The 57,047-nt window shown below is 68.9% G+C and carries 49 protein-coding genes and 1 pseudogene (1 of these 50 running past the window's edge); 29 read left to right on the top strand and 21 right to left on the bottom strand.

Annotated elements, in window-relative coordinates; all coding sequences use genetic code 11:
• Positions 1-188, bottom strand: partial view of a hypothetical protein gene (locus HNR01_RS27375; protein WP_210313459.1) — the 5' end (the start) only. 388 nt of this gene lie to the left of the window's left edge; the window shows 188 of its 576 coding nt (coding positions 1-188); the start codon lies at positions 186-188; the stop codon falls past the left edge of the window.
• A gap of 180 nt (positions 189-368) precedes the next feature.
• Between HNR01_RS27375 and HNR01_RS19700 the strand changes: the two genes are divergently transcribed.
• The 10 genes and pseudogenes from HNR01_RS19700 (at position 369) to HNR01_RS19655 (ending at position 11,307) form a co-directional block, all read left to right on the top strand.
• On the top strand, positions 369-1,421 hold the full coding sequence (locus HNR01_RS19700) for a SphA family protein (RefSeq protein WP_183669296.1): 1,053 nt from the start codon (positions 369-371) through the stop codon (positions 1,419-1,421).
• A gap of 245 nt (positions 1,422-1,666) precedes the next feature.
• Positions 1,667-2,032 (top strand): GCG_CRPN prefix-to-repeats domain-containing protein, encoded by a 366-nt coding sequence (locus HNR01_RS19695; protein WP_183669294.1) that lies wholly within the window; start codon positions 1,667-1,669, stop codon positions 2,030-2,032.
• A gap of 48 nt (positions 2,033-2,080) precedes the next feature.
• Positions 2,081-2,710: pseudogene (locus tag HNR01_RS27650) on the top strand (transposase family protein); the annotation flags it as partial.
• Between the two features lie 711 nt (positions 2,711-3,421).
• Entirely contained in the window at positions 3,422-3,895 is a 474-nt protein-coding gene (locus tag HNR01_RS19685; RefSeq protein WP_183669290.1) for an ATP-binding cassette domain-containing protein, read from the top strand.
• Positions 3,896-4,680: 785 nt separating this feature from the next.
• Entirely contained in the window at positions 4,681-5,196 is a 516-nt protein-coding gene (locus HNR01_RS19680) for a sigma-70 family RNA polymerase sigma factor (RefSeq protein ID WP_183669288.1), read from the top strand.
• Positions 5,197-5,200: 4 nt separating this feature from the next.
• Positions 5,201-6,181 (top strand): FecR family protein, encoded by a 981-nt coding sequence (locus HNR01_RS19675; RefSeq protein WP_183669287.1) that lies wholly within the window; start codon positions 5,201-5,203, stop codon positions 6,179-6,181.
• A gap of 616 nt (positions 6,182-6,797) precedes the next feature.
• Positions 6,798-8,114 (top strand): quaternary amine ABC transporter ATP-binding protein, encoded by a 1,317-nt coding sequence (locus HNR01_RS19670; RefSeq protein ID WP_017484637.1) that lies wholly within the window; start codon positions 6,798-6,800, stop codon positions 8,112-8,114.
• Positions 8,030-8,881: an ABC transporter permease gene (locus HNR01_RS19665; protein ID WP_017484638.1), complete on the top strand. Its 852-nt coding sequence runs from the start codon at positions 8,030-8,032 to the stop codon at positions 8,879-8,881. The genes HNR01_RS19670 and HNR01_RS19665 overlap by 85 nt, the downstream gene beginning before the upstream one ends.
• Before the next feature lie 181 nt (positions 8,882-9,062).
• Positions 9,063-9,899 carry a glycine betaine ABC transporter substrate-binding protein gene (locus HNR01_RS19660; protein ID WP_183669285.1) on the top strand — a complete coding sequence of 279 codons (837 nt, stop codon included), beginning with the start codon at positions 9,063-9,065 and terminating at the stop codon, positions 9,897-9,899.
• A 79-nt stretch (positions 9,900-9,978) separates the two neighbouring features.
• A complete protein-coding gene (locus HNR01_RS19655) occupies positions 9,979-11,307 on the top strand; it encodes a putative porin (protein ID WP_246417566.1) in 1,329 nt (442 codons plus the stop codon).
• A gap of 248 nt (positions 11,308-11,555) precedes the next feature.
• Here the strand turns inward: HNR01_RS19655 and HNR01_RS19650 are convergent, their stop codons facing one another.
• Together HNR01_RS19650 and HNR01_RS19645 are read right to left on the bottom strand one after the other, a co-directional pair.
• A complete protein-coding gene (locus tag HNR01_RS19650) occupies positions 11,556-13,856 on the bottom strand; it encodes an MHYT domain-containing protein (RefSeq protein WP_183669282.1) in 2,301 nt (766 codons plus the stop codon).
• Positions 13,857-14,188: 332 nt separating this feature from the next.
• On the bottom strand, positions 14,189-15,217 hold the full coding sequence (locus HNR01_RS19645; protein ID WP_183669280.1) for a GlxA family transcriptional regulator: 1,029 nt from the start codon (positions 15,215-15,217) through the stop codon (positions 14,189-14,191).
• Between the two features lie 437 nt (positions 15,218-15,654).
• Here HNR01_RS19645 and HNR01_RS19640 point away from each other — a divergent pair, with 437 nt between their 5' ends.
• The 6 genes from HNR01_RS19640 to HNR01_RS19615 all read left to right on the top strand — a co-directional run bounded on the left by HNR01_RS19640 (position 15,655) and on the right by HNR01_RS19615 (position 22,874).
• On the top strand, positions 15,655-16,908 hold the full coding sequence (locus HNR01_RS19640; protein WP_183669278.1) for a sarcosine oxidase subunit beta family protein: 1,254 nt from the start codon (positions 15,655-15,657) through the stop codon (positions 16,906-16,908).
• A gap of 15 nt (positions 16,909-16,923) precedes the next feature.
• Positions 16,924-17,220: a sarcosine oxidase subunit delta gene (locus tag HNR01_RS19635; RefSeq protein WP_183669276.1), complete on the top strand. Its 297-nt coding sequence runs from the start codon at positions 16,924-16,926 to the stop codon at positions 17,218-17,220.
• A 1-nt stretch (position 17,221) separates the two neighbouring features.
• Positions 17,222-20,209, top strand: coding sequence for a sarcosine oxidase subunit alpha family protein (locus HNR01_RS19630; RefSeq protein WP_183669274.1), 2,988 nt, complete (start codon positions 17,222-17,224; stop codon positions 20,207-20,209).
• A complete protein-coding gene (locus HNR01_RS19625; RefSeq protein ID WP_183669272.1) occupies positions 20,202-20,789 on the top strand; it encodes a sarcosine oxidase subunit gamma in 588 nt (195 codons plus the stop codon). Before HNR01_RS19630 ends, HNR01_RS19625 begins: the two co-directional genes overlap by 8 nt.
• A 144-nt stretch (positions 20,790-20,933) precedes the next feature.
• The gene (locus tag HNR01_RS19620; RefSeq protein ID WP_183669270.1) at positions 20,934-22,289 is read left to right on the top strand and encodes an L-serine ammonia-lyase; all 1,356 of its coding nucleotides are present in this window, start codon (positions 20,934-20,936) and stop codon (positions 22,287-22,289) included.
• A 330-nt stretch (positions 22,290-22,619) separates the two neighbouring features.
• Positions 22,620-22,874, top strand: coding sequence for a DUF1127 domain-containing protein (locus HNR01_RS19615; protein ID WP_246417565.1), 255 nt, complete (start codon positions 22,620-22,622; stop codon positions 22,872-22,874).
• A gap of 234 nt (positions 22,875-23,108) precedes the next feature.
• Here HNR01_RS19615 and HNR01_RS19610 read toward each other — a convergent pair whose 3' ends face one another.
• From HNR01_RS19610 to HNR01_RS19580, 7 genes are all read right to left on the bottom strand, one after another.
• A complete protein-coding gene (locus HNR01_RS19610; RefSeq protein WP_026105541.1) occupies positions 23,109-23,618 on the bottom strand; it encodes a prolyl-tRNA synthetase associated domain-containing protein in 510 nt (169 codons plus the stop codon).
• Between the two features lie 19 nt (positions 23,619-23,637).
• Complete coding sequence (locus tag HNR01_RS19605) at positions 23,638-24,432, bottom strand: adenine nucleotide alpha hydrolase family protein (protein ID WP_183669269.1); 795 nt, start codon at positions 24,430-24,432, stop codon at positions 23,638-23,640.
• Complete coding sequence (locus tag HNR01_RS19600; protein ID WP_183669267.1) at positions 24,429-25,652, bottom strand: electron transfer flavoprotein subunit alpha/FixB family protein; 1,224 nt, start codon at positions 25,650-25,652, stop codon at positions 24,429-24,431. The genes HNR01_RS19605 and HNR01_RS19600 overlap by 4 nt, the downstream gene beginning before the upstream one ends.
• Positions 25,649-27,550, bottom strand: a complete 1,902-nt coding sequence (locus HNR01_RS19595) for a (Fe-S)-binding protein (protein WP_183669265.1) — start codon at positions 27,548-27,550, stop codon at positions 25,649-25,651. The genes HNR01_RS19600 and HNR01_RS19595 overlap by 4 nt, the downstream gene beginning before the upstream one ends.
• Before the next feature lie 70 nt (positions 27,551-27,620).
• Entirely contained in the window at positions 27,621-29,663 is a 2,043-nt protein-coding gene (locus HNR01_RS19590; RefSeq protein ID WP_183669263.1) for an NADH:flavin oxidoreductase, read from the bottom strand.
• A gap of 76 nt (positions 29,664-29,739) precedes the next feature.
• Positions 29,740-30,867: an FAD-binding oxidoreductase gene (locus HNR01_RS19585; RefSeq protein ID WP_183669261.1), complete on the bottom strand. Its 1,128-nt coding sequence runs from the start codon at positions 30,865-30,867 to the stop codon at positions 29,740-29,742.
• Positions 30,868-30,870: 3 nt separating this feature from the next.
• Positions 30,871-32,130, bottom strand: coding sequence for an aromatic ring-hydroxylating oxygenase subunit alpha (locus HNR01_RS19580; protein WP_183669259.1), 1,260 nt, complete (start codon positions 32,128-32,130; stop codon positions 30,871-30,873).
• A 608-nt stretch (positions 32,131-32,738) separates the two neighbouring features.
• On the opposite strand from HNR01_RS19580, the gene HNR01_RS19575 reads away from it, so the two are divergent.
• The 4 genes from HNR01_RS19575 to HNR01_RS19560 all read left to right on the top strand — a co-directional run bounded on the left by HNR01_RS19575 (position 32,739) and on the right by HNR01_RS19560 (position 38,412).
• Entirely contained in the window at positions 32,739-33,332 is a 594-nt protein-coding gene (locus HNR01_RS19575; RefSeq protein WP_017484656.1) for a TadE/TadG family type IV pilus assembly protein, read from the top strand.
• On the top strand, positions 33,329-33,958 hold the full coding sequence (locus HNR01_RS19570; protein WP_210313436.1) for a TadE/TadG family type IV pilus assembly protein: 630 nt from the start codon (positions 33,329-33,331) through the stop codon (positions 33,956-33,958). The genes HNR01_RS19575 and HNR01_RS19570 overlap by 4 nt, the downstream gene beginning before the upstream one ends.
• Before the next feature lie 193 nt (positions 33,959-34,151).
• Positions 34,152-35,573, top strand: coding sequence for a TadE/TadG family type IV pilus assembly protein (locus tag HNR01_RS19565; RefSeq protein ID WP_183669257.1), 1,422 nt, complete (start codon positions 34,152-34,154; stop codon positions 35,571-35,573).
• 109 nt (positions 35,574-35,682) lie between these two features.
• A complete protein-coding gene (locus HNR01_RS19560; protein ID WP_183669255.1) occupies positions 35,683-38,412 on the top strand; it encodes a hybrid sensor histidine kinase/response regulator in 2,730 nt (909 codons plus the stop codon).
• 67 nt (positions 38,413-38,479) lie between these two features.
• Here HNR01_RS19560 and HNR01_RS19555 read toward each other — a convergent pair whose 3' ends face one another.
• Positions 38,480-39,544 carry an HD-GYP domain-containing protein gene (locus HNR01_RS19555; protein WP_183669253.1) on the bottom strand — a complete coding sequence of 355 codons (1,065 nt, stop codon included), beginning with the start codon at positions 39,542-39,544 and terminating at the stop codon, positions 38,480-38,482.
• A gap of 245 nt (positions 39,545-39,789) precedes the next feature.
• Positions 39,790-40,650 (bottom strand): universal stress protein, encoded by an 861-nt coding sequence (locus HNR01_RS19550; protein WP_183669251.1) that lies wholly within the window; start codon positions 40,648-40,650, stop codon positions 39,790-39,792.
• Between the two features lie 450 nt (positions 40,651-41,100).
• Here HNR01_RS19550 and HNR01_RS19545 point away from each other — a divergent pair, with 450 nt between their 5' ends.
• From HNR01_RS19545 to HNR01_RS19530, 4 genes are all read left to right on the top strand, one after another.
• Entirely contained in the window at positions 41,101-42,639 is a 1,539-nt protein-coding gene (locus HNR01_RS19545) for a sensor histidine kinase (RefSeq protein ID WP_183669369.1), read from the top strand.
• A 3-nt stretch (positions 42,640-42,642) separates the two neighbouring features.
• Positions 42,643-43,251 (top strand): response regulator FixJ, encoded by a 609-nt coding sequence (fixJ, locus tag HNR01_RS19540; RefSeq protein ID WP_017484663.1) that lies wholly within the window; start codon positions 42,643-42,645, stop codon positions 43,249-43,251.
• A gap of 125 nt (positions 43,252-43,376) precedes the next feature.
• The gene (locus HNR01_RS19535) at positions 43,377-43,775 is read left to right on the top strand and encodes a response regulator transcription factor (RefSeq protein WP_183669250.1); all 399 of its coding nucleotides are present in this window, start codon (positions 43,377-43,379) and stop codon (positions 43,773-43,775) included.
• Positions 43,776-44,230: 455 nt separating this feature from the next.
• Positions 44,231-44,968, top strand: a complete 738-nt coding sequence (locus tag HNR01_RS19530) for a helix-turn-helix domain-containing protein (RefSeq protein ID WP_183669248.1) — start codon at positions 44,231-44,233, stop codon at positions 44,966-44,968.
• 161 nt (positions 44,969-45,129) lie between these two features.
• Here HNR01_RS19530 and HNR01_RS19525 read toward each other — a convergent pair whose 3' ends face one another.
• A complete protein-coding gene (locus tag HNR01_RS19525) occupies positions 45,130-45,990 on the bottom strand; it encodes a universal stress protein (protein WP_183669246.1) in 861 nt (286 codons plus the stop codon).
• A 278-nt stretch (positions 45,991-46,268) separates the two neighbouring features.
• On the opposite strand from HNR01_RS19525, the gene HNR01_RS19520 reads away from it, so the two are divergent.
• The 3 genes from HNR01_RS19520 to HNR01_RS19510 all read left to right on the top strand — a co-directional run bounded on the left by HNR01_RS19520 (position 46,269) and on the right by HNR01_RS19510 (position 48,112).
• Positions 46,269-46,490, top strand: coding sequence for a hypothetical protein (locus HNR01_RS19520; RefSeq protein ID WP_017484667.1), 222 nt, complete (start codon positions 46,269-46,271; stop codon positions 46,488-46,490).
• A gap of 32 nt (positions 46,491-46,522) precedes the next feature.
• Positions 46,523-47,167 carry a BON domain-containing protein gene (locus tag HNR01_RS19515; RefSeq protein ID WP_017484668.1) on the top strand — a complete coding sequence of 215 codons (645 nt, stop codon included), beginning with the start codon at positions 46,523-46,525 and terminating at the stop codon, positions 47,165-47,167.
• Positions 47,168-47,293: 126 nt separating this feature from the next.
• Positions 47,294-48,112 carry a universal stress protein gene (locus tag HNR01_RS19510; RefSeq protein ID WP_183669244.1) on the top strand — a complete coding sequence of 273 codons (819 nt, stop codon included), beginning with the start codon at positions 47,294-47,296 and terminating at the stop codon, positions 48,110-48,112.
• A gap of 87 nt (positions 48,113-48,199) precedes the next feature.
• Here HNR01_RS19510 and HNR01_RS19505 read toward each other — a convergent pair whose 3' ends face one another.
• From HNR01_RS19505 to HNR01_RS19470, 8 genes are all read right to left on the bottom strand, one after another.
• The gene (locus HNR01_RS19505; protein ID WP_183669241.1) at positions 48,200-48,649 is read right to left on the bottom strand and encodes a host attachment protein; all 450 of its coding nucleotides are present in this window, start codon (positions 48,647-48,649) and stop codon (positions 48,200-48,202) included.
• Positions 48,650-48,674: 25 nt separating this feature from the next.
• A complete protein-coding gene (locus HNR01_RS19500; RefSeq protein WP_183669239.1) occupies positions 48,675-49,487 on the bottom strand; it encodes a universal stress protein in 813 nt (270 codons plus the stop codon).
• A 230-nt stretch (positions 49,488-49,717) separates the two neighbouring features.
• Complete coding sequence (locus HNR01_RS19495) at positions 49,718-50,188, bottom strand: Hsp20/alpha crystallin family protein (protein WP_183669237.1); 471 nt, start codon at positions 50,186-50,188, stop codon at positions 49,718-49,720.
• 140 nt (positions 50,189-50,328) lie between these two features.
• Entirely contained in the window at positions 50,329-50,751 is a 423-nt protein-coding gene (locus HNR01_RS27645) for a helix-turn-helix domain-containing protein (protein ID WP_246417563.1), read from the bottom strand.
• A gap of 42 nt (positions 50,752-50,793) precedes the next feature.
• Positions 50,794-51,243: a phospholipase A2 family protein gene (locus tag HNR01_RS19485; protein ID WP_183669235.1), complete on the bottom strand. Its 450-nt coding sequence runs from the start codon at positions 51,241-51,243 to the stop codon at positions 50,794-50,796.
• A gap of 124 nt (positions 51,244-51,367) precedes the next feature.
• On the bottom strand, positions 51,368-51,631 hold the full coding sequence (locus HNR01_RS19480; protein ID WP_183669233.1) for a hypothetical protein: 264 nt from the start codon (positions 51,629-51,631) through the stop codon (positions 51,368-51,370).
• 605 nt (positions 51,632-52,236) lie between these two features.
• Positions 52,237-52,986: a Crp/Fnr family transcriptional regulator gene (locus tag HNR01_RS19475; protein WP_183669367.1), complete on the bottom strand. Its 750-nt coding sequence runs from the start codon at positions 52,984-52,986 to the stop codon at positions 52,237-52,239.
• A gap of 534 nt (positions 52,987-53,520) precedes the next feature.
• The gene (locus tag HNR01_RS19470) at positions 53,521-54,786 is read right to left on the bottom strand and encodes a DegT/DnrJ/EryC1/StrS family aminotransferase (protein ID WP_246417562.1); all 1,266 of its coding nucleotides are present in this window, start codon (positions 54,784-54,786) and stop codon (positions 53,521-53,523) included.
• A gap of 475 nt (positions 54,787-55,261) precedes the next feature.
• Here HNR01_RS19470 and HNR01_RS19465 point away from each other — a divergent pair, with 475 nt between their 5' ends.
• Both HNR01_RS19465 and HNR01_RS19460 read left to right on the top strand, forming a co-directional pair.
• Positions 55,262-56,764, top strand: a complete 1,503-nt coding sequence (locus HNR01_RS19465) for a tyrosine-type recombinase/integrase (RefSeq protein ID WP_012455684.1) — start codon at positions 55,262-55,264, stop codon at positions 56,762-56,764.
• Positions 56,761-56,955, top strand: coding sequence for a hypothetical protein (locus HNR01_RS19460; RefSeq protein WP_183669232.1), 195 nt, complete (start codon positions 56,761-56,763; stop codon positions 56,953-56,955). Before HNR01_RS19465 ends, HNR01_RS19460 begins: the two co-directional genes overlap by 4 nt.
• The last annotated feature ends 92 nt before the right edge of the window (positions 56,956-57,047 follow it).

The following is a 57,047-nucleotide window of genomic DNA, read 5'->3' as shown; positions in this document are numbered from 1 at the left end:
CGCCCGGCGAAACCGCCTCCCCGGAAGCCTCCGCCGCGGAAGTTGTGCCGGCGCGCGACGGGAACGAGCGTGACGTCCGACGCGACGTCGGGCATCGCGGCGGCGCGCAAGGGAGCCGCCTGCGCAGGCTCGATCGGCGCGAGAGTGGCCAATACGAGCAGGGCAGCCCAAGTAATGAAGTCATTCATTCGCATCTTGTGCTGCTCCGCATGCGTTTTACGGGATCGCGACACGGCGCCTCGACGGCGCGATGCCGTTGCAACAATTCAACACCGTTGACGATACCCAGGATATGACTGGTTTTTATATTTATCTCATCCGGGCCCTTTCGTAGCCTGGACTTGGTAGCAACGATGCTGGGGCGAAGGATGCCGACCCTTGAAAGAAGCGGAGCCACTTCCGGACGATCGCTGAGGGCCGCCGGCGTCCTCGCGCTTGCGGCGGCGGTGTGCATCAGCCCGCCCTTCGAGCGGGAGATCGAGGCCGCCGAGGCCGCGACGGGTGTTTATCTGTTGGGTATTCGCGGCCCCCTGGCGGGCGTCACGCCGCCGCCGGGCTTCTACTTCGAGAACGACTTCTACCACTACTCCGGAGCGCTCGGCGGCGGTCGCGCCTTCCAGTCGGGTGGCGTGGTGGCCGCGAACGTCCGGCAGGACTCCAACATCAATCTCGTCACCCCGCTCTGGGTGACGCCGGTCGAGATCTTCGGAGGCAATCTCGGCTTTTCGGTTGCGATCCCGTTCGGCGAGCCGACCGTAACCGCGGGGGCCCTGCTGTACTCGCCCCGCATCGACCGCCTCGTCGGGGGACGGGTGAGCGACTCGACCTTCAACGCCGGCGACCCCTTCGTGTCCGCCTTCGTCGGCTGGCACTCCGGCAACTTCCACTGGAGCCTGAATCTGAGCGGGAACATTCCGGCGGGCGCTTATGAAGTCGGCCAACTCTCGAACGTGGCCCTGAACCGGCCCGCCATCGACCTCACGGGCGCGCTCACCTACCTCGACCCGGTCGCGGGCTACGAGGTCTCGGTGATCCCCGGGGTGACCTTCAACTTCGAGAATCCCGCGACCCGCTACATCTCGGGCAACGAGTTCCACGTCGAGTGGTCGGCCACGAAGTTCCTGACGAAGGAATTCACTCTCGGGTTCGTCGGCTTCCACTACCAGCAGTTCACGGACGACGGCGGTCCCGGCAACCGCATCGGACCGTTCCGGGGCCGGGTAACGGCGTTGGGCGGCATGCTCGGATACGACTTCAAGGTGGGCCAGACCCCGGTTACGACGCGGGTGAAGGTGCTGCGCGACGTCGAGGTGCAGAACCGGTTCGCCGGCACCACTCTGTTCGTGTCCGTCGCCTTCCCGCTCTGGGTGGCTCCCCCGAAGACCGCCCCGGAGCCCCGCCCGCTCGTCGCGAAGAATTAGCATCCGGGCCGCTCCGTCGGATCTGGGAAGCGCCGGCCCGCCCACCTGAGGTGACCCCGCCGAGCGATCCTCCCCGCTCCCGGACCTCGATGTCATCACTGTTACTGTTACAGCGATGACACCCCCGCGGGCCGGCGCTCTAGTCCCGTCGTCCGTCGCACCTCGTCAGGAGCGGCGAGCGGCAGGACGGGGCGCCGGCGCGACCATCCGCTCGGCCGGCCCCGGCTCACGCTGGAGTGCACGCGATGCGAAGCAAGGAATCAGTGGTGCTCTTCGCCTTGGCCTTCGGGACCTGGCTCGGGCTCGGCACGATGGAGAAGGGCCGGATCGGCGTCGATACCGCCGAGGCGGCCGGGGGCTGCGGGATCGGCTTCCATCGCGGGCCCTACGGCGGATGCCGGCCGAACGTCTACGGCGGCTACTATGGAGCGCCCGGGTACTACCGTGGGGGCGCCGTGTACGGCTATCGCGGCGGCGCGGTGTACGGGCGCCGCGTTTACGGTGGTCGCGTCTATGGCGGGCGCGGCGTCTACGCGCGCCGCGCCGGCGGCTTTGCCGGCGGGAGGGGCTACCACGGTGGCGGCTTCCGCGGCGGCCGGTTCCACCGGTAGCTGAAGCCGGTGACCTGAACGTTCGCTCCACCTTGGCCTGACGCTGTCTTCGAATGGCGCAAAGCGGGCGTGTTCGATCGAGTCCTGCAGCGCCTGCAAGCACAGGCGGATGCCCGCGGGAAGCTCGACTGGGACCTGCATTTCGTGGGCGCGACGGGGCGCCCAACACCACGCCGCCGGGGCACGCCGGTCCGCCTCCATCGGGGGAAAGGCGACGGTCGAGGGCTTCGGCGAGGCGCTCGGGCGCAGCCAGGGCGTTCTCGACCAAGCTGCCTCCGCCCGCCGAGGGTGGGGTAGGCCGGACACGGCTGTTCTGACGATGAACGAACGCCACGAGCCGTCTGCGCTGGATGCTTTGATGGACAGGGGCACCGTCCGCGCCCAGGTCGAGGCCGTCCGCGCTTGCGACCGCAGCGGAAGGCAGGTGAAAGGAGGCTATGCCAGCCGCTACGCGGCGTCGCCTCAGGCAGCGCCGGATATGAGCCGGTGATCCCGATCCGCCAAGATCCGCCGCACCAACCCGACTTCGACAAAGCCGCAGACCGGCAGCCCAACACGGTCGAGCGGCTGATTGGCCGGCTCAAGCAGGGCCGCCGCATCGCCACCCGCGACGAGGACCGCGCCCCCACCGACCTCGCCATGGTCGTGCTCGGCATGACCCTGCTCTGGCTCAAATGACCTTGCAGAGACGCCCCCGGGTCGCCGACAGGATGTGCTCGGCATGCAGGTTCGCGACACGGGCAAATGCCTCGATCCGTGCGCACTCGGCCCCGGCTCCCTCGACGGCGGCAAAAATCCGGTGGATCTGAATCGGACCGGCCCTTCGTGCGGCTGCAGCACATGTTCGACGGCGCGGCGCGCCTCGCCGTGCTCCGAGACTACCGGCGCAATGTGATGGGATTCTCCGGATCGATCTAAGTGTCCGGCCCGATGCGTGTCTCTTCCACGGTCCTCGCGATGCGCTAACCGCGAAACCGACGGCATTGGTGCCGCCATCGAACCCCCTTCGCCGGCCGACAGGGGATCGTTCGCACATTGCGAAGGCCCTCCAAAGCCGCGGCGCCAATGCAACCGATCATTGAAAAAACTGAGCCTCTGCACCGGCCTGCCATCATACCGCTGCGCACGCGCTAGTGAGCGCCCGCGCCATCCCACAAAGATTTCCGCGAGCGGCGGTGTCATGCCCGAGCATCAGCACCGATCGCCATCGTCGGCGATGACCCGACCGTGACCTCGCAATGCAACTAGAAGTCATAATAGTGATATAATGTCAACCTGGCGTGGTTTTTGTTGCAATAATGCAACCGGGCTCGAGATCTAACGCACGACAGTGCCGGTTACACGGTGTAGGTATTCCGAAACGCGCAAATTTCTAATAGAACAACATCAGTGAAGCCGGAAATCTGCTCTTCATATTATCCAGTGTTTCTGCCGCAGCGGCCCTACGTCACGCGGGGGGATCTGCGCGCGCAATTGCTCTATCCCTACGCGCGCGACGTGCCGGACAGAGAATTGCTGGACGCGCTGGCGGCGGTGCGGCTGCCCGATCTCGCCGCAACCCATGGTGGTCTGGCGGCCGTCAAGGATTGGGGACAGATCCTGTCGCTGGGCGAACGGCAACGGCTGGCTTTTGCCCGTGTCGTGATCCGCCGGCCCGCCTTCGTCCTCCTGGACGAGGCCACGAGCGCGGTCGATGGCGCGACGGAAACGCATCTCTACCGTCTGCTGGCCGCGACGGGCGCACGTTTCGTGAGCGTCGGGCACCGCGCGGGCATTCTGGAGCATCATGAGCGGATGCTGACGCTGATGCCCGGCGGCGGCTGGACCCTTGCGCCCGTGACGACCGCGCCCGGTCCGCGATAGAGCCGGAGGCGCCCGAGCGGCGGCACCTGCGCTCTTCTCTCAGCGTCGCTTGGAAAGCCGCGTCCCGCAACCGATCGGTGATGGGAGGAGGAGCGACGGACGCGCGATCCGCCTCGCCTCTCGTTCGCCAGCCGGCCGCTCGGAGGCGAAGCCGCAACCGGGGGATGGCCGCCTTTGCGCCGTACCTCTGGTTGGGCTGGCGACGCGAGCCCAGAACCGTCCACACGCCCATCCCCGCAACCATTGCCCGACGCGCTTGTTCGGGCTGCCTGCACGGATCGATCAGGGATCCGTCCACAGAGGCCGGCCCTGCGGGTTCGGCTCACACGACGCTCCCGCGATGCCGCCTCAGTGCTCTTCCTGGGACCGGTGCCTCGGGATGCCCCACGCGACGGCGCGCGGAGCAGGCAAGCCGTGTCGCGCGAGGCTGTTGCCCCCGGAAGACCGGGGTGACGGTCCTGGGAAACTATGCCGGGTAACGGATTAACTCGCGTTTCCATCATATGTTGGCATGTGGGCTGCATAGTGGGTTTGCGCCACGTCGAAGCCGAGTGGCGAGGGAGGGGCGATGAGTTGATATTTTCTAACTCTGCAGCACGGAAAATGAAAAACTGCAGAGTCGAGGTAATTTGGAGATTTTGCCCGCAATACTTGCTTTAAAATTGGACTTAACAGCTTTGGCTCTTAATTGAATTCAGAGCTGTATTGTATGTGCGTAAGGGGTGATAGGATATCTGTCTATGTCCGTCTCAGGCGCATGGCAGATGCAAGCGCGGGGGTGTAGAATGGCAAGCGTTGTTGTCGGTCGGAACTCGAGGCTGATCGAGACCCTGTTCCGGGAGCATTCCTCCTGGCTCGGATCTTGGCTGGCGCGTCAGCCCTGGACCGTTCACGCCCCCGAGGACATCGTCTCGGATGTCTTCGTGTCGCTCCTGACCCTGCCGAGCGTGGAGAGCGTGCGCGAGCCGCGCGCCATGATGACCACGATCGCCAAGCGGATCATCTTCGAGGCCCGTCGCCGAAAGAAGCTTCAGAACGCCTACGAGGACGCGCTCCTGACCATTCCCGAGGCCTTGGACGTCTCGCCGGAAGAACGGCTCATCATCGTTCAGGCGCTTCAGATGATCGACGCGGTGCTTGCGAAACTGTCGCCGCGCGCTCGGACGGCGTTCCTGATGAGCCAGATCGATGGTAGGTCGAACAAGGACATCGCCCAGGAACTCAATGTCTCGCTCAGCGCGGTGAGCAAGTACATGACCCAGGGATTTGCGGCCGTCTATCTGACGCGGATGGAAAGTTGAGGGGATGGCAAAGGCTCGTCGGCAAGCCGATATCGACGATTCCCGTATCGACGAGAGCGGTCGGTCGGCCATCAAGTGGATGGTCGCGTTAAGCGGCGGACAGATGACCGAGCGCCAATTGCGCGAGCTCGATCTCTGGCGCAACGCCACGCCCAGCAATGCCGAAGCCTGGAGGCGCATATCAGGCGGCCTTCAGCCGTTCGACATCCTGGCGCGTTCGGGGCTTCCGCGCGGTACGGTTTCCCAAATCAGAGGGCAGATGGCTTCGCGCAACCGCAGGGCCGTCCTCGGCGGTTTGGTCGGCCTCATCGCTGTGGGCGGAGTCGGCACGACTTCGCTGCAACGTTTCGTCCCGCTCCAGGACCTGCTGAACGATCGATACACCCGCACGGCGGAGCACGACCGGTTCGAACTCTCGGACGGCAGCAAAGTCGTGCTGGCGCCACGGTCGTCGATCAACGTCTCGCTCCAGCCGAACGAGCGGCGCATCGAGTTCGTCGCCGGTCGGATGATGCTCGACGTGTCCGAGCGTGACCCGCGCCCTTTCGTGGTTGATCTCGGCTCGATCCGCCTCGATGCGTCGCCGGGCACCTTCGTTCTCGACCGGCGCGACGCGCGCCTGACCGTCTCCGGGCTGAAAGGCAGCGGCATCCTCCAGGGAGGCGGGCGTCAGCTGAACTTCCGCATGAACGAACGTCTCAGCTACGATGGCGCCGGCTTCGTTCGCAGCAAGATTGATTCCGATGCGGAAGCGTCCTGGACAACCGGTTTCGCTGTCTTCGACGATGAATCCGTCGCGAACATCGTCGAGCTGATCCGCCCCTACTATGCCGGCTTCATCCGCCTCAGCCCCGAAGTGACGGAGCGACGCGTGACGGGCGTCTTCAATCTGTTTGAGCCCATCGTCGCTCTCGACACGCTCGCCCGGTCTATTGGTCTGAAAATGACCCAGACTGCAGGGATCTGGATCAAGATCGAGGCTTGAGCCGCGCGCCCGGGTTCGGCGTTCCCTGCAATTCCATCCAAGCATTCGGCATGACTGCCGAATTCGATGCCAAATTTTGACTCGCGCACGTCTTGCCGGGGGCGAGCCGGTCGCGCGGTCTCGGCGCGCGGACCTTCCCCTGTCTCCCGCTTGCCCCGCTCCATCACCGGGACGCGTTCTGATCCCGGCGAGCCCGGGGTGCAAACGCGTGCGGGCGATTGCGGACTTTGGAATCGAGGCTCCTTCGCAAGGCTGACGATCGCTCTTCTGCAGAAGCGAACCCTCCTCATCCGCCGCCCGAACGGACGATCCTTGCCCCGAACCGAGGGCTGTTCAGCGGCAAGGTTGTCGCCGGCTTGCTGTAGTGCGTTTAACTTCCAGTCAGGCGATGCATAATAATGTCTCAATCTGACGTATTTGATAGCATTACTGCGGTGCAGCAACGATTTTTGACGCTAAACTTCCACCTGTGTCGGCTTCCGGGCAAAAAGCGTCGCAGCCGTACAAGCCCACGGGCCCGCTGCCGCTAGCTTCTCATCATCATAGATTAAGCCATGCGCCGCCGCAGCGCGAGCAGCGATGAGCGGAATGCGCGACTCTAAGAGGTCGGAAGCACATGGGCCGCATTACCTTAGAGAGCGTCAGCAAGATCTTCGGCGCAAATCATGTCGAAGCTGTCGATCTGATTTCTCAAGGAAAGCGCAAGGCTGACGTCGCCGAGGCCTGCGGTGCGGTCGTCGGACTGTGCAATATCTCCTTCGAAGTGCATGAGGGCGAGATCCTCATCCTCATGGGTCTGTCCGGCTCGGGCAAGTCGACCCTCCTGCGGTGCATGAACCGGCTCGTCGAGCCGACCTGCGGCCGGATTCTCGTCGACGACGTCGATGTCACCCGGCTCGACCGCAAGGAGCTGCTGGCGTTCCGCCAGAAGACCTTCGGCATGGTGTTCCAGCATTTCGCGCTGCTCCCCAATCGCACCATCCTGTCGAATGTCAGCTTCGGTCTCGAGATCAGGAACGTTCCGGCCAAGCAGCGCATCGATTGCGCGATGCGGGCGATCGAGCTCGTCGGCCTGAAAGGCTGGGAGAGCAAGTATCCGCACGAGCTGTCCGGCGGCATGCAGCAGCGGGCGGGCCTCGCGCGGGCGCTGGCGGCGGATGCCGACATCCTGCTGATGGACGAAGCCTTCAGCGCCCTCGACCCGCTGATCCGCCGGGACATGCAGGCGGAGCTGCGCGAATTGCAGCGCAAGCTGAAGAAGACCATCGTTTTCGTCTCGCACGACCTCGACGAGGCCGTGGCGCTCGGTGGCCGCATCGTCCTCATGAAGGATGGCGAGGTGGTGCAGATCGGCCAGCCCGAGGAGGTCGTGGCCCGCCCGGCGACCGAGTATGTCCGCCGCTTCGTGGAGCATATCGACCTCGCGGCGGTGATGCGGGCCGAGCACGTCGCCGACCGCACGGCGATCGTGCTTTCGCCGACGCAGACCGTGGCCGAGGCGCGGGCTCGGACGGCGCAGGCCGGCGGCGACGCGTGGCTCGTCGCCGACCGCGACGGCCGCTTCGTCGGCCGCGTCCGCGCCGACAGGATCGCCGCCGCCCGACCCGGCGACGCGCTGACCGGCCTGCTCGATCTCGAGCCCGGCGTCGTGGAGGCGGAGGCCCGCCTCGAGACGGTTCTGGGCCGGATCGCCTCCGAGGGATCCGTTGCCGTCGTCGCGTCGGACGGACGCCTGATCGGTCCGATCACGAGCCGGGATGCCGTGCGGGCCCTCGCTTCGCGCCCGGGTGCGCACGGGCCGCAAGTCGGCCTCCTCTCGTCACAATCCAAGCCGGCAGGAGCGGAGCGATGGACTGGAACGTCCCCAAATTTCCCCTCGACACGCTCAGCGACGACGCCCTCGACTGGCTCACCGAGCATGGCTCTTGGCTGACCCGGGCGGTCAGCCGCATCGTCTCCGACTGGATCGAGACGCTGACCGCCGGCCTCGTCGCGGTGCCGCCCTGGCTCGCGATCGCGGCAGCGGCGCTCGTCACCACCAAGATCGGCGGGCGGAAGGTCGGGCTGCTGACCCTCGCGGGGCTGCTGTTCCTCTGGAACCTGCGGCTCTGGCAGGCGACGGTCGAGACGCTGGTGCTCGTCATCCTCGCGACGCTGGCCGCGCTCGTGATCGGCATTCCGGTCGGGATCTGGTTCGCCTTGAGCCGACGCGCGTGGCGGGTGTTCTCGCCGGTGCTCGACATGATGCAGACGCTGCCGAGCTTCGTCTACCTGATCCCTGCCCTGCCCTTCTTCGGGCTCGGCGCGGTCTCCGCCTGCTTCGCGACCATCGTGTTCTCCGTGCCGCCGGTGATCCGACTGACGGCGCTCGGCATCCGCAACGTGCCTTCGGAACTCGTCGAGGCTTCGGATGCCTTCGGCGGCTCGGCGACGCAGAAGCTGTTCAAGGTCCAGCTGCCGCTGGCATTGCCGACCATCATGGCGGGCGTGAACCAGACCATGATGCTCGCCCTCTCGATGGTGGTCATCGCCGCCATGATCGGGGCCGGCGGTCTCGGCCGTGCGGTCTGGCAATCGATCCAGCGCCTCGAGGCCGGCGCCGGGTTCGAAGCGGGCATCGGCATCGTGATCGTCGCCGTCATCCTCGACCGGGCGACCCAGGCGCTCGCCGCCCGCGCCCGTCCCCACGGTGTCGCCTGAAGCGCACGCCTTCAGCCGGGGAAGCAAGATCGCCTTGTTTCCCGGGTTGAGATGAGTGGGCGATATAAAAACGAATCAATTCTGATCAAATCTGCAATCCGAGCTGCGCGACGAAATTCTGAACCTGAAAGTTCAGTCGACGGTCGATATGTGTCCTCAGCCCACCTGAAAGGTTTCGTCGATGCGCGCTCCGATATTTGGGATGGTGGCCTGCCTCGCCCTGATCCAGACGCCGGCCGAGGCGGCGGGCAAGCAGGTTCGAATCGCCTACGTGGAATGGGCCGACGCCGTGGTGGCGACCAATATTCTCAAGCTCGCCCTTGAGGAGAAAGGCTATCAGGTCAAGACGATCCCGCTCGCCGCCGCCGCGATGTGGCAGGCGGTGGCCTCGGGCGACGCGGATGCGAGCGTCGCCGCCTGGCTGCCCGTCACGCAGGGCGCCTATTACGAGAAGCTGAAGAACCGTCTCGAACTGATCGGTCCCAATGTCACGGGGGCCAGGATCGGCTGGGCCGTGCCCGCCTCGTCGCCGCTCAACTCGATCGAGGATCTCGCGACCAGGGCGTCCGAGGTCGACGGCCGGGTCATCGGCATCGATCCCGGCGCCGGCGTGATGAAGAGCTCAGAGGCGGCGATCAAGGCCTACGGCCTCAAGGTCAAGCTTCTCGACGGCAGCGATGCCACGATGACCAGCGCACTGAAGGATGCGGTGCGGCAGAAGAAGGACGTCGTCGTCACCGCCTGGACGCCGCACTGGATGTTCGCGCGCTACGACCTGAAATACCTCGCCGATCCCAAGAAGAGCTTCGGCGAGGCCGAGAGCGTGAACACGTTGGCCCGCAAGGGACTCAAGGAGGACATGCCCGAGGTCTACGGCATCCTGCAGAAGTTCAAGCTCACCATCAAGGACGAGGAAGCCGTGATGGCCGAGAACGAGGAGAAGGGCGCCAAACCCGAGGAGACGGCCGCGAAGTGGATCGCGCGGAACCGCGCGACGGTCGATGGCTGGCTGAAGTAACGCCCGTCATTCGGGTCCGGGAAGGACTGAGAACAGCTGGGACGGCGGATCGGCGGTTCAGTCGAGGGGTGGGGACGTGATGGCGAATGGTTTGGCGGCTGCCCTCGTGGCCTGTGCCGCGGGGATGATGCTGTGCCCCTCGATCGCCGCGGCCCAGGCGCAGGGCCCGGTCGAGGTCGATGCCGAGCCGAGCCAGGTCAACCGCGAGCAACCTGTGGTCGTGCCCGAACCCCGCACCGATTTCGGCTTGGCCCCGCCGAAGAGCAAGACCGACGCGGGCACCTTCACCTTCGGTGGTGCCATCCGCGCCCGATACGACTGGCGCTTCGACGATGCCAGCCGCGGCGGCGTCCGCAAGGCGCGGGAGAACTTCGACTTCGACACCCTCGCGCTCAAGGCCGCCTACGATTCCGACACGATCTTCGGCGCGGCACAGTATCGGTTCTATGGTGGCAGCTCGATCTACGGCCCCCGCAACGGCTACCGCGGCAATCCGGGCGAGGTCCACTTCCCGATGTGGGCCTATCTCGGCTACAAATTCACCCTGGAAGACAGCATTACCTTCGGTCTCAACCAGTCGCCGTTCGGCCTGACCCCATATTTCGGGACGAGTTTTCTCGAAACCCTCGGCTTCACCATGGGGCTGGAGGAGGTCTACAATTTCGGCGTCAAATTTTCCCATGTCGAGCCGGATTTCAACTATCAGGTCGGGTTCTATCCCGGCGCCAACCCGAACGCCTTCGGTCTGAGCCTCGACAGCGCGCGCTACTCAACGAACATCGTCCGCGCCGACCCCTACGTCACGAACGGAACCAGCAACGCCGAACAGAACATGTTCATCGGCCGAGCGGAGTACTTCGTTCTCAAGAACGAGACCACCTCGCTCGCCTTCGGCGCCTCGATCTGGCACTCGGAGATCTACAATTTCGACACGCGCCAGACCGGCACCAAGCAACTCGAGGGCCTGCACGCGCTGGGCACCTATGGCCCCTGGGGCTTCAAGGCGATCTACGTGCGGCAGGATATCGATCCGAAGAATCCCTTCCGCAACGATCTCGTCACGGTGGGCGGCTTCGATTTCTCGTACAATCTCGCCGCGCGCGGCAACTTCGTCTCGGCGGAAGTGACCTACAAGGTGCCCGATCCGATCGGCCCGTTCACCGTGGTGCCCTTCGTCGGCTACAGCGCCTTCTACAAGGACAAGGCGAGCTTCAAGGCGAGCGAGCGCTTCACGCTCGGCGGAGCCTGGACCCTCACGGCGGATCCGAACCTGATCATCTACACCGAGGCCGCCATCGGCCGGAACGATCCCTATGTCGGCGTCGGCGAATTCAACAACGGCCTCGCCCAGGGCGGCGAGAACCGGTGGAAGTCACGGTTCATCATGAATATCGGCTATTACTTCTAAGCGCTTTCAGCACAAAACCCGCTGTGCTGACGTGGCAAGCCGCGGCATGGGCGGTCACTGAGAGTTCCGTGAGGCCCGCCATAAGGTCCATGCCCGTCAGCCTGCCCATGCGGGGAGCCGCTTGCAGCCTTTCGCGGAAGTCCGGCTTGTGAGGGGTTCGCCCAAAATGCGGGCTCTGGCCGTGGCCAAGAAACGGGCGCACTCGTGCTAGCCGATCAGTGCGCCCGTTCAGCCTGAAGTCGTCGGGCTCACCCGCCCCGCACGGGCCGGAACGCGACAACCCGATCTGCTTCGTCCTCGTGCATGAGGCAGTCCGCGACCGCGCGAGCGAGATCGGCTTGTTGGTAGGGCTTGTTCAGCCGAGGCAGCGCGAGGTGGCCCTCCTGCGCCACCTCCGCATAGCCCGTCGCAAGAAGGATCGGGATGCGCGGCCACTCAGCCCTGATCGCCTCCGCGAGGTGCTGGCCCGTCATGCCCGGCATGGCGTAATCCGTGATCACCAGATCGACCTTGCGGCCCCTTCGCAGGAGGGTCAGCGCCTCCTCTCCGGACGAGGCTTCGAGGACCACATGCCCGAGGTCGTCGAGCATCGCCGCTGTGTTCGCCAGGACAAGGGCGTCATCATCGACCGCCAGAACTGTCAGCGAGCGCGTCGCTGCACCAACCTTCTGGACCGGGTCAGCCGCGATCTCTTCGGTCTCCTCTCCGGTTTCGGCAACCGGAAGCCAGACCTCAGCGGTCGTTCCCGCGCCCACGCGGCTCTTGAGAACCAGGGCTCCACCAGACTGCTCGGCAAGGCCATGCACCATGGACAGTCCGAGGCCGGTTCCCTGGCCCACGCCCTTCGTCGTGAAGAACGGCTCCATGGCTTGTCCCAGGGTGACCTCGTCCATGCCCGTGCCCGTGTCCGTTACCCAGAGGCAGACGTACTGGCCCGGCGAGAGACCGCGCACCTGATCGGCTCCAATCGTCTGCTCGCGCGCGCCGACCGTGATGGTGCCGCCATTGGGCATGGCGTCCCTCGCGTTCACGACGAGGTTCAACAGCGCCAGTTCAAGCTGGTTGGCGTCCGCATAGGCGTAGGGCAATCCCAGAGGGAAGTGCGTCTCGATCTGCACCTGCGGACCGATGGAGCGGCGAAGCAGATCCTCCATGCCTCGCACAAGATCCGGGGGACAGACGGGCTTGGGCCTCAGACTCTGCCGCCGTGCAAAGGACAGCATGCGCTGCGTCAACGAGGCTCCCCGCTCAGCCCCTTGGATCGCGTGCTCGACAAGGCGCGTGAGCCTGGGGTCGTCGGGCAGGCGCTTGCGCAGGAGATCGAGATTGGCGATCACCACGGCAAGCAGGTTGTTGAAGTCGTGCGCGATGCCGCCGGTGAGGCGTCCAACGGCCTCCATCTTCTGGGCCTGCCGCAGCGCCTCCTCCGCACGTCGTCTGGCGGTCACATCGACGATGCCGCCAAGCGTGCGCAGGAACGCGCCCTGCGCGTCGCGCTCGACTTGCGAGGACAGGAGAACGTCAAGGGGCTCGCCGAGATAGGTCACGAAGCGGTACTCGGCGTCGCGAAGCGCGCCGGTCGCCAGGAGCCTGGGCCAATCCTCCTGAACGCGGCGGCGCGCCGACTCCTCATTCATGAAGTTGATCAAGGGGCGGCCCACAACGCTCTCGCGCGGGTAGCCGAGAAGGTCGAGCCAAGCGTCGCTGACCTCCTCGACACGGCCCTCGGCATCGAGAGCGTGCAGCGGCAGCGGCGTCTTGCGGTAGAGCGCCCGGAACTGCTCCTCGCTCCGGCGCAAGGCTACGGCCTCCCGTTCGGCGAGCACAGCGAAGCGCCGGTCGAACATGGCCGCGATCAGCGAGAGGAACAGGATCAAGAACGTGGTGGCGGCGACGGCGAGGGCGAGGTTCGTCTGGCCGATGCTTGCATAGCCATGCCCGCCGTCAGTCACGCCGTGAGCGGTGAAGGCGGCGGCATACATGGCCGTGTAGTGCATGCCCGAGACCGCAACGCCCATCACACCTGCGGCCACGAGCTTTTGCACCAGCCCCGTGTTCTTGAAGGCCAGCCAGAGCGCGATGGTCGAGGCTCCGACCGCGATCAGGATCGAGACGGCCACCCACAGCGCGTCGTAGCGCAGGGAGGCGGGCACATGCATCGCGGCCATGCCGGTGTAGTGCATGGCCGCGATGCCGATACCCATGAGAAGGCCGCTTGCAACGAGAGCGAAGCGGCTCCTCCTGGGCTGGTTCACGACGGCGAAGCCGATCCCGGTGACCGCGACCGGCACGATCAGCGAGAGGAGCGTGAGGCTGAGGTCGTAGTGCGCCTCCATGCCCGGCATGCTGAAGGCGAGCATGGCGACGAAGTGCATGGCCCAGATGCCACCACCCATGGCCAGGGCTGCGGTCGCGAGCCATGCATGCGCCGCCCAGCCCGTCGCGGCCCGGATGCGGCCTGCGAGATCAAGGGCGGTGTAGGAGGCGACCGTCGCGATGAGGATCGAGAGGGTGACGAGGGTGCTGTCGTGGGCTCCTGACACGGACATACTCGCCTCCTCGCATGGGCGCGAAGCGGCTGCCCAGGCAAACTTTAGGAGGCTTTCTTGCGGCCTCCAAGTGACGGACGTGTCAGGCGGGATCGTGTTCAGCGAGCCTCGCGAGAACAAGGTCCGAGAAGGGTCATGCCCGTCCGCTCACCGCGTCAGGCGAATGACTGGCTCCCACCCTCGGCAGCCCATCACCCGGTGAAGCTGATCGCACTTCGATCGTAGGCCCCGTCCGCCTTCAGGACATTGCGAGGCTGGCCGGAGCCGCGTCATCGGGCGTGACGTCTCTCGGATCATCCCGGCGCCGGATTCGGCGCGCTGGCACAAACCGCTCAGGCGCGCGCGCTCTGCGTCTGTACGATCTTCCGCTCGGCGCTCGGCGGCTGGCCGAAGCAGTCGAGATAGGCCTTCGAGAAGTGCGAGGCCGAGGTGAAGCCGCACTCGAACGCCACCGAGAGCAGCGGCATCGCCGTCTGCCGGATCAGGGTGCGGGCGTGTTCCAGGCGGATGCGCAGGTAGTGCTTGGCCGGCGAGCGGCCCAGATACTTCAGGAACAGCCGCTCCAGCTGGCGGGTCGAGAGCTGCACCGCATCGGCGAGTTCCTGGCTGCCGAGCGGCTCGGCGAGCGAGGTTTCCATCAGCCCCACCACCCGCAGAAGCTTCGGATGCGAGACGCCGAGGCGCATGCGCAGGTCCATCCGCTGACGCTCGCCTGATTCGCGGATGCGGTGATGAATGAGCTGGTCGGCGACCTCCGAGGCCACGCTCGGCCCGTGGTCGCGCATGATCAGCGACAGCATCATGTCGGCCGCCGCGGTGCCGCCGGCGCAGGTGAAGCGGTTGCGGTCGATTTCGAACAGGTCCGAGCCGATCTCGAGCCCGTCATGCTCCGAGACGAGGCCCGGCAGGTTCTCCCAGTGGATCGTCGCCCGGTAGCCGTCGAGGAGACCGGCCTTGGCCAGCACGTAGGTGCCCGTGCAGACCGCGCCGATCGCCGCCCCGCGGGCGCTGCACCGGCGCAGGGCCGCGTGGAGAGCGCGGTGATCCGGCCTCTGGATGTCGATGCCGCCGCACACGACGATCATGTCGAAATCCTGTGCATCGCAGAAGCGACCCGCGACCTTGACCTCGATCCCGTTCGAGGCGGTGCACTTGGTGCCGTCCTCCGACCACAGCGAGAAGCGGTAGAGATCGCGCCCGACCGCGCGGTTGGCGAGCCGCAGGGGCTCGATCGCCGAGGAGAAGGCGATCATCGAGAAGCGCTCGACCAGCATGAAGCCGACGGAGAGGACCCTCCCCGTGACCGCCTCGTTCGCGGTCAGCACATTGGCCGGGCTCGTCTCCCCGGCGGCTATCGTCATGTCCATCCCGACCACCGTTTGTCGGCCTTACGCCGCGGCTTGGTGGGCAATTCACGTGCCGCGCCGACTCCCGTGCCGGCCGGGGAGCGATTCAGGATCGTCCCGATCGTAACCGGCGCCGTCGATCGAGCGGGGCGCGTCCGCCGAGGCGGCGCCCACACCGGAACTTAATCTCCGATCGCCGGGCGCATGCAATAAAATAATTCTTGTTCGATTTCCTGCTCACGGCAGCGTGATCAACTGATCGTCGGACCTGTCCCTCGAGCGGGCGGGCCGAAGTCTTGCGCCGAGCGAGGTCTGTCGAACCGGCCGGGCCTCTTTCGGATCGGGAGCGTGGGACATCGGTCGAAGTCGGGAATCCCAAACTCCCGGTCGCCACCGATCAAGCCCCGCCGCGGCGCGCGGACCATGATCCGTCAACACCGCGAGGTCGACCGATGCGCCGCTTCTCCCTCACGTCGCTGCTCTCCGAATCCCTGCGGGGCCATACCGGCTGGGGTCGCCAGTGGCGCGCCCCCGAGCCCAAGCCCCGCTACGACGTCGTCATCGTCGGCGGCGGCGGCCATGGGCTGGCGACCGCCTATTATCTCGCCACGGTGCACGGCATCACCAACGTGGCGGTGCTGGAGAAGGGCTGGATCGGCGGCGGCAATACCGGCCGCAACACCACGATCATCCGCTCCAACTACCTCTACGACGAGAGCGCGGCGATGTACGAGCACGCGCTCAAGCTCTGGGAGGGGCTGTCCCAGGAGCTGAACTACAACATCATGTTCTCCCAGCGCGGCGTGTTGATGCTCGCGCACAACGTCCACGACGTCCAGAGCTTCAAGCGCCACGTCTACGCCAACCGTCTCAACGGCATCGACAACGAGTGGCTCTCGAAGGAGGAGTGCAAGGCGTTCTGTCCGCCGCTCGATATCTCGGGCTCCTTGCGCTACCCGGTGCTCGGCGGGGCGCTCCAGCGCCGGGCCGGCACCGCCCGCCACGACGCGGTGGCCTGGGGCTATGCCCGCGGCGCCGACGACCGCGGCGTCGACATCATCCAGAACTGCGAGGTCACCGGCATCCGCCGTGACGCCTTCGGCAGGGCGGTCGGCGTCGAGACCACGCGCGGCTTCATCGGCGCCGGCCGGATCGGCGTGGTCGCCGCCGGCCACACCTCGACCCTGATGTCCATGGCCGGCGTGTCGATGCCGCTGGAGAGCTACCCGCTCCAGGCGCTGGTCTCCGAGCCGGTCAAGCCGTGCTTCCCCTGCGTGGTGATGTCGAACGCGGTCCACGCCTACCTGTCGCAATCCGACAAGGGCGAACTCGTGATCGGCGCCGGCACCGACCAGTACACCTCCTACAGCCAGCAGGGCGGCCTTCACATCACCACCCACACGCTGGACGCGATCTGCGAGCTCTTTCCGCAATTCACCCGGATGCGGATGCTGCGCTCCTGGGGCGGCATCGTCGACGTGACGCCGGACCGCTCGCCGATCATCGGCAAGACCCCGGTCCAGAACCTGTTCGTCAATTGCGGCTGGGGCACCGGCGGCTTCAAGGCGACGCCGGGCTCGGGCCACGTCTTCGCCCACACGCTCGCGACCGGCACGCCCCACAAGATCAACGCGCCCTTCACCCTCGACCGGTTCCGCACCGGGCGCCTCATCGACGAGGCCGCCGCCGCGGCCGTCGCGCACTGATCCGGAGCCAGACCCATGCTGCTGATCGCCTGTCCCCATTGCGGCAAACGGCCCGAGACCGAGTTCCGGTGCGGCGGCCAAGCCCATATCGCCCGCCCCGCCGACCCGATGACCGTCGATGACGGCGCCTGGAGCGAGCACCTGTTCGTGCGCGCCAACCCCAAGGGCGTGCATGCCGAGCGCTGGTGCCACGTCCACGGCTGCGGCCGCTGGTTCAATGCGCTCCGCGACACGATCAGCGACCGCTTCATCGAGACCTATCCGATGGGGGCGAAGCCCACCCAATTCCCCCAGAGCGAGACGAGGGCGTGAGATGGCACAGCCGTTCAGATTGTCCCGCGGCGGACGCATCGACCGCACCCGCCCCATCGTCTTCGCGTTCAACGGCAAGCCGGTCCACGGATTTGCCGGCGACACCGTCGCCTCGGCGCTGCTGGCCAACGGCATCCATCTCGTCGGGCGCTCGTTCAAGTATCACCGCCCCCGCGGCATCCTGAGCCACGGCCCCGACGAGCCGAGCGCGCTGCTCTCCGTCGATCGCGGACCCGGCCGGATCGACCCGAACAACCGCGCCTCCGTGGTCGAGGCACGCTCGGGCCTGCGCACGACCTCGCAGAACCACTGGCCCTCGCTCGAATTCGACGTCGGCGCGGTCAACGACTTGCTCTCGCCGGTCTTCGTCGCGGGCTTCTACTACAAGACCTTCATGTGGCCCCGGAAGTTCTGGGATAAGGTCTACGAACCCTTCATCCGCGCCGCCGCCGGTCTCGGCAAGGCACCGACCGTGGCCGATCCCGACCGCTACGCCAACCGCCACGCCCATTGCGACGTGCTCGTCGTCGGCGCCGGCCCGGCGGGGCTCGCCGCGGCGCTCGCCGCCGCGCGCACCGGCAAGCGGGTGATCCTGGCCGACGAGGGCGCGGAGCCCGGCGGCTCGCTCCTGCACGACACGACCTCGCAGATCGACGGACGCCCGGCGGCGGACTGGCTCGCCGAGACGCTGGCCGAGCTCGATGCCCGCGAGAACGTCATCCTGCTGCCCCGCACCACGGCCTTCGGTTATTACAACCACAACCACGTGGCGATGACCGAGCGCGTCACCGACCACCTGACGTCGGCCGCGGGCCAAGCGCCCCGCGAGCGCCTGTGGCAGGTGCGGGCGGAGCAGGTCGTGCTCGCCGGCGGCGCCCACGAGCGCCCCCTCGTCTTCGCCGACAACGACCGGCCGGGCATCCTGCTCGCCGAGAGCGTGCGGGTCTTCCTCAACCGCTACGGCGTGGCGCCGGGCCGCCGGCTCGTCTTCGCCACCTGTGGCGCCTCCGCCTACCAGGCCGCGCTCGATGCGCGTGCAGCCGGACTCGACGTCACCCTCGTCGACCTGCGCCTGGAAGCGGATTGCGGGCCGGAGCTGGCGCAGCTGCGCTCGGCCGGGGCCGAGGTGTTGACCGGCCACACCGTGATCGGATCGAAGGGCCGGAAGCGCGTCACGGGTCTCGTCGTGGCACCTGTCGGGAGCGACGGCCGGTGCGGCGGCCGTCGCCTTCTCGCTTGCGACTGCGTCGGCATGTCCGGCGGCTGGACGCCCGCCGTCCACCTGTTCTCGCAGTCGCGCGGCAAGCTGCGCTACGACGACGCCATCGATGCCTTCGTGCCGAACATCTCGGCCCAGGCCGAGCGCTCGGCCGGCGCGGCCCGCGGCACCTACGATCTCGCCGCCTGCGTCAACGAAGGTTTCTCCGCTGGCGCCGCCGCCGCGGGCTCCGACGAGCGGCAGGAGGTCCGGGCCACGCCGACGCTGACCGGCTTCCAGCCGGTGCGGATCATGCCGACCGATGCGAACCCGACCAAGGTGCGCGCCTTCGTCGATTACCAGAACGACGTCACCGCCAAGGACATCAAGCTCGCGGTCCGCGAGGGCTTCCAGTCGATCGAGCACGTCAAGCGCTACACCACGACCGGCATGGCGACCGACCAGGGCAAGACCTCGAACATGAACGCGCTGGGCATCGTCGCCGGGCAGCTCGACAAGGCCCTGCCGGCGGTCGGCACCACGACCTTCCGCCCGCCCTACACCCCGGTGACCTTCGGTGCGCTGGTGGGGCCCGCCCGCCATGCCCTATTCGATCCGATCCGCACCACGCCGATCCACGAATGGGCCGAGGCCCACGGCGCCCTGTTCGAGAACGTCGCCCTGTGGCGGCGCGCCTGGTACTTCCCGAAGGCCGGCGAGGACCTGCACGCCGCGGTCGCCCGCGAGTGCAAGGCCGTGCGCGAGGGGGTCGGCATCTTCGACGCCTCGACGCTGGGCAAGATCGAGATCGTCGGCCGCGATGCGGCCGAGTTCATGAACCGCCTCTACATCAACCCCTGGACCAAGCTCGCCCCCGGGCGCTGCCGCTACGGGCTGATGCTGAAGGAGGACGGCTACATCCTTGACGACGGCGTCGTCGCCCGCGTCTCCGACGAGTGCTTCCACGTCACCACCACCACGGGCGGGGCGGCCCGCGTGCTGGCGCATATGGAGGACTACCTCCAGACCGAGTGGCCGGAGCTCGAGGTCTTCCTGACCTCGACCACCGAGCAGTGGGCGGTGATCGCGCTCCAGGGGCCGAAGGCGCGCGACGTGATCGCGCCGCTGGTCGACGGTATCGACCTGTCGCCGGAAGCCTTTCCGCACATGGCGATGCGGTCGGGCACGATCTGCGGCGTGCCGACCCGACTGTTCCGGGTGTCGTTCACCGGTGAGCTCGGTTTCGAGATCAACGTGCCCTCCGACCACGCCCGCGCGGTCTGGGAAGCCGTGTTCGCGGCGGGCCGGGCGCACGGCATCACGCCCTACGGCACCGAGACGATGCACGTGCTGCGCGCCGAGAAGGGCTACATCATCGTCGGCCAGGAGACCGACGGCACCGTGACCCCGGACGATGTCGGCATGGCCGGCATGATCCCGAAGGCCAAAGGGGATTTCGTCGGCAAGCGCTCGCTGGCGCGCCCCGACGTGGTGGCGTCGGGCCGCAAGCAGCTCGTCGGGCTGATGACCGACGATCCGAAGCTCGTCCTCGACGAGGGCGCGCAGATCGTCGCCGATACGGGCCAGCCGATCCCGATGCGCATGCTCGGCCACGTCACCTCGAGCTACTGGAGCGCCAATTGCGGCCGCTCCATTGCGCTCGCCCTGGTCGAGGGCGGGCGCGAGCGGGCGGGGGGGCACCTCCACGTCACCACGCCGGACGGCTTCACCCGCGTCACCGTCTGCGAACCGGTCTTCTTCGACACCAAGGGGGAGCGCATCAATGCTTGAGACCCGCTACCGCGCCGCCCGCGCCCTGCCGCTCGCCACCCTGCCCCGTCCGGCGGCCTCCGGAGCGAGCGTCTCGGTCCGACCCGCGGGCGCCGAGTCGCGCTTCTCCCTGCGCGCACGGCTCGGCGGCGGCGCGCCGACGCTCGCCGGGCTCCCGCTCGATGCGCCGATCAACACGGTCGGCACCGACGGCGAGGTCTGGATCGCCCGCCTCGGGCCCGACGAGTGGCTCGTCGGCGGCCCGGAGGCCGATGCCGACCTGCTGCAGGGCCGCATCCACGAGGCGCTCGCCGGCCTGCCCCACGCCCTGGTCGACGTCTCGCACCGCAATGTCGGCATCGACGTCTCGGGCCGTCAGGCGGCGGCGGTGTTCAATGCCGGCTGCCCGCTCGACCTGTCGGAGACCGCCTTCCCGCCGGGCAGCGCCACCCGCACCCTGCTCGGCAAGGCCGAGATCGTGCTGATCCGCGCCGCCGCCGCACCGCTCTACCGCGTCGAGTGCTGGCGCTCCTTCTCGACCTACGTCCACGGCTTCCTCAATGAGGCCGTGTTCGGGGCCGAAGGGGCGGTCGCGCCTTGATGCAGGGTTGATGCACGCCGAAGGCGAACCCACCTCGTCGTCCATCACCTCCGCACTAGGCCCCGGCACCCTGTCGCGACGCGCCTCTCCCCGAACTTGCATCCGCAGCGGGGAGAGCCCCCTATTGAGAGAGCAGCGGACCCGATGATCAGCACCTTCGATCTGTTCAAGATCGGGATCGGTCCGTCGAGTTCCCACACCGTCGGGCCGATGGTCGCCGCCCGCCGGTTCCGCGAGACCGTGCTGGCCCGCGGCGGCGCCGCCCGGATCAGCGCCGAGATCTACGGCTCGCTGGCCTGGACCGGCCGCGGCCACGGCACCGATGTGGCGATCCTGCTCGGTCTCCTGGGCCACGCGCCCGCCACCATTGATCCCGATCTCACAACGCCCCTCTCCGACACCCTGCGGCGCACCGGTGATCTCGGCATTCCGGGTGTCCACTTCGAGCCCGAGCGCGACCTCGTCTTCAACTTCAAGGACATCCTGCCGCTGCACACCAACGGCATGCGGTTCCGCGCCTACGATGCCGGGGATGCGCTCCTCGAGGATCAGATCTTCTATTCGGTCGGCGGCGGCTTCGTCGTCACCGCGGCGGAAGCCGAGGCGGTTTCGGCCGGGGATACGCAGACGCCGCCGCTCCCCTTCGGCAGCGGCCGCGAACTCCTCGACCTGACGCTGCGCACCGGGCTGACGATCCCGCAGATCCAGCTCGCCAACGAGCTGACCCTGCGCTCGCGCGAGGCCATCGACGCCGGCCTCGACGCGATCCGCGACGCGATGTTCGCCTGCATCGAGCGCGGCCTGCGCATGGACGGCGAACTGCCCGGCGGCCTGCGGGTGCGGCGGCGTGCCAAGCGTCTCTACGAGTCGCTGGAGGCGACGAAACTCGCCAACAGCCGTCCGGCCCACGAGATCATGGACTGGATCAGCCTCTACGCGCTCGCCGTCAACGAGGAGAACGCGTCGGGCGGCCGGGTGGTGACGGCGCCGACCAACGGCGCGGCCGGCATCGTCCCGGCGGTGCTGCGCTACACCCGCGACTTCTGCCCCGACTGGAACGACGAGCGCGGGCGCGACTTCCTGCTCACCGCCGCCGCCATCGGCGGCCTGATCAAGGCCCGCGCCTCGATCTCGGGGGCGGAGGTCGGTTGCCAGGGCGAGGTCGGCTCGGCGGCGGCGATGGCGGCGGCAGGTCTGACCGCGGCGCTCGGCGGCTCCGCCTTCCAGATCGAGAACGCCGCCGAGATCGCCATGGAGCACCATCTCGGCATGACCTGCGATCCGATCGCCGGCCTCGTCCAGGTGCCCTGCATCGAGCGCAACGCCTTCGGCGCCAACAAGGCGGTCGTGGCGGCCTCACTCTCCCTGCGCGGCGACGGCGAACACCGGGTGAGCCTCGACGAGGTGATCGAGACCATGCGCCAGACCGGCCACGACATGCAGGCCAAGTACAAGGAAACCTCGCTCGGCGGGCTGGCCGTCAACGTCGCCGCCTGCTGACACGCAAGCCGGGCGGAACATGGATTCTCGCCCCACGATGCGACCGATCGGACCTTGGTCGGGCCCCACCCGATCGGTTCGGCCATGACCGATCCCGCAACCCCTCTTCCGACCCCGGAAGAGGGGTTTTTCATCGCGGCGTTGCAGGATCGTTCCGGCGCGGCGGACGGTCATCGGGCGAGTGGTTCATGCACAATAGGTAAGCAATCTGCTAAAAGACGGACTTTCATGCGCAATGCATGCGCATCAAGCAGAGCTGATCCCAAGCATCCGCGCTCCTCTCAAGACTGACGAGGGCTCATATGAGTTGAAGCGCGAGCCGTCCTTGTCTTGATCAGCGGCGGCGCGATCGAGGCTCATTCGATGTTCAGCAAAGTTTTCGAAAGTGTTCGTGCCCATCTTCGCGCCAGGGCCGATCAAGAGGCTCTGATGAATCTCAGCGACGCGGCGCTCGACGATATCGGCCTGACCCGCGGCGCGCTGTCGGAGTTGCGGACCGGCCCGGAGACGGCCCGCCCCGGCGCCGTGAGCGTCGCGCCGCTCTTCGCGACGCTTGCCTTTCCGACCGCCCTGCAGAGCGCCTGAACGGCGGTTCGACGAAGCGCGGATGTTCGCGGCGGGCCGGCCGTTCGGCTCCCGTTCGGGCTCGACCAAGACCCTTTCCCGACGCGACAGCGGCCTCGAAGACCCGTCCGGTGCGATCGCACGGCGATCCGGAAGGGTCTTCGAGGCCGCTGTCTTGCGCCGCCGGGCGTGACCCGGATCGGCCGGTCCCTCCGCAGGTACAGCGCCTCGAAGGCGCGTCCGCCGAAGCGGCCCTCAGGCCGCGACGCTCTCCGGAAGAGCGATCGGCGTGGGCTCGTGCCCTTCCGCCCGCAGCGCCTGCATCAGGTCGGCTGGGATGAGCGAGAGAGTGCGCGTGCTGACGAGCGGATGGATGTTGACCCGCGTCTCGTCCAGCAGGCTGTCCTGAATGAACACCCTCACGCTGTCCGGCTCGGCGTTGAGGGCCGCCAGGGGCGAGACGGCCCCACTCTCGACCCCGAGGCGTTCGCGCAGCGCCTCGGGGCTCGCGAAGGAGAGGCCGCCGCGCGCGCCGAGCACGGAGCGGAAGGCCTTGAGATCGACCTGCGCGTCGTGCTGAAGCGTGACGAGGAAGTAGGTCTTCTTGCCGTCGCGCAGGAACAGGTTCTTGGTGTGGGCGCCGGCGATGTCGCCGCAGACCGCCATCATCGCCTCGACGGTGAGAACGGCTTCGTGCTCGTAGAGCTTGTAGGCGATGCCGCGCTCGCGCAGCCGCGTCAGCAGGTCGTCCGGGCTCAGGGGCATGGGCATCCTTCCGCCTTCCTCAGGTCTTCGGTTCCGCCGGCGCGGCGACAACGCCGATCTGCCGGAGATAGGTCAGGATCTCGCGCGCCGCGTCCTCGGGATCGGGCTGGATCAGGAGGCGGCCGCTCCCGGCCGGGCCGCTCTCGCCGGTGGCCGCCTTCAGCCGTTCCGCCGCCGAGCCGCCGGCGGGCGCGCCCTTCACGATTCTGGGCCGGCGACGATACGGCCGCTCCTCCGCCGCGAGGGCCGGAGCCGGGGTCGCGACCGGGGCGATGGCCACCGTCTCGACGCGCCCGCGGCGGGCCCGGCCGTAGGCGTAGGCGAGCGGGGCCGGAGCATCGGGATGGCAGGTGACGACGACCGGTCCCCGCACGAGCACCCGGCGCAGGGCGCCGCGGCCGAGGCTCTGGTCAAGGCGCAGCGCGCCGTCCTCGGCGGCCGCCGCGGCGACCACGTCGGGCATCAGCGGCATCGCGAGGGCGCGGGCCAGCGCGTAGGGCACGAGGCCGCTCTCGTCGCCGCCCTGGCTGCGCCGTCCGGCCAGGATCAGGTCGGGCGCCCGCTCGGCGAGCCGCGCGACCAGCGCCGGCACCGGATCTTCGCCGGCCGCGACTGCGACGTGCTCGATGCGGTCGAGCCCCTGACCCAGCGCCTCGGCGACCGCGGCGGCCTCCGGCCCGGCATGCAGGCCGAAGATCTCGGACGACGCGGCGAGCCCGGCGGCCAACCGGATCGCCTGTGCCTCGACCCGCGGCAGAACGGGGGCCCCGGAGACGGGATGGAGGCCGGCGGACAGGAGAACCGCGATTCTCATGGCGCCTTCCCCGCCCCGGTCGCCCGGCCGGCCGTCTCTTGCGCGAGCAGCCGCAGCAGGGCCGGCATCACCGCCTGCGCGTCCTGCACCACGGCGAGGCCCGCCCGCTCGATCATCGCCGCGTGGAGGTCGGTGTTGACCGCCACCACGTGCTCGCAGCCGGCGACGCCCTGAAGGTGCTGCGGCGCGCCGGAGATGCCGAGCGCGAAGTAGCAGGTCGCGGCCAGCACCGTGCCCGAGGCGCCGACCTGGCTGTGGCGCGGCATCAGCCCGGCATCGCACAGGACGCGGCTCGCCCCCGGCGTCGCGTGGAGCGCCGCCACCACCTGCCGGAAGCTGTCGAGATCGGTGAGGCCGTTGCCGGCGGACACGACGAACTCGGCGAGGGACAACGGCACCGTCGCGGGGTCGGCGGGGATGCGCGTCGCCGACAGGATACTTTTCGGAGGCGGCGGCGTAGGTCCGTCGATGGGCACGGCGCGCGCCTCCCGCGGCGGGCCGGCATAATCGGCGGCCGCATCCGGCGCGACGGTGGCGAAGCGCGGCGCGGCGAGACTCTGCTCGACCCGGCGGCCCCTGGCCGGGCGGACAAGGCCCTTGGCGGCCACCACTTCGGCATTGGTGAACAGAGGCTCGCGCAAGCCCACGGCGACGCGGCGGGCGAGGTCGCCGCCATCGAGCGATTCCGGGAACAGGGTGTGGCGCGCCGCGAGCGCCGCGAGCGCCGCCTCGACGCGGGCGGCGCGGGCCGCAGGATCGTAGCCTTCCGCGGCCTCGAGCCGGAGGACGCGGTCGGCGCCCGCGGCGCCGAGTCCCTCACACGCCCCTTCCACGATGGCCGCGACGGCACCCTCGCGTCCGGCGAGCGCCCGGGCGGCGCCGAGCACCTGCCGGTCGTGGCCCGAGAGGCGGCCGCCGGGGGCGTCCGGCACCACCGCGACGAGGAAGGCGGGCGCCTCGACGATGATCGTCTGCGGTGCTTCGGGCACGGACCGCGGCGGGGCGACGACCGCCTCGCCCAGCGGGCGGCCAGCCTGGCCGAGATCGTAGCGCGGCCGCGCGGCGGCGCCGACGCGCTGGGCCTCGCGCTCGCTCCGCGGGTCGCGGCGAGGCCGGCCGGCGGCCGCGCGGCGGGTGCGGTCGTAGCGCGGGCGGAGGCCGGCGCCCGCGACGAACTGGGCCGCCCACTCGGCCCGCGGGTCGCGGCGGGGACGGGTCATCGGCCCGCCTCCACCGCCTGGAGCAGCAATTCGGCCACGTCGCGGATCTCCGCCTTGCGGTCGGTCACGCCCTCCAGCATCGCCGTGCAGGAGGGGCAGGCCACCGCCACGATGCCGGCGCCGGTCTCGGCGGCCTGGGCCATGCGGAGGTCGGGGATGCGGCGCTCGCCCGGGACGTCGCTCACCGGCGCGCCGCCGCCGCCGCCGCAGCACATCGCCCGGCGCCCCGAGCGGCTCATCTCGCGGCGGGCGACGCCGATCGCGTCGAGCACCGCGCGCGGCGCCTCGGTCTCCCCATTGTAGCGGGCGAGATAGCAGGGGTCGTGATAGGTCACCGAGAGGTCGGGCAGGCGGCCGGGATTGAGCCTGCCCGCCCGGATCAGCTCCAGCAGGAAGGCGGTATGGTGCACGACCGTGTAGCACCCGCCGAGCGCCGGGTACTCGTTGCGCAGCGCGTGCAGCGCGTGCGGGTCAGCGGTGACGATCCGGTCGAACCGGTATTGTGCCAGAGTAGCGATGTTCTCCCGCGCCAGGCCCTGGAAGGTCGCCTCGTCGCCGAGACGCCGGGCGAGGTCGCCGGTGTCGCGCTCCTCCGGGCCCAGCACCGCGAAATCGACGTGCGCCTCGCGCAGAAGCCGCACCAGGGCACGGAGCGAGCGGCCGTAGCGCAGGTCGTAGGCGCCCTCGCCGAGCCAGAGCAGGATCTCGGCCTGCCCACCATCGGCGATGCGCGGTAGCTCGACACCGGCAGCGAAGTCGGTGCGGGCGGCGAGCGGACGCCCGCCGGGATCACCGGACTGGCGCAGCTCCGTCACCGGGCCGACCGCCTTCTCCGGCAGGGCCCCGCGCTCCAGCGTCTCGTGCCGCCGCAGGGAGACCACGGCGTCGACATGCTCGATCATCATCGGGCATTCCTCGACGCAGGCCCGGCAGGTGGTGCAGGACCACAGCGTATCGGGATGGATGCGCGCATCCGGCCCGATCAGCCGGGCCAGCGCCCCGCGCTCGCCCTCCGCCGCCCGGCCGCCGGGATAGGGATTGCCGGCATAGGCCGGTTCGGCCGGCGAAAGGCCGGCGACGAGATCCTGGATGAGCTTCTTCGGGTTGAGCGGCTGGCCGGCGGCGAAGGCCGGGCAGGCGGTCTCGCAGCGCCCGCAGCTGACGCAGGCGTCGTAGGACAGCAGCCGGTTCCAGGTGAAGTCGGCCGGCATCTCCGAGCCGAGCCGGGGCGCGTCGAGGTCGAGGGGCTGGAGCGCGGTGTCGGGGCGCCCCCCGAACCGGCCGGGCCGGGGATGGGCGACGAGGTGGAGCGCGCCCGCCGCCGCGTGGCGCATCGGGCCGTGACGCACCTCGAAGGCGAGGCCGAGCCCGCCCGCCGCGGCCAGAGCCAGGGCGACGGAGCCGAACACGCCGCTGCCGGCGCCGAAGGCGAGCAGCAGCGCGGTGAGCGTGCCGCCGACGGCGTAGGCGAGGAGCAGGAACGGCAGGATCTGGAAGTGCCCGGCGGAGAGGCGCTTCTGCTTCGAGGGATAGCGCCGGGCGCCGACGAGCAGCGAGCCCACCGCTGTCACGCCGAAGGCCAGGGCCACGAGGAACCAGTAGGGCCGGAAACCGGCGAGCGGCGGCAGGATCGCGAGCGCCGTCAGGATCGAGGCCGCGAGCAGGCCGCCGGCCACGACCGCGTGCATGCGCGAGGCGTAAGGATCGCGCGCCACGACGTGGTGGACATCGACGAGGTAGCGGCGGGGCAGCTTGGCGAGCCCGTCGAGCCACGCCACCGGCGCCGCCGCGCCGACGCGCCAGAGCGCGGCCCGGCGCAAGCCCTGGACGAGGGCGAGCGCCGCCATCAGCCAGACGAGGCCGGGAAACACCGTGGTCAGGGGCATGAGGCTGGTCATGACGGTGCCTAAGGGAGTGGCGACACTTCCGGACGAGGCTCACGAGGACCGTGCGCCCCCTCTGACCGGATCAAAGATCCTTGCAAAGCCGCAGGGCGTCGTAGATCGCCGCGTGGATGTTGCGGCCCGACACCGCGTCGCCGATGCGATAGAGCGCGTAGCCCTTCGACAGGTCGTAGGGCTGCGGCTCGCCGCGGATCATCGCTTCCTGGTCGGTCTGGCCCCGGTTGACCGATGCCGGCTTCAGGCCGTGGTAGAGCGCGTCCACCGGCAGCGTGCCGTGATCGACGATCACGCGATCGACGACGCGCTCCTCCTCCGCATCGGTCATGGTGTTGCGGAGCGCCGCCACCAGCCGGTTGCCCTCCGGAAAGATCTCGATCAGCTCCATGTTCGGCGTCATCACCACGCCGAGCTTGTACAGTTCGCGCAGGTGGATCGGCTGGTTCGTGGTGCCGACCTCCTCCGCCACCATGCGGTCGTGGGTGGCGATCTCGACGAGGCAGCCGCGCTTGGCCAGCTGCTCGGCCACCGACGCGGCGTTGTGCCCGCCCATCTCGTCGTAGAGCAGCACCGAGCCGGTGGGCTCGACCGCGCCGGTCAGCACCTCGGTGGTCGTCACCGCGTGCTGCTCGGCGCCCTTGGCGTGGCCGCGGAACGGCGTGCCGCCGGTGGCGACGATCACCACGTCGGGCTTCTCCGCCAGGACCGCCGCTTCCGTCGCCTCGGTGTTGAGCCGCAGGTCGACGCCGAGCTTGGTCACCTGGGCCACCAGCCAGCGGGTGATGCCCGACATCGCCTCTCGCCAGCCGGCTTTCGCCGCGATGGAGATCTGGCCGCCCGCCTGCCCGCTCTTCTCGAACAGCACCACCGAATGGCCGCGCTCGGCGCAGACGCGGGCCGCCTCAAGCCCACCGGGACCGGCGCCGATCACCACGACGCGGCGGCGGACATCCGCCCGGCGGATCTCGTGCGGCATCGTCGCCTCGCGGCCCGTCGCGGCATTCTGGATGCAGAGCGCGTCGCCGCCGACATAGATCCGGTCGATGCAGTAGCCCGCGCCGACACACTGCCGGATGTCGTCGGCCCGGCCCTCTGAGAGCTTCTTCACGAGGTGCGGGTCGGCGATGTGGGCGCGGGTCATCGCCACCATGTCGACATGGCCGTCCGCGACCGCACGCGCGGCGGTGGCGAGATCGGTGACGCGCTGGGCGTGGAACACCGGCACGTCGACCTCGCGCTTGATCGCGCTCGGCAGGAACAGGAACGGCGCCACCGGGAAGGACATGTTCGGCAGCGAGATCGCATGGGCGATGTGGTCGCGCGCCTGGCCGCCCAAGATGTTGAGGAAGTCGACGAGCCCGCGCCGGGCGTACTCGCTGGCGATCGTCAGGCAATCCTCCTGGCTGAGGCCGTCGGCGATCATCTCGTCGCCGGACATGCGGATGCCGATGACGTAGTCGTCGCCGGCTTCCGCGCGCATCGCCTCCAGCACCTCGATGCCGAAGCGCATCCGGTTCTCCAGGCTGCCGCCGTACTTGTCGGTGCGCTGGTTGACGGACGGCGACCAGAACTGGTCGATCAGGTGGCCGTGGGCGGCCGAGACCTCGCAGCCGTCGAGCCCGCCTTCCTTGCAGCGCCGGGCGGCCTGGGCGAAGCTCTTGACGATGCGGGCGATGTCCTCGGGCTCGATCTCCTTCGGGATGGTGCGGGAGGCGGGCTCGCGCCGCGGCGAGGGTGAGACGGTGGGGAGCCAGTGCTCGGTGTCCCACTTGGTGCGCCGGCCCATATGGGTGAGCTGAATCATCAGCTTGCCGCCGTGCTGGTGCACCCGGTCCGAGAACTGGCGGAAGAACGGGATCACCGAATCGTCGGCGACCGAGATCTGGTTCCAGGGCGCGGCGGGGCTGTCGACGGCGACCGACGACGAGCCGCCGAACATGGTGAGCCCGATGCCGCCCTTGGCCTTTTCGGCGTGGTAGAGCTGGTAGCGCTCCTGCGGCTTGCCGTCCCGGCCGTAGCCGGGGGCGTGGCTCGTCGACATCACCCGGTTGCGGATGGTGAGGCCCTTGATGGTGAGCGGCCTCAAGAGCGCGTCGGCATTGGCGATCACGGGACGACTCCCGAAGGCGATGGGGAAAGCTTGGGACGCTGGAGTGCTGCCCGGCCACTGGAGCGGCCGGAAGCGCTCAGCGTTCGACGACGAGGTCGCTCGTCGGCTTGGAGCAGCACAGCAGCGCCATGCCGGCATCGATCTCGCGCTGGCGGATGCCGCCGGCATGCGTCATGGCGACGGTGCCGGAGGTGAGTTTCGACTTGCAGGTGCCGCACAGCCCCTTGGCGCAGGACGAGGGCAGCCGAATACCGGCCTTGCGGGCGGCGTCGAGCACGGTCTCGTTCTCCGGGCATTCGAGGACGCGCCGGGTCTTGGCGAACTCCACCCGGAAGGTGCGCACGCCGCCCGCGGGCGCGGCCTCGGCGTCGCGTTCCTGGCCCGCCTCCGCCGCGGCCTCCTGCTCGGCTTCCGGCAAGGCGCCGAAGTCGAAGCTCTCGTAATGGTACCGGGCCATGTCGAAGCCGGCGTGCCGCAGCATCGCCTGCACGGCGTCCATGTAGGGCCCGGGGCCGCAGACGAAGACTTCGCGCTCGAGGAAGTCGGGCACCGCCTCTCGCAGGATGTCGAGGGATAGCCGCCCCTTCGGACCCGTCCAGACCTCGTCCGGGGAATCCGCCTCGCAGACCGCGTGGAAGCGGAAGGCGGGATCGAGCCGGGCCATCGTCTCCAGCTCGCTCCGGAACACGATGTCGGCGGGCGAGCGGGCGGAGTGGACGAAGGCCACGTCCCGGGCCTCGCCCAGATCGTGGAAGGTGCGCGCCATCGACATCATCGGCGTGACGCCGCTGCCGCCGGACAGGAGCAGGTAGCGCTTCGCCGGATGGGTGAAGCAGGAGAAATCACCCATCGGCCCGAGTGCCCGGACCGTGTCGCCGGGCTTCAGGGTGTCGTGCAGCCAGTTCGAGACCGGGCCGCCGGGCACCCGCTTGACCGTGAACGAGATCGCGTTCGGCCGGGTCGGCGCGGAGGAGATCGTGTAGCAGCGGTGGATCGTGTCCGTACCGATCTCGAAAGAAAAGGTCAGGAACTGGCCCGGCGCGTAGGCGAAGCGCCGGGGCTCGCGGGGGCTCAGCACGAAGGTCTTCACGTCGTGCGTCTCGTCGCGCACGGCGAGGCAGACCAGTCGGTCATCGGCCTCCGCATCCCAGGGCGCGGAGGCCGCGAGGCGCCGGGCGGCCGGTTCGGAGGAGGCCGACGTCACGGCTCAGCGCCCCAGATGCGCGGCCATGCGGCCGACATACCAGTTGCAGAACTTCTCCACGAGCATCTCGGTATGCGGCGAGTAGGGGCCGGGCTCGTAGGCCGGGCTCGCGACACCCTGCTGGCAGATGCCGACGAGCTCGCTGTCCTGATCGTTCGTGGCTTCCCAGACGCCGGTGAGGTTGGCGAGGTCGTAATCGACGCCCTCGACCGCGTCCTTGTGGACGAGCCACTTGGTGCGCAGCAGCGAGCGCTCGGCGTCGAGCGGCAGCACCGAGAAGGTGACGATGTGGTCACCGAGGAAGTGGTGCCAGGAATTCGGCTGAGTCCAGACCGACAGGCCGCCGAGCTTGGCGCTGGTGAAGTTGCCGAGCAGCTTCTTGCAGGCGGCCCGGGTGTCGAGGGTGTGGGACTCGCCCTCGCCGTCGAGCGGCAGCCGCTCGGTGCGGAAGCCGCTGATCATGGTGTCGAGCTCGTCGATCTCCTTCGAGGGCAGCCCCTCCGCTTCCCACTCCCCGTGCCGGGTCTTGAGCAGGCAGCCGTAGCGCTCGGCCTGAGCGCGGTCGTGCTCGTCCATCTCTTCGGGGGCGAAGCCGAAGCCGTAGGCGAAGAGCGGCACGGTCAATTCGGGATGGTTGGCCCCGCAATGGTAGCACTCGCGGTTGTTCTCCATCGTCAGCTTCCAGTTGCCGGGCTCGATGATGTCCTTCTGGAAGGCGACCTTGGTCTCGCGCACGTTGTGCGGCTCGATGTAGGGGCCGAGGCGCTCGGCCATCTCGTCGAAATCGGCCGGGGGCTCATCGGCGAGGCAGATGAAGAGCAGGCCCGCAAGCGAGCGGACATGCACGGGCTTCAAGCCGTGGCAGGCCTTCTTGAAATCGGGCCCCATATGCTCGGCGTGGATCAGCTTGCCGGTGAGGTCGTAGGTCCAGGAATGGTAGCGGCAGACGAGATTGCCGACCGTGGACTTCTCCTCGTGGACGAGCCGGGCACCGCGGTGGCGGCAGACATTGTGGAAGGCGCGGATCCCGTCGTCGTCGTCGCGCACGATCGCGACCGAGGTCTTGCCGATCTCGACGACCATCACGTCGCCGGCCTCCGGCACGTCGGGCTCGACACCGACATAGATCCAGTGCTGCCCGAAGATGATCTCCATGTCGGCCTCGAACACGTCGGGGCTGAGATAGAAGGGAGCGGCGAGGGTGTAGCCGGGGCGACGCTCGCGCAGCAGGCGCTGAAGCGGAGTGGGCGTCACATCGAGCATGGGGACCTCCCGAGCCGTATCTGGGCCTCAGGACTATCGCGGCCCGCTCCCCAGCCCGCTGCCATGGCAGCGACACTCCCTTGGCTCGCCGCGACGTTCCTCGCCTCGCGCGATCCCCGGGCATGTCGGCGGCCGGACGCCCTGTGCCTGAGCCGGTCCGCCGCTCCCTCTCCGCACCGAAGGGCAATCCCGGTTGCGCGCCCCGTGCAGGCCCGGCGTCCCGATCCGGGCCGGCTCCGATGCGCGCCACGGCGTGTGAGAGCCCGCGCGGATCATCGGCATCGTCAATTGCGGCGCGATCGATTCACCATCGTCGCAAGTCGACGCGCGGCCGATGCACCCTTACGGGCAGATGAGCGCGCAGGGCGGCCGGTCTCGGCGAAATCGATCGTTCGCGTGCTCATGTTCACGACCAATTGAAGAGCCGCAGAGCCTCACGGATCTTGAGAGGGGCGCTGCAGATCGACGGACGGCGCAGTCTTTCCGATTGGATTCACGGAGCATAAAGGCGCTCCGCCGTAAGGTGCTGGAGCGAGCCCGTCTCGTCTCAAGGAAGAACCCCGGCGCTGCTGCGACCGCGGGGAAGCGGCATCGACGAAGACCAAACCTTGAAAGCCTCTCGGCTCCTCCAGCATGGCCGGCACTTCTCGGCATCAGATCTGCTGAGGTCTCGGTTCGTCCGTAACGTCGACGGCATTGCCGCGGTCGAACTCTCGCTCGTCATCCTGCCGCTGTTTGTCTTGGTGCTGGTGATCATGGAGGCGTCGATCCTCGCTTTCGCCCAGCACCAGCTCGACGTCTCGGTTCAGCGGGCGGCACGCCTCATCCGCACCGGCGCCTTTCAGGAAGATGCGGCCGGCGCGGACGTCGCGCAGCAGATGCGCGGCCTCCTCTGCGGTACCGGCCTTCGCTTCTACCAATGCGACGAGATGCGGTTCGATCTCGTGCGCTCCGCCACCTTCGCCATCAAGCAGATCGCACCGGCCTACGATGCCGGCCGCGGCGACTGGGCTGCCGGATTCGGCAGCCAGTTCGACTGTCCGGTGGGCGGAGCTGTCCACGTTCTGCGCGCGGCCGTGCCGATGCTGCGGCCGTTCCGATTTCTCGATTACACCGGCCAGCGGATGCCCGGCGGCAAGCAGCTCCTCACCTCGACGGCGGTCTTCCGGGCGGAAAGCTATGCGGAAGGGTCGTGTCCATGAAGCTGCGGCGGCTGCTCCCGGCGAGAGGGCGCGCCGTCGCGGCGGAGCATCCGCTCACGCGGGCCCTCGCCCGCATCGGCCGTGCGCAGGGCGGGGCGAGCGCCGTCGAGTTCGCTTTCATCACGCCCGTCCTCCTGCTCCTGTTCGTGGCGACGATCGAGATCCCGCGGGCCATCGCCACTAATAACCGTCTCGCCCAGGCCACGATCACGATGGCCGACCTCGCCTCCAAGAGCGATTACAGTGACATCAACGACGTGTACTCGGCCGCACAGGTCGTGGCGTCCCCCTACAGCTTGGCCGGCATCGGCATCGTGCTGACGGCCGGCGGGGTCTACAAGGTCGGAAACGACTTCGTGGCCAGGGTCTGCTCCAGTGTCCAACAGGGGGACACAGCCCGCGCCGTCGGATCCGACATCGGTCCTCCGCCAGCGGGGACGGCGTCGAAGGGCGACCGCTTCGTCATGGCCGAGACGCGGCTGTCCTATCGGCCGCTGTTCTCGTTCTTCCCGTTCCTCAACGATCTGACCTTCACGGCGAAGACCGTGTGGCCGGTGCGCGAGGGCATCGCGAAAAACGGTCAGGTCGAAGTCGTCCTGCCGGGGGGAAGTCCCTGTCCGGCGTGACCCGGTCCGAGGAAGAGATCCCGCCGGCCGAGGACCGCCGACGATGACCCCGGCCGATCGTCCGCCGAGCGTTATCATTGTAAATCTTGCGTAAACTGTACGGTAACGGCTCCGCCATTGCCAAGTATGACCTATTAACTCGGGAGAACTAATCCTGGGATGGGGTGCAGCGGGCGATAGGGCTGAAGTCACGATGGTGTCGTGTGACGCGAAGAGGGCGGCGAAACGCACGATCTGGTGGAACAGGCCGCTGCCGAACCTGTATCGGGAAACGGACGGCGCGGTTGCGGTGATCTTCGGGCTGGCGGCCTCCACCCTGATCGCCTTGGTCGGTGGCGCGATCGACTACGCGAAGGTCGTCTCCGCCCGCACGCATCTGCAGAGCGCGGTCGATGCCGGCGTCCTGGCCGGCGGCAACGCCCTCAAGCTGGTCGTCTCGAGCACCGAATCCATCGTCGGTCTGACGACCCAGACGATCCAGGCCGAGGCGAAAGCCGGTGCCGATGCGCCGATCTCCCTCCAAGTCACCGTCGCCTCCGACAAGACGAGCGTCGAGGCGCGCGCGGAACAGGTCATCAACCTTACATTCGGGACGTTCGTCGGCATGGGATCGATGCCGGTCTCGGCGCGCGCACGCGCGAGCGTCGTCGGCCGGATGCGCCTGTGCATGCTGGCGCTCGATCCGGCGGCCCCCGGTGCGTTCAACCTCGAGCGCAACGCTCAGGTCACGGCCTATGACTGTGCGCTCTACTCGAATTCGACCAACAGCGCCGGGATGGTCGGTCGCGACGGCGCGCTCGCGCGGGCGCAGACGATCTGTTCCGCGGGGGGATTCCGGGACGATCGGGCGAACTTCACGCCCAATCCGCAGACGAGCTGCCCCGTCATCCAGGATCCGCTGCGCAACCGGCCGGCCCCGCCGGTCGAGAGCTGTGTGAATCTTCCCGAGGTCCTGCGCCTCGCCGATGCGCTCACGGGCAAGAGCAAGGGCAACAACGCCGTCTCGGAGACGGTGACGCTCGATCCCGGCACGTATTGCGGGGGCTTGCACATCACCAAGGATGCCGTCGTCACCCTGCGGCCGGGCATCTACGTCATGAAGGATGGCCCGCTCATCGTGGACAAGAAGGCGACGATGACGGGGCGGGATGTCGGCTTCTACTTCACCGGAAACAACAGCGGCCTGCTCTTCGACAAGAAGACGACGATCGAACTGTCCGCGCCGACGACGGGCGTGATGGCGGGCCTTCTGATGGCCGAGGACCCCTCCGTCACCCTGCCGCTCGATCCGGTTCTGGCCGTCGACCTGCTTCTCGGAGACGTGATCACGCCGACGCCCCCGCCCCTCAGCGCGACCAAGCCGATGCGGATCTACCGCATCATCAGCGACAACGCCCGCACCATGCTGGGGACGATCTACCTTCCGGCCGGCCGTCTCGTGATCGACTCGAAGCGCCCGGTCGCGGACCTCTCCGCGTACACCGTCGTCGTGGCCCAGCAGATCAATCTCTACGAGGGGCCGAACCTCTACCTCAACGCGGATTACAACCGCTCGAGCGTTCCGATCCCGAAGGGTGTCGGTCCGATCTCGGGGCGGCTCGTCATCAGCCAGTGACACACGCGATCCGTACCGGCGCACCGATCCGTCCCGCCGCGAGACCCCTTCCCGCCTGACCCTTCCCGCCTGACCCTTCCCGCGTGACCTTGCCCGCGAGACCCATTCCGTGCCCAGCCCGTTCACGAACCCGATCCGCTCGCTGTCCGGCCGGCTCGCGCTCGCCGTGGCCAGCGCCGTGGCCATCGCCCTGCTTCTCCTGACCGGCCTCTCGACCTGGCGCGAGGTCGAGCGCTACGCCGCCGCCAAGCGCGAAGCCCTGCGGATGACCGCGCAGATCCTCGCCGCCAGCGCCGCGCAGGCGACGGCGCAGGGCGACGAGGCGGCGGCGCTGAGCACCCTGCGGGCGATCGCCCACGGGCAGGCCCTGGTCTACGCCTCGGTCGAGCGGGCCGACGGCGAGATTCTCGCCGAGCAGGGCATCGGCCTGCGGCTCTCGGACGACATCGACCTCGATCGGGGCTCGGTATCGCCGCTGGATCTGATGACGACGCGGACCCTGCGCGTCTCGGTTCCGATCCTGGAGAATGCCCGCCCGATCGGGCGCGTCGTCCTGGTCTCGGACAACCGCGACCTGGCCGAGCGCATCACCGAGGTCGGCCTCACGGCGGTGCTCGCCGGGCTGCTCGCCCTGGCGCTCGGGCTCGCCGTCTCGATGGGACTGCAGCGCAGCGTCACCCGGCCGCTGGCGGCGCTGGCCCGGACCATGGACGGGGTGCGCCTCGGCCACGACTATTCGAGGCGGGCGGAGGCCGGCAGCGGCGAGGTCGGCGCGCTGGCCGAGAGCTTCAACGACCTCCTGCGGGCGGTGAACGAGCGCGACCGGGCGATCGCGCGCTACAATGCGGGCCTGGAAGAGGAGATCCGGCTGCGGACCCACGACCTGATCGAGGCCAAGCAATCCGCGGACGAGGCCAACGCGGCCAAGTCCGTCTTCCTCGCGACCATGAGCCACGAGATCCGCACGCCGATGAACGGCATGCTGGTGATGGCCGAACTCCTGGCCTCGGCCGATCTGCCGCCGCGCCAGCGGCGCTACGCCAGGGTCATCGCCCGTTCCGGCCAGTCCCTGCTCGCCATCATCAACGACATCCTCGATTTCGCGAAGGTCGAAGCCGGTCGCCTGGAGGTGGAGCGCATCCCCTTGAGCCCCCGGGACGTCGCCGACACCGTCGTGACCCTGTTCGCCGAACGCGCGGCGTCCGCGGGGCTCGACCTCGCGGCGCAGATCGACGCTGACGTGCCGCGCACCCTCCTCGGCGATCCGGTGCGGCTCGGTCAGGTGCTCGGCAATTTTGTCTCGAACGCGCTCAAATTCACCGCCGCCGGCCACGTCCTGGTGCGGATGGCGATGGAGCGGGAGGCGTCCGGTCCGGTCCTGCGCATCGCCGTGTCCGATACCGGCATCGGTATCCCGCAGGACCGGCTGGCGGGAATCTTCACCGCCTTCACCCAGGCCGACCAGTCGATCGCCCGCCGGTTCGGCGGCACCGGTCTCGGGCTGTCGATCGCCGAGCGCCTGATCGCCGCCATGGGCGGCCGCGTCGGCGTCGAGAGCCGTCTCGGCGAGGGCTCGACGTTCTGGGCGCGCATCCCGGTCGAGGGCGCGGAGAGCACCGAACCGATGGTCCGCCGTGCGCCGGCGGTGCCCGCCGCGATCCGCTTCGGTGCGCTCGGCGCGGCGACGCGCGCCGCACTCTCGGCGGACCTGCAGGCCGCGGGCTTTTGCCCCGTGCCGTCCGGGAACGGTCACTGGATCCTTGAGGCGTCCGAGCTTCGGGCGGGCGGCCGCCGCCCGGAGGGCACGGGCCGGGTCGTCGCGCTGGTCCCGATCGGCGACGACTCCGGTCCCGGTCTCATCGGAGCCGGTCTGGCCGATGCCGTGTTGCGCCGTCCCCTCGCCCAGGCCGAATGGCGTCCCCTCCTCGCCGCCCTCGCCGAAGGCACGCCCTTCGCCGTCGAGGAACCGGAGGCGAACGAGAGCCCCGTCGCCCTGCCCTCCTTCGCCGGCGCGCGGGTGCTCCTGGCCGACGACAGCGCCGTCAACCGCGAGGTCGCGGCCGAGGCGCTCGGCCGCTTCGGCGTCCGCGACATCGTCTGCGTCGAGGACGGTCAGGCGGCGGTGGAGGCCGCCGCCGCGAGCCGCTTCGATCTCGTCCTGATGGACGGCAGCATGCCGAGGCTGGACGGATTCGGCGCGGCCGCCGCGATCCGCGCCCGGGAGGCGCGCGACGGGGCGGAGCGGGTACCGATCGTGGCCCTCACCGCCCACGTCGTCGGCGACGGCGCCGAATCCTGGCAGTCGGCGGGCATGGACGGCCTGCTCGCCAAGCCGTTCACCCTGGCGCAGCTCGGCGCGCTGCTGGCACGGCACCTGCCGGCCGCGATCGGCGACGCTCCCGTGGAGGTCGTGCCGCCGCCGATGCCGGAAACGTCAGAGGTCATGCTGCTCGACGAGCCGACGATCGCCAACTTGGAGGAACTCGGCGACCGGGATTTCCTGGAGCGCATTCTCCGCCTCTACGTCGCCCAGGCGCCTCAGGCGCTCCTGGCGCTCGACGACGCCCTCGCCCAGGACGACGCCCCGGCCGCGGCCCGCGCCGCCCACGGCCTCAAATCGATGAGCGCCAATATCGGTGCGGCCCAGGTGAAGGATCGCGCCGGTGCGATCGAGCGGGCGGCCCGCGACGGCAACCTGGCCAGCCTCGCCGACGGGGCGTCCGGCCTGGACGATCTGCTCGCCCGCACCATGAGCGCGCTTCATCTCCGTCTCGGGCTGCGCGCCGAAAGCGGGCCGGACGAGACCGCTCGCGGGCAAGGCGCGCTCGAACGCTGCTGAGGATCGCGTGAGGGGCGAGCGGGGCCGGTCCGGTTGTCCGGCCCCCGCCGCTCGTGGGGAGGCCGGCTCAGGCGGCCTGCGTCGCGGAGGCGGTGTCGTCGCGGCCGAGGGTGAGGAAGGCCTGGACGGCGGTCCAGCGGCTCAGGAATGCCTCGACGACGCTCGGGTCGAAGTGGGAGCCGGCGTTCTCCTGCAGAAAGGCGCGGGCCCGCTCCGGCGACCAGGCTTGCTTGTAGGGCCGCTCGGTCGTCAGCGCGTCGAACACGTCGGCCACCGCGACGATGCGGCCGGCCTGGGGGATGGCCTCGCCCTTCAGGCCGTGCGGGTAGCCGGCCCCGTCCCAGCGCTCGTGGTGGCTGCCCGCGATCTCGGCCGCGAGCCGCATGACGGGCGATTCGCTGCCGCCCAGGATGCGCCGGCCCCGGTCAGCATGCTTCTCCATCTCCCGGCGCTCCTCGGGCGTGAGAGCGCCCGGCTTCAGCAGGATGGCGTCCGGCACGGCGATCTTGCCGACGTCGTGCATGGTGGCGGCCAGGGATATCTGCCGGATGTCGGCGGCGGACAGGCCCATCGCCTCGGCGATCAGCCCGACATAGGCGGAGACGCGCGCGATGTGGTCGCCGGTGTCGGAATCCCGGTGCTCGGCCGCGCGCATGAGCGTCGAGACGATCTCGCGCTCGCGCTCCTCGACCAGGGCCACGGCCGCCGCGACCTCGCGGGCGAGCTGCGCGGCGTGGTCGCGCTGCGCCCGGTGGGCCTCGGAGAGGGCGAGCAGGTTCGTGACGCGGGCACGGATCTCGACCGCATCGGCCGGCTTGGTGAGGAAGTCGGTGGCGCCCGCCTCCAGCGCCTCGCGGCGCAGGCTGCGCTGATCGTGGCTCGTGACCATGACCGTGGGCACGGCGGCGAGGCCGGGGATGCGCCGCACGGCCCTGATGAACTCGACGCCGTTCATGCCCGGCATCTCGTAGTCGGTGATGACGATCCCGATGTCGCCGGCGCGGGCCTCCGCGAAGGCGAGCGCCTCCGCCGGCACGGTGAAGGCATGCGGGACGCAACCGGCGAGCGGCCGCAGGGAGGCCACCATCACCAGGTTGTTCATCTCGGCGTCGTCGAGGACGAGAGCGAGCATCGCGAGGTGTTCCAGGCCGGTTCGGACCCCCATGCCCAGCCGGGTGCTCTGACGGCGACCCTGGGGTGGACGAACCCACTAACACCCTCGCCCCTTGCCGAAAGGTGAAGGCGGTGCCGGTTCTTCCCCGGAGGTGGCCGGCGCGCGTCGAACGTGAGCGGAAGACGGACTGCCCGGGCGCCGCGCCGGCTTGATTGCCTCTGAATGGGTCCCGGCGCGCGTCGTCGGCGGATCCGCCCGGGCGTTCAGCGCGACAGGAACAGCGGGACGGGGCAGCTCCGCAGCAGCGAGCGCGTCACGCCGCCGAAGAAGAATTGGCGCGCGCGGGAATGGCGATAGGCCCCCATGACGATCATGTCGGCCCGGAACAAGCCGGCCTGGGACCGCAGGGTGTCCCCGATGGAGCCGGAGACGGGCAGATGGTTGACGATGACGTTCACCCCGTGCCGGGCCAGGTGCGGCGCGAACTCCGCACCGGGCACCGAGTCGCGGATCTCCGCCGCGTTCCCGACGGAGACGATCTCCACCGCGTCGGCCGCGCGCAGGAGCGGCATCGCGTCGTTGGCGGCCCGCGCCGCCTGGGCGCTGCCGTCCCAGGCGACGATGATCCGGCGCCCGGCGAAGGCCGCATGCCCCGGCGGCACCGCGATGACCGGGCGACCGCTCTGGAACAGGGTCGATTCGAGCGCCTCGCGGTCGAGGTCGCAGGTCCAGATCTCCGCATCCAGAACCGTCAGATCGTGCAGGCGCGCCTGTTCCGCCAGTCGGCGGATGACGGCCGGATAGGGCAGACTCGGCGTTTCCGTCGTGCAGGCGACGCCGGCCATCAGCGCATCGCCCGCCGTGCGGTCCGCGATGGCGCGGGCCAGGGCGTCGAGGCGGTGATCGATCTCCGCGACGCTGCCGTCGTCGAAGCCGCTGATCCAACGGTCGTCGCCCGAGAGGCGCCAGGAGGCCGACTGAAGGGTCAGGTGGGCGCCCGCGGCCTTCGCCAGCGTCAGGCCGTAGCCGACGGCCGAAGAGGCCGTCTCGCTCTCATTCTCCACGGCGATGCCGACGAGGATGTCGCGAAGGCCGGCGAGCGCGGAGGAGGCGGGGTGGGACATGGCTGGGACTCCGGTCTGAACGTCCGTCACGAGAATGTCCTCCGCACCGTCATCGCCGACCCGTGGACGGCCTTTTGGGCCGGCGCTCCGTGAGGCACTCCGAACCGTACCATCGTTGGAGCGGCCGGAGCGACCCAGCCTTGATCCAGCGCAAAGTCGGCTGCGAGGTGCCAGCCTGGGCGCGGATCCATCGTCTTGCCGGCCCGGCCGCCGCCGACTTGCATAGCAAAAGTTGTGAGAGGCATCTCGGATGTCGGAATTTGCACCGATTTGCCGTATATGTTGCCTTTTCATGCAAGCAAAAATTGCGTATCTTTTATCGAATATGCTTCTTTGATTGTGAGCCACGAGGGCGATTTCCAGATAATATTTTATCAAATGACACGAATGACGCTGGGTTCATGCGGCTATGAACTTTGGATCCCATGCAGCGGCTTCTGGAGTGGATCGATGACGCTCCCCTTTGCAGCGTCCGGTACGGCTCAGAGTGTGGATGAAGGGCTGACCATCGAGGATTTCCGGCAAACCCTCCACGAGGTCGGGGTCTGCATCTGGTCGCTGGACATCGCGACGGGACGCGTCAGCGTCTCGCAGAGCTGTGCCGGTCTCTTCGGTGTCCCGTCCGATCAGTTGACGAGCTTCGCCGCCACCCAAGATCTGGTGCATCCGGATGATCGCCAGGCCCGCGCCGATGCGATCGAGCGGGTGGTGCGTGCCGGCGGTAGCTACGAGGTCGATTACCGCGTCAGGCCGCCGAACGGCCGGGGCGGCTGGCTGCGCTCGCGCGGGCAGGTGAATCTCGATCGCGACGGGCGGCCCGGGCGGCACCGGGGTGTCGTCTTCAGGATCGACGAGCAGAAGCAGGTGGAGGCGGAGCTGCGTGCCCGCGAGGCCCATCTCCGCTCGATCCTCGACACCGTGCCGGAGGCGATGGTGGTCATCGACGAGTCGGGCGTGATCCACTCGTTCAATCCGGCGGCCGAACGCCTGTTCGGCTATGGCGCCGCCGAGGCGATCGGGCAGGATGTCGGCATCCTGATGCCGGAGCCGATGCGGGATCGGCACGATGCCGACCTCGCGCGCTATCTTCGGACGCGTCTGCGCCACATCATCGGCACCACGCGGACGGTCACGGGCCGCAGGCGCGACGGCTCGACCTTCCCGATGGAACTCGCCATCGGCGAGATGAGCTCGGGCAAGCAGGTCTTCTTCACCGGCTTCATCAACGACCTCACCGAACAGCGGCGGACCGAGGTGCGGCTCCAGGAGCTCCGATCGGAACTGGGACACGTCTCTCGCCTGAGCGCCATGGGCGAGATGGCGACGACGCTTGCCCACGAGCTGAACCAGCCGCTCGGCGCCATCAGCAACTATACCAACGGCTGCCGCCGCCTGCTGGCGCAGCCCAGCCCCGAGACTATCGCCAGGGCCCAGGAGGTCCTCGACAAGGCGGCCGAGCAGGCGTTGCGGGCCCGACAGATCATCTCTCGCTTGCGCGAGTTCGTCACCCGCGGCGAGACGGAGAAACGGGTCGAGCCGGTTGCGACGATGATCGAGGAGGCCGGCGCCCTGACCCTGCCCGGCGCCGACGAGGAGGGTATCACGGCGCGGGTCGTGCTGGACCCGCAGGCGGGATCGGTCCTCGCCGACCGGGTGCAGGTGCAGCAGGTTCTGGTCAACCTGATGCGCAACGCCCGCGAGGCGATGCAGCGGAGCAGTCGGCGCGAGCTGAGGGTCGAGACGCGACGGGTCTCGCCGGAATGGGCCGAGATCGCCGTGTCCGATACCGGCACCGGCATCGCCGAGGAGGTGGCCGACCGCCTGTTCCAGCCCTTCGTCACCACCAAGGCCGGGGGAATGGGGGTCGGCCTCTCGATCTGCCGCACGATCATCGAGGCGCATGGCGGTCGCCTGTGGGCCGAGCGCAACGCCGCCGGCGGGGCGACCTTCCGCCTGACGCTGCCCACCGCGTCCGCGGGAGAACCGTGATCGATGGCGCCAGCCCTCGTGCATGTGGTGGACGACGATCCCGCCATGCGGGATTCGGTCGCCTTCCTTCTCGACACGGCCGGCTTCGAGGTACGGCTCTACGAGGCCGGCGCGATCCTGCTCAAGCGGCTCGCTCCGCCGGTCAGCGGCTGCATCCTGACCGATATCCGCATGCCCGGCCTCGACGGGCTGGAACTGTTCCGTCGCCTCCGCTCGGCCGGTCACACGCTTCCCGTCGTGATGATGACCGGTCATGGCGACGTGCCGCTCGCGGTGGAGGCGATGAAGCTCGGCGCCTGCGACTTCATCGAGAAGCCGTTCGGCGGCGAAGCGCTCCTTCAGGCGCTGCACTCCGCCCTGGAGCGGGGCGGCCACAACGGGACGACCGACCCGAGCCTTCAGGAGTTCGTCCGGCGGCTGCTGACCCTGAGCGAGCGCGAGCGTCAGGTTCTCGACCATCTGGTGGCCGGCGGCACCAGCAAGGAGATCGGGCGCATGCTCGACATCTCGCCGCGCACCGTCGAGATCTATCGGGCCAAGGTCATGGCCAAGACACGGGCGGGAAACCTGCAGGAACTGGTGCGCTGGGCGGTGCTGGCCGGTTTCGCGTGAGGCCGGCATGAGGCCCGCATGATACCCGCTTGAGGTCGATCAAGGTGGATGGCGGAACCGGGCCCATGATGGGGGGCTCGCTCCGTATGATTCTCGTGGCCCTCTCGGTCCGGCCGACGCCTCCAATGCCGCTCTTTCCCTCGAGCCTCATCTATGTCGTCGACGACGACCCGGCCGTCCTGCACTCGACCTGCTTCCTCTTCGAGAGCGCGGGGCATCGGGCCGTGGCCTTCGCCAGCGGGGAAGCGTGCCTGACGGCGTTTCCCGGGCCGAGCCCGGCCGTCGTGCTGCTCGATCAGATCATGCCGGGCCTCGACGGCATCGAGGTGTTCGTCCGCCTGCGGCACCTCGATCCCCGCGTGCCCGTCGTCCTGGTCACCGGGCACCCGAACCCGTCCATCCGCAGGAGGGCCCACGCGGCCGGGATCTTTCTGGTCGAGAAGCCTCTCGCTCTCGACGACCTGTCGGGACTGATCGCTGCGGGCCGGAATGACCGGGAGCGGCTCTGGTCGGGTGAGGAATAGCCCGCCGCGGGACTTCGCGGGCGCGGCGGCTTGCGCGGATCGGCCCAGGGCGCAACGTGGGGGGACACGGCGTGCGCCTTCCCTGCTCCGGCTGATCGCGAAGGCTGACAGGCGATGCCCCGCACGGCGTTGATCTCGCGCAATCCCGGCCGAGCGGGGTTCGGCCGCGCCGCGGGTTTGACGGCCCGCGGCCGCTCCGGCGGTAGCTCCGGCGGTAGCTCCGATGCCCTGGCGGACCCCTGCGGACCCTTGCCCGCTCGATCCGCTCCGATCGGTGGATCCGGAATGCCTCGCGAAGCGCCGCGCAGGCTTGCGCCGGGTTCGTTGCGGCACGGGCCGGTCTGCACCTCTACGTAGTTTTCCTTAAGCGAAGCCACTTAAGAGAGCGCACGGAATATCGTCGGCGCGACGCTGCGGCCACTCTCGCTCCCTTGAGACGGATGAGGAGCGAACCGATGGGCACCAAGCCGACACCGAGATCCGCCCTGGCCGCCGCGCGTTCGCGCACGCCGCTGCGGAGCATCCACGGAAACGGCCATGGTTCCGGCCATGGAACCGGCTATGGAACCGGCTATGGAACCGGCCTCTTCGCCGATTGCCCCGACCTTCTCGGCACGCCCTTCTCCTACGCCCGCGAGGAAGAGATCTACGGCGAGGGCGAGGATGCCGAGTTCGTCTACCGCGTCGTCGAGGGGGCGGTGCGGTCCCACAAGGTTCTGAGCGACGGCCGGCGCCAGATCACCGGCTTCCACTTGGCCGGCAGCCTGTTCGGCTTCGAGCAGGGCGACGTCCACTGGCACACGGCGGAAGCGCTCGCGGACACACGGGTGCTGATCTTCCAGCGCCGGCCGATCGAGCGCGCCGCCACCCACAGCGCCGAGGTGGCCTGCCAGCTCTGGAGCATGGCGACGGCCAACCTGCGCGATGCCCAGGATCTCACGCTCCTGCTCGGCCGCCGCTCCGCCCAGGAGCGCCTCGCGGCTTTCCTGGTCGAGGTCGACGGTCGGTTCGGCGGGACCGGGACATTCGCCCTGCCGATGACCCGGCGCGACATCGCCGACTATCTCGGCCTCACCATCGAGACCGTGTCCCGCACCTTCTCCCAGCTCGAGGAGGACGGGGCGCTGCGGCGCTCGGGCGGCCGGCAGATCACGCTCCACCGCGCCCGCCTCCGCCACGTGGTCGAGAACTGAGACCGCCTCCGCCCTCCGAGGGGATCGACCCGAAGGGATCGACCGGCCTGCGTCTCAGCCGACCGGAGCCGCCGAACGCGGGCCCTCTCGCCGGAACGCCGGCCGAAGGCGGCGTCCGGAAGGCACGCGCCGCCGCGCGGCCTCGGGCGCCGCTTCCGCGATCAATGGGCGAGGAACAGCGGCACCGGCGAGCGTGATAGAAGCGCGTGCGTCACGCCGCCGAGGAACCACTCCTTCAGGCGCGAATGGCGGTAGGCGCCCATCACCAGCATCTCCGCTCCGAAGAGCCCGACCTGACGCCTCAGCGTCTCCGCGGCGTCGCCCGCGACCGGCACGTTGGTCACCGACACGTTCACGCCGTGGCGGGCGAGGTGCGGAGCGAACTCCACGCCCGCGACCGAGGTCGAGAGATCCTTCTCGCCGACCACGGACACGATCTCGACCGCCTCCGCCGCGCGCAGGAACGGCAGGGCGTCGTTGGCGGCCCTCGCGGCCTGGGCGGAGCCGTCCCAGGCGACGACGATCCTTCGCGCCGAGAACGCGTCGCAGCCCGGCGGCACCACGAGCAGGGGCCGCCCGCTCCCGAACAGGACCCCGTCGATCAGATCGCGGTCGAGATCGACCTCCCGCGCTTCGGCGTCCAGAAGGGTCAGGTCCGCGAGCCGGGCGCGGGCGGTGAGCCGCCCGACCAGCTCCGGATAGGCCAGAGCGGGCACCTCGATCGAGCAGGTCACCCCTTCGAGGGAGGCCTCCGTCGCGGCGCGCTCGGCGATGGCCCGGGCCCGGGCGCTCAGGCGCCGGTTCTCCTGCGCGACCAGATCGTTGACGAAACCCCACCCCGATCCGCCGACCAGGGTCAGGCGCCGGGCGGCCGACTGGACGGTGAGGTGAGCGCCGGTCAGCCCGGCGAGCGACAGGGCAAAGCCGAGCGCGCTCGCCGTCTCGTCGCCGCGGCCCTCTTCGGTCAGACCGACGAGAATGTCGCGCAGGCCCACGAGGGCGGCGGACGGTGGGTTCGGCATCGATTTCCTCCGAGATGACGTTGATCCGGAGAGTGCCGCACCGAGGCAGGGTCGCCTTGATCCAGCGCAAGTCCGGGATTCGCGAGGGATACGGGCGGAGGCCGTCCGCCGGCGCCGGGCTTCGGCGCATCCGGTGCGGCCACTCCGGACTATTCGCAGGTTCGGCTCCCCGCGGGGCGAAGGTGCCGCGGGCGGGCTGCGGCAGCCTTGAGGTGGATCAAGGCATCGTCCGCCGGGCGCGGCAGGATGCCCCGGTCAGTCAAGGACGGGAGCGAGCGATGAGTGTGGTGCTTCAAACCATCGACATCGAGACGGTGCGCTACGTGCGGGTTCCGGCCGGATCGGTGCCGCACGACGATGCGGCCTCCAGGGCCGGCACGCGGGCGGCGGGCGTCGTCACGGATCTCGCGCGTTATCAAACCCTCCCCAGTCTGCAGGCGCTCGCCCTGGCCATCGTCGCCGCTGTGGCGACGACGGGGCTGATCCTCCTGGGGCTCTGACCGTTCGAGGCTGCGAAGCGAGGAGGCGGGAGATGGACGACGTCATCGTGCGTCAGCACGTTCTCGACGAACTGGAGCTCGCGCCGATGATCGACGCGGCGCAGATCGGGGTCACGGTCGAGAACGGCGTCGTGACCCTCAGCGGGCATGTGCGGAACTATGCCGAGAAGGGGATCGTCGAACGGGTCGCCCTGCGGGTTCGCGGCGTCCGCGCCGTCGTCGAGCAGATCGAGGTCCGCTATCCGGACAACCCGCGGATCGGCGACGAGGCCCTGGCCGACCGCTGCGCTCGGGTGCTGGAATGGGATGTGCAGATCCCCGAGCGATCCGTCTCGCTCAAGGTCGAGCGCGGCTGCGTCACGCTCCATGGCAGCGTGCCGCACTACTATCAGAAGGCGGCCGTGGACAAGGCGCTGCGCCGCCTCGCCGGCGTCACCGACATCGTCAACCTCATCGCCGTGACGCCGCCGGCCCAGGCCACGGAGGTCGAGGCCCGGATCCGGGCGGCCCTGAAGCGGAGCGCGAAGAGGCCCGACACGATCCGGGTTCAGGTCGAGGGCGGCAAGGTGACCCTCGACGGCTGCGTCGATGTCTGGCGCGAGCGCGAATTGGCCGAGCGGGCGGCCTGGTCGGTCCCGGGTGTGTCGGCGGTCGAGGATCGCCTGACGATCGCCTGAGGAGCGCGACGGACGCGGGTAGGCCCTGCCGTCCTGCGAGGTCGGTGCTGGCGAAGAATCGAGGTTCGGACCCCGGCGGCGGCGCAGGATGCCCGCCGAGCCGGAGCCAGGAAGCGGGAGATGGGCATGACGATCCGCACCATCACGGTCTCGGTCGATCTCGGCGCCGCAGCCGCGGATCGTGTCCAGCTCGCCGCCGGGCTCGCCGAACGTCTGCGGGCCTGTCTGATCGGCATCGGCGCATGCCGGGTCCCCAGCTACCTGCCGGTGGGCGACATGCTGGCGGTCGAGCGGATCTACGAGGACGAGGAGCGGCGAGCACGGGAGCAGCTCGAACAGGTCAGGGCCCTGTTCGAGCGCGAGGCGGGGACGATGCCGCGGACGGAATGGCGCTCGGCGCTGACCGATCCCCTCGCCTACCACGCCGAGCAGGCCCGGGAAGCCGATCTCGTCGTCGTCGGCCGGCAGGGACCGGCGGACGGCGATCCGGGTCCGACGGCGGCGCCCACCGGCGCCCTCCTGATGGCAGTCGGCCGTCCCGTGCTGGTGGTGCCCCCCGGTCTCGAACGGCTCGGGCTGGGATGCGCCGTCGTGGCCTGGAAGGAGACCCGCGAGGCGCGGCGGGCGGTGCACGACGCCCTGCCCCTGCTGAGCCTGGCGGAGCGGGTCTGCATCGTCGCCGTGGGCCCCGAAGCGCATCGCGCGGGCGCCGAGGGCACGGCGGCCTACCTCACGCGCCACGGCCTCGCGGCGACGACGCACCTGCTGCCGGATCAACCGGCCGTCGGCGCGGGGGACGCCCTGCTGCGCTTTGCCGGGCGCGAGGGCGCCGATCTGCTGGTGATGGGTGCCTACGGCCACAGCCGCCTGCGCGAGTGGATCTTCGGCGGCGCCACGCGCGACATCCTCCAGGCGACGCATGTCTGCTGCCTGATGAGCCACTGATCCCGAGGCCGCCATTCCCGAGGGGCCCGGCGCGGCGGACCGGCTCTCCCCTGGGAAAGCCTCATCCCAGGGCTTCATCCCAGGGCTTCATCGACGGGTCAGGCGTTGCCCGATTTCCTCGATCGGCAGCTTGGTCAGATCCTTGTCGATCTCGGCGATGACGACGTGCTTCAGGCGGTCCGAGAGCGCGTGCCGCAGGGAGGCCAGCGCGCGCGGCGGGGCGACGACGATGAGCGCGGGAATGGCGTCGGCGATGCGGTCCAGCGTGGCCGCGACCTCGTCGGCGAACCGGTGCTCCGCGATCTCGTGCCAATCCGTCTGCGCGATGGCGCTACGGTGCTCGCCCTGCCGCACGCGGGGCGGCCGGTCGGTTCCCTGCTCGCGGGTCGGCGGGTTGGGCGGCGCCTCGAAGAGATGCTGCACCTTCAGGCTGACATGCAGGGCGTGGCCCTCGTTGCGCAGCACCAGGGCGCGGCGGCCGTCGCCGACGAGGACGTATCCACCGTGCGGGATCTTGAGGTTGAACGCCTCGGTCATCGGGGGCTCCGGGCCGGATCTCGGGTCAGTGACTCATCAGGCAGCTGATCGGCGCGCCGGCCAGCAGGTCGCGGGTGACCCCGCCGAAGACCCATTCGCGCAGGCGTCCGTGGCCGTAGGCGCCGAGGACGATCAGGTCGGCGGCCTGCTCGGAGGCCGCCTCGACCAGCGCCTGGGAGGTCGCGGCACCGCCCGCCTCCCAGCGCAAAGCCGTGGCGTCGATATCGTGGGCCTGAAGGAAGCTGACGACGTCCGCCGTGTCGTCCGTGCCCTGCCCCTCGTCGATGGACACCACGATGACCCGCGAGGCCCGGGACAGGAACGGCAGCGCGTCCCTGACCGCACGGCGGGCCTCGCGGGTGTTCTTCCATCCGACCGCGACCCGCCGGACGTCGAGGTGATCGATGCCGGGGGGCACCACCAGAAGGGGCCGCCCGAGATGCATGACGAGATCGCCGGGATCGACCGAGAACAGCAGAGGGCCGGATGGGGACTTTCGGCCGACGACCACGAGGTCGGCCGCGGCGGCCTGCCCGATCAGGAACGGAAGCGGAAAATCGAGGTTCGAGCGCCACTCGACGCGGCTGCGCCCGCCCGCCGCCGCCTCGAAGACGGCATGTGCGCGCTTGAGGTCGTTGAGGATGAGCTCGTTGTTGGCTGCCAGCGCATAGGCGCTCGCCGGGATCGGGCCGACCGGCGGGACGGCATAGGACGCCTCCTCCGCCGCGACGCCGATCAGCCGGGCCCGGAAGTCGTCGGCGAGGTGTCCGGCGAGGTGGACCCGTTCGCGCGCCCCGGCCGAGAGATCGACGGCCACCATGATGCTGGCATAGGTCATGGGAGAGCTCCTGCCGCAGGAGGTTGACGGTTGGCGCGCGCCGTGCGGCCGGCGGATCGGCCTCGTGCCGGCGGAGCCCGAGCCGGATCCGGCGTCGCAGGCCCCGTTCGGTGGAAGCCGAGGCTAGGCGCGATGGCGGGACCGACCTTGATCCAGCGCAAAACCCGACCCGCGGCGACGATCGCCGCCCTTGCCGCCGAGGGACGGCGGAGGGAGTCTCCGCGCCGCTCTCAGGGCGCCTTGATATCGATGCGCTTCGGCTCGGGCGGGGTCAGCGCGCCCTTGGGCAGCGTCACCGTCAGAATGCCCTTGTCCATGCTGGCCTGGATTTCCTCGGCGTTGATGCCGGCGGGCAGTTCCAGGCTGCGCACGAAGGCGCCGTAACTGCGTTCCGTGACCTTGCGCGCGCCCTCCGTCTGCTCCTTCTCCTGCCGCTTCTCGCCGCTGATGACGAGGGTGTCGTCGGCGAGCTCGACCTTGACGTCGTCACGCGTGAGCCCCGGCAGCTCGGCGGTGATCTCGACCTTTCCGTCCTTCTCGACGACATCCATGCGCGGCACCGCGCCGCCCTGGAAGAGCGGGAATCCGAGGCGGAGATCGCCGAGCATGGACTCCGCGAGATGATACGAGGGGAGCGGCGTGGCGCCCGGATCGGTCGAGGGAGAGCGGTGGCCGAGCGTGAGGAGCGATTTGAGATTCATGGATCATCTCCCGTCAGGCGGCTGCTTCCCGCCGCTCGGGGGAGTCTGCGGTCCGCGCGCCGTCCTGGCGATGAGGTGGATCAAGCGGAGACGATCAAGTCGTCGCGCCGAGCCGCGCCGAGCGAAGAGCACGGGCTGCTTCACTCCTCTCGCGGGGCGATGAGGGCGATGCATCGCCGCCCGCGTGAATCGCGCCCGATCCCTTCGGAACGGCGCCGGGCCGGGTCTCGACCTCGGCTCCGCCCGACGCGGCGCTCGCCGAGGCCGAGGCTCAGGCGCTGGCGACGCGCAATGCGACGGCCAACCGCTCGCAGCAGGCCTCCTGAAACGCCCGCGGGCCGTCCGATCAGGCCGCGGGGCGTCGGGCTGAGATGCTTCCGGCCGCGGCCGCCCCGCGCGAGGAGGCCGCTCGCCTCGGCCGTGGCCAGCATGTCGCGGACATGCGGCCGGGATACCCCGAACCGTGCCACGATGTCGGAGAGGTCGCTCTCGCGGATCAGGGCCTCCGCGTCCGTCTCCCTCAGCAGGATCACCCGCATCAGGACCTGGAAGCCCTGATCCATCCGCCTCGCGAAAGAGCGAACACGGACGTCCCCTCTGGCCCCTTATTCGGGCGGCAGGTCCGTCTCGGGGCCCGTGTCGGTTTCGGGCTGGGTCGGCACGTCGACCGCCGCGGGGGCAGCAGCGGGGGCAACCGCGCGGACGCGCGGCCCGGCCGATGGGGCAGACGGCATCATCGCCGCGCCCGAGGCGACGAGCCCGGCCAGCATCCGCAGGTCGGTCGGCTGACGCGGATCGTCGGCCACGCGCTCGGCATCGACCTGGAGGCGCAGGTTGCAGGCTTTCGGGGCGAGCGCACCGTCCGGGGTGCAGGCATCGTGGCGGGCGCAGGCCGCGTCCAGCGCATCGACGGGGGCCGCCGGCGCGTTGTTGCCGGGTCCGCAATAGTTGCCGTGCAGCAGCATCGGGGGACCCTCGACCGCGGCTGCGGTTTGGCTGAAGGCGGGGACCGTCAGACCGGCCACCAGAACGAGCGGAAGAATGGAACGGGTCATCGGAAGGCGTATCTCCTGTCGTTGAGCGGTGGCGGGTGCCGTCCCGGCGCCGCCCGGTCGCGCTGCGCGCGCGACGACCGGTCTGAAGAGGGGATGTCGACGTTGAGTCGTCGCGCTTCGGCCGTCAGCGGAGGCTCGCGGAGCGCCGCCCGGCCGAGGCGGTCATTCCCTCGTCGAAGGCGGCCCGGCAGCCGGGGCTGAGGCTCGCCCGCTGCGCCTTCATGCAACTGACGATGCGGCCGCGGTCGGGGATCGATGTCAGGCACAGCCGCATGACGTCATCGCGGCAGAGAGCGGCCTGCTCCTCCTCGCCGGCCCGCACGCTGGTCGTACCGGCGGCCGAGAAGGCGATCAGAGCCAGCGCCGTGCGGGTTCCGATCCTCATCATCCAACGTCTCCTGTCTCCTGCCGGCCGGGCGAACGCTCCGGCCAAGGTCCGACGGTGAACGCCAGGGGATGTCGAGCCGTTCCTTCGCCGGCTTGGGCGCCGGCTTGGGCGCCGGCTCGATACCGGCCACCTCGCAGCCGCCGGTGAGGTTTTGCGTGTCTTCAGACAGTCCGAGCTTCGTATTGATATAAGACAATATTAAATCGGTTCGATGATTTCAGTTTGAAACATCATTTGGCGGCGGCGTTTTGCGACTGTGTCTTGCTCGGGAGATCATTCATGCGAAAAGTCCACGCCGTCTGTTTTGCCTCACTTCTTCTGGTCGCGGGTCCCGGTGCGGCCACCGCACAGCAAACGTCCGGCCAGGACGCTTCGAAACCATCCGTCCCCGCGGGCTCATCTCGCGCTGGAACGGCGGGCGAGATGCGGAAGGGCGACGCCATGAAGGCCGGGGAAATGGGCGGCGGCTCCGGGAATACGGGCGTACCGGGAGCCTCCCCCGCTGCGGAGGGCAACAAGAACCAGGATTCGCGCACCACGAAGACACGCGACCGCTGAGCCGGTTTGCCCGCGGCCGGGACCGCCCGATCCGGACGGTTCCGACCTCAGGCCGCTTCCGGCCTCTCGCGATGCAGGTAGTTCGGCCGGAATTCAGCCATGTCCATGAGGCGCGGCAGGTCGCACAGGGTCAGGCGCCTGCCGGTGCGCTCGATCAGCCCCGCGCGCTTGAGTTCGCCCAGCGAACGGTTCACGTGCACGCTGGTCATGCCGGTGGTGTCGGCGAGGTCGAGCTGCGTGATCGGCAGATCGTAGCTGTTCCCGAAGGTCAGCCCCACGGCCCGCAGGCGCACGAGCAATTCGCAGAAGAGGTGGGCCAGGCGCTCCACGGCGGAGCGTCGACCGAGATTCATGATCCACTCGCGCAGGATCGCCTCGTCGACGAGTGCGGCCGTGCGAAGGCTGCGGGCCAGGGCGGGGCGCGAACGCAGATCCCGGCCGGCCTCGGGGGCGACCCGCGCGACGCGGCAGTTGGAGAGCGTGCCGACGGCGTGATCGATCCGGTTGAGGACCGAGCTGTCGAAGTCGCAGATATCTCCCGGGACGAGGTAGGCCATGATCTGGCGCGCCCCGTTCTCCCGCAGCCTGTAGCGGCAGGCGAAGCCCTCGATCACCGCGATCATGCCCTCCGGCCGATCGCCTTCACAGATCAGGTCCGCGCCGGCCGGGACCGGACGCGTTCCCGCCTCGAGCATCGCCAGGGCCGCCGCATCCGCATCGTCCAACCGGCCGAACCCTTGCAGCTTGCGCAGGACGGGTCCGCTCATCGCCGTTCCGCCGCCCGGCACGACCTTCATTGTGCCCATTGCGCCCGTCCCGCCCGATCGGCCAGCTCATCCATCGCCTAAGTGCGTCGCACCGCCGGGCCGGCTCGGTTGGGCGCGCTCCCGAAACGTGAGAGGCCCGAGCCGCCGTGAAAACGGGCGAAGCGGCCTCCCCACCGTGCCCTCGCCGATCGTCCGCTGGACCGGCACGATCGAAGGGAGCACGTGGGTGACACGGAAACTAGAGGGCAGTTTAAGCATCGATGCGACGCGATGTAAGCCGGTCCGCCGCTCGGTATGGTTTCCGACATTTCGATATTTGCTGGGGCATCGGTATGAGGCGCGAGCGCCGAGACCCGACATCGTATCTTGGGGGCGCCCCGGTCGGATACGGTTGCCGTCAAGCTGAGGCGGTGCGGTCGGCGCGAGGCTCTTCGTCGGCGCCTCGATCAATGGCCGGTCCCGGCTTCCGGGCGGCCCGGCGAGGCCGCTCGTCCGGAGCGAACCGGAAGCGGCCGAGAGCGGGAGCGGAGGACGGCCGTACGATCGCGGCCGTGACGGGCGGCTTCAGGGCTGCGCGATCCGCCGGACGATCCGGGCCACGGTGGCAGGGTCGAGATCGGGATAGATCGGCAGGCACAGCACCCGGTCGGCGGCCATGGCGGCCACGGGCAGATCCTCGCGTCGGGCGCTCGGCAGCGTCCGGTACATCGGGTGGTCGGAGATCAGGGGGTGGAAGTAGCGCCGCGGATGAATGCCGTCGCGCTTGAGCGCATCGTAGAGCGCCTCGCGGCCGATCGGATAATCGGGACCGACCAGGATCGGGAAATAGGCGTAGTTGGCCGTCCCCTCCCCCGCGCGGTCGAGACAGCGGATGCCGGGAATGTCGCGCAATCCATGGCGGTAGGTCGCATCGATCGCCTGTCGCCGCGCCAGCACCGTGTCGATATGCCGAAGCTGGACGAGGCCGAGCGCGGCATTCAGCTCGCTCATCTTGCCGTTCAGGCCCACGCCGATGACCGAGGTCTCGTCGTCGAAGCCGAAATTCTTGAGCTTGTCGATCCGGTCCTTCATCGCCGGATCGGCACAGACGATGGCACCGCCCTCGAAGGTGTTGAACACCTTGGTGGCGTGGAAGCTCAGCACCGACAGGTCGCCGTGGTTCAGCACGCTCGCGCCGCGATGGCGGACGCCGAAGGCGTGGGCGGCGTCGTAGATCACCTTGAGCCCGTGCCGGTCGGCGATCTCCGCGATGGCGTCGACATCGCAGGGCTGGCCGTAGCAGTGGACCGGCAGGATCGCGCTGGTGCGCGGGGTGATCGCGGCCTCGATCCGGGCGGGGTCGAGGTTGAGGGTCACCGGGTCGATGTCCACGAACACCGGTGTGAGGCCGCTCCAGAGAAGGGCGTGCGACGTCGCCACGAAGGAATAGGGCGTCGTGATCACCTCGCCCGTAAGATCGAGCGCCCGCAGGGCCATGATCAGCGCGGTCGTCGCGTTGTTGAACAGGGCGACCTGCGGCACGCCGAGATGACCGCTCAGCCGCGCTTCCAGCTCCTGGTGGAACGGGCCGCCATTGGTCAGGATTCGTGTCTGCCAGATCTGGCGCAGCAGCGGTTCGAACTCTTCGAGAGGCGGCAGGAACGGCCGGGTGACGTAGACCGGTCCGGCCGCCGCCTCCGCGTCCCCAGCCGCGTCTGGCCCGGAAGCGAGGACGCGCGCGAATTCCTGCTCCAGCCGGCGCAGGGTCTCCTGCACGGGCAGCGCGCCCGGAGGCGCGGCGAGCGCGGGGGCATCCGCCCCGGGCGTGGGATCAAGCGGCGCGGTTCGCATCGACCCGGCGCCTTCTCAGGATGTGCGAGGGGCCTGCGGCCTCTGCGGCGCGGCGGGTGCAATCGGCCGGCGCCATGGCCGCCACCGATCCGGCCGAGCGCGTTCTGCGATGTTCGAGCATGCCCGGCCTTCCTGCACCGGCCGGACGTTAGGAATTGTTTGGCTAACGAACCGTTAACACCGCCCCGACAGCGCGTTACGGCGGCCAGAACGACGAAAGCCGCCCAAGGGCGGCTTCTCGTAGGTCGGTCAGTTTTTATGAAGAAACTGGAGCGGGCGAAGGGATTCGAACCCTCGACCCCAACCTTGGCAAGGTTGGGACATTCCGTTTCATTGCGTTTCCTGGTGTGTCACTGCGTGTCATTGTGTGACCTAAGTGATTGATTGGGTTGACAGAATTGTTGCATTAGCTTTCATTGCATGGCCCTGCGTTTCAGAAAGCGTGAAGCCTGGGTGCAGCCCGAGGAGCATGCGGATGAAGCGCGGGAACTCAGTGCGGCTGACAAGAGCAGTCGTCGACAAGGCCAAGGCGCGGCCTTCGAGCTACTTCGTCTGGGATCTGGATCAACCGGGCTTCGGACTGCGCGTCCAGCCTTCGGGCGTGAAGGCCTTCTATGTCCAGTATCGTGTGGGACGAGGTCGAACCGCAAAGCTCGACAAGCTCAAGCTTGGCGATGCCGGGACCATGCGTGTCGAAGACGCTCGGAACGAGGCCCGGATCAAGCGTGGGCTCGCAGCGGACGGAAAAGACCCGGCGAAGGAACGCCGGAAGCTCCGAAACTCGTCGCTCGTATCGGAACTGATCGACCTTTACGAGAATGAGGGATTGTACTGCCGGACAGGTAAGCGGCAGGGGCAGCCCTTCGGAGAGAAGACGAAGCGCTACACGATGGGCCGCCTTCGCAACCACGTAGTCCCCATCCTCGGGAAGCTGAATCTCTGCAATCTGACGGAGAAGGATGTCGAGACGCTCTTCAAAAAGGTGTCCGAAGGCGTAACTGCGACCGGGGTTGGAAAGGACCGCAAGCGGGACAGGAAGGGCAAGGCCGGGCAGAGGAGCTCCGGGTCCGAAGGAGGCGAGTGCAAGGCGGGCGGGGGAGACTCCGCTGGCAGGCGGTCTGAGGTCTGCGGGGGGGTGGGCGCCGCCAGGAAGGTCATCCGCGACTTCTCGTCGGTCTGTAGCTTCGCGGTCGAGCGCGGACTCATGGTGTCCAACCCGGTGCGGACTGCGAGGGTTTCCAAGGTTGACGGTGAGAGAAAGAGCTATCTGACCCTGGCCATGATCAAGCGGCTAGGCAAAGCGCTGGACGATGCAGAGCAGTTGCATGGGGTCAATCCCAAAGGCCCCGACCAGATCCGGCTTTGGCTGCTGACCGGCCTGAGGCGTGAAGAGGGGGCTGGTCTGCTCTGGGACGAGGTGGACTTCGAAAGGAACCAGATCGTGCTCAAGCGCTCGAAGAGCATACCGGAGCGCCCACTGACCCCCGAGGCACTCAAGCTTCTCATGGAAATCTGGAGGAAAACGCCGAAGGTCCGTGGCAGGCCGGCCTCCAGGTACGTCTTCCCTGCGGAGCACGGCATCGGCCACTACACCGGCACCAAGCGTATTCTGCCGCTACTCAAACGCCTCGCAGGTCTCGACGAACTCTTTCCGCATCTGCTGCGGCATACCCTCGGCTCGAGCGCCGTGTCCGCCGGCCTTAGTTTGCGGCTGATCGGAGCGATCCTCGGACACAAGAATCCCCGTTCGACGCTCGTCTACGCCCACGTGCAGGACAAGGCTGCATTGGACGCTGCCGCTCCGGTCGCTTCGAGCATCGCCTGCGCCCTTGTATCCTTCAGGTCGGATGCCATGCCGTGCCGTGCGGCCGCTGCCGGCCCGCCCCCTCCCCTCGTTCGGCCGGGGCAGTTCGTTCATCCCGCGGCAAGCGCGCCGGAGCAGACTGCGCGCTCCTCCCGCAAGGAGTCGAGCCTGTGAGCGTTCCAACTGCCGTTCCTTCCGAATGGGTCGAGCTTCGGCTCGCGCCATTCGTTCTCGGCCGGAATGCCGAACCGTCCGAAGCTGACGTGCAGCGCGATGCTGATCTCACTCACTGGCTGGTCACTTTGCCGAGTTTCCCCTCAAGCTTATGGGTCGAATGGGATGCCGGTATTGTTTGTGCTGCCTGACCTTGCCCCCTGGCCTGCCCTCGTTCTGAAGCTAGGGTCCGTCGATGAGGAGACGGACGATGAAGAAGAGCCGGTTCAGCGAAGAGCAGATC

Source organism: Methylorubrum rhodesianum (assembly GCF_014199985.1).
Lineage (GTDB): Bacteria > Pseudomonadota > Alphaproteobacteria > Rhizobiales > Beijerinckiaceae > Methylobacterium > Methylobacterium rhodesianum.
This window is presented reverse-complemented; position numbering and strand designations above follow the sequence as displayed.

Bases quoted from the DNA above. Each gene is read 5' to 3' on its own strand.
- HNR01_RS19475 (WP_183669367.1), bottom strand. From the start codon at position 52,986: ATGAAGGTCGTGCCGGGCGGCGGAACGGCGATGAGCGGACCCGTCCTG.
- HNR01_RS19485 (WP_183669235.1), bottom strand. From the start codon at position 51,243: ATGACCCGTTCCATTCTTCCGCTCGTTCTGGTGGCCGGTCTGACGGTC.
- HNR01_RS19670 (WP_017484637.1), top strand. From the start codon at position 6,798: ATGGGCCGCATTACCTTAGAGAGCGTCAGCAAGATCTTCGGCGCAAAT.
- HNR01_RS19580 (WP_183669259.1), bottom strand. From the start codon at position 32,130: ATGCTCGATGTGACGCCCACTCCGCTTCAGCGCCTGCTGCGCGAGCGT.
- HNR01_RS19600 (WP_183669267.1), bottom strand. From the start codon at position 25,652: ATGACCCGTCCCCGCCGCGACCCGCGGGCCGAGTGGGCGGCCCAGTTC.
- HNR01_RS19640 (WP_183669278.1), top strand. From the start codon at position 15,655: ATGCGCCGCTTCTCCCTCACGTCGCTGCTCTCCGAATCCCTGCGGGGC.
- HNR01_RS19675 (WP_183669287.1), top strand. From the start codon at position 5,201: ATGGCAAAGGCTCGTCGGCAAGCCGATATCGACGATTCCCGTATCGAC.
- HNR01_RS19655 (WP_246417566.1), top strand. From the start codon at position 9,979: ATGGCGAATGGTTTGGCGGCTGCCCTCGTGGCCTGTGCCGCGGGGATG.
- HNR01_RS19660 (WP_183669285.1), top strand. From the start codon at position 9,063: ATGCGCGCTCCGATATTTGGGATGGTGGCCTGCCTCGCCCTGATCCAG.
- HNR01_RS19530 (WP_183669248.1), top strand. From the start codon at position 44,231: ATGGGCACCAAGCCGACACCGAGATCCGCCCTGGCCGCCGCGCGTTCG.
- HNR01_RS19620 (WP_183669270.1), top strand. From the start codon at position 20,934: ATGATCAGCACCTTCGATCTGTTCAAGATCGGGATCGGTCCGTCGAGT.
- HNR01_RS19605 (WP_183669269.1), bottom strand. From the start codon at position 24,432: ATGAGAATCGCGGTTCTCCTGTCCGCCGGCCTCCATCCCGTCTCCGGG.
- fixJ (WP_017484663.1), top strand. From the start codon at position 42,643: ATGGCGCCAGCCCTCGTGCATGTGGTGGACGACGATCCCGCCATGCGG.
- HNR01_RS19545 (WP_183669369.1), top strand. From the start codon at position 41,101: ATGACGCTCCCCTTTGCAGCGTCCGGTACGGCTCAGAGTGTGGATGAA.
- HNR01_RS19495 (WP_183669237.1), bottom strand. From the start codon at position 50,188: ATGAATCTCAAATCGCTCCTCACGCTCGGCCACCGCTCTCCCTCGACC.
- HNR01_RS19650 (WP_183669282.1), bottom strand. From the start codon at position 13,856: ATGTCCGTGTCAGGAGCCCACGACAGCACCCTCGTCACCCTCTCGATC.
- HNR01_RS19565 (WP_183669257.1), top strand. From the start codon at position 34,152: ATGGTGTCGTGTGACGCGAAGAGGGCGGCGAAACGCACGATCTGGTGG.
- HNR01_RS19520 (WP_017484667.1), top strand. From the start codon at position 46,269: ATGAGTGTGGTGCTTCAAACCATCGACATCGAGACGGTGCGCTACGTG.
- HNR01_RS19570 (WP_210313436.1), top strand. From the start codon at position 33,329: ATGAAGCTGCGGCGGCTGCTCCCGGCGAGAGGGCGCGCCGTCGCGGCG.
- HNR01_RS19665 (WP_017484638.1), top strand. From the start codon at position 8,030: ATGGACTGGAACGTCCCCAAATTTCCCCTCGACACGCTCAGCGACGAC.
- HNR01_RS19680 (WP_183669288.1), top strand. From the start codon at position 4,681: ATGGCAAGCGTTGTTGTCGGTCGGAACTCGAGGCTGATCGAGACCCTG.
- HNR01_RS19635 (WP_183669276.1), top strand. From the start codon at position 16,924: ATGCTGCTGATCGCCTGTCCCCATTGCGGCAAACGGCCCGAGACCGAG.
- HNR01_RS19625 (WP_183669272.1), top strand. From the start codon at position 20,202: ATGCTTGAGACCCGCTACCGCGCCGCCCGCGCCCTGCCGCTCGCCACC.
- HNR01_RS27645 (WP_246417563.1), bottom strand. From the start codon at position 50,751: ATGGATCAGGGCTTCCAGGTCCTGATGCGGGTGATCCTGCTGAGGGAG.
- HNR01_RS19500 (WP_183669239.1), bottom strand. From the start codon at position 49,487: ATGACCTATGCCAGCATCATGGTGGCCGTCGATCTCTCGGCCGGGGCG.
- HNR01_RS19515 (WP_017484668.1), top strand. From the start codon at position 46,523: ATGGACGACGTCATCGTGCGTCAGCACGTTCTCGACGAACTGGAGCTC.
- HNR01_RS19505 (WP_183669241.1), bottom strand. From the start codon at position 48,649: ATGACCGAGGCGTTCAACCTCAAGATCCCGCACGGTGGATACGTCCTC.
- HNR01_RS19595 (WP_183669265.1), bottom strand. From the start codon at position 27,550: ATGACCAGCCTCATGCCCCTGACCACGGTGTTTCCCGGCCTCGTCTGG.
- HNR01_RS19695 (WP_183669294.1), top strand. From the start codon at position 1,667: ATGCGAAGCAAGGAATCAGTGGTGCTCTTCGCCTTGGCCTTCGGGACC.
- HNR01_RS19465 (WP_012455684.1), top strand. From the start codon at position 55,262: ATGAAGCGCGGGAACTCAGTGCGGCTGACAAGAGCAGTCGTCGACAAG.
- HNR01_RS19555 (WP_183669253.1), bottom strand. From the start codon at position 39,544: ATGCTCGCTCTCGTCCTCGACGACGCCGAGATGAACAACCTGGTGATG.
- HNR01_RS19510 (WP_183669244.1), top strand. From the start codon at position 47,294: ATGACGATCCGCACCATCACGGTCTCGGTCGATCTCGGCGCCGCAGCC.
- HNR01_RS19550 (WP_183669251.1), bottom strand. From the start codon at position 40,650: ATGTCCCACCCCGCCTCCTCCGCGCTCGCCGGCCTTCGCGACATCCTC.
- HNR01_RS19645 (WP_183669280.1), bottom strand. From the start codon at position 15,217: ATGACGATAGCCGCCGGGGAGACGAGCCCGGCCAATGTGCTGACCGCG.
- HNR01_RS19535 (WP_183669250.1), top strand. From the start codon at position 43,377: ATGCCGCTCTTTCCCTCGAGCCTCATCTATGTCGTCGACGACGACCCG.
- HNR01_RS19700 (WP_183669296.1), top strand. From the start codon at position 369: ATGCCGACCCTTGAAAGAAGCGGAGCCACTTCCGGACGATCGCTGAGG.
- HNR01_RS19480 (WP_183669233.1), bottom strand. From the start codon at position 51,631: ATGATGAGGATCGGAACCCGCACGGCGCTGGCTCTGATCGCCTTCTCG.
- HNR01_RS19630 (WP_183669274.1), top strand. From the start codon at position 17,222: ATGGCACAGCCGTTCAGATTGTCCCGCGGCGGACGCATCGACCGCACC.
- HNR01_RS19525 (WP_183669246.1), bottom strand. From the start codon at position 45,990: ATGCCGAACCCACCGTCCGCCGCCCTCGTGGGCCTGCGCGACATTCTC.
- HNR01_RS19470 (WP_246417562.1), bottom strand. From the start codon at position 54,786: ATGCGAACCGCGCCGCTTGATCCCACGCCCGGGGCGGATGCCCCCGCG.
- HNR01_RS19610 (WP_026105541.1), bottom strand. From the start codon at position 23,618: ATGCCCCTGAGCCCGGACGACCTGCTGACGCGGCTGCGCGAGCGCGGC.